Raw genomic sequence first — 57671 nt, forward strand, 5'->3', positions numbered from 1 at the left:
CAATATAACGGAATATAGTATAAAAAATAAAAAATTATGAATTTACCATAAACTTTATTTCGATAGTGTTAAATATCGAAAGGAAAATGAAGGATTTCTACAAAAAAAGTGGTTAAACATAAAAAATGCTTTATAACCCGTTAGTTTCTATAAATATGCCAAAAAACACCGTAAAACAAATAACACATTGCATCTAATAAAGCAGAGAATGAAATATTTTAAAAGGATAAAACAAATATGAAGATATTAAATTTTTAAAAAAGTGAGGAGGAAATATAGTAACGATTACATACAGTGTTCCATGTTTTATTACAAAATAGACGTGCTGAAATCGAACAAGTTTCTTCTATATAAATAGAACGAAAACTGATTGAAATAAATGTAAAGGAACCTTGACGTAAAGTTTACTTTACATATATACTCGATATATGGAAGGAGGGAGAAATTTCCTTGGAAAATAAAATGGTCGAATACCGAAAGAAATTTGGACTATCTCAAGAAAAACTGGCCGAGAAACTCGGGGTTTCCAGACAAACCATTATCTCAATTGAAAAAGGGAAATACGATCCATCACTTCCGCTAGCATTTGAAATAGCAAAAACATTTCAGACAACGATAGAACATGTATTTATTTATGAAGGAAAAGAAGGGGAGGAGTAAGAATGAACTATTCACAAAAGTACTTTGTAATCATGGGAATTATCTTTCTATTTATGAGTGGATTTATGATATTAACAGGTATAATGACGCATTCTGCACCGCCGGCTATAACGTATCCATTGCTTGGGATGATGATTATGAGTTTCTGCCTAAGCTACTTACACCCACAATTTAAAGAAAAAGATGAGCGAATGAAACTCATTCGTTATAAAGGAATGTTTGTAACCTTTTTTGCATTAACAGTATATTATCTTCTTTTCTCTATTGGCTTAAACTTAAAAATACTTACACTATCTGCTACTGAATTATTGAATATACTTATGGCACTTACGATGAGTACCGTCTTTATCTCATTTGTTGTTTTGGCAAAAAGATATTAAGATGGAAGAGAGAAAGGAAGATTAACATATGCAAATGATGTATGCTTTTGGCATTGGGCTTGTATTATTTTTAGCCGTATTCTTATTTATTCGTAAAGATGTTCAAGGTGGGACATTAACGAAGCGAGGATTTTATAAATTAATCGGCTGTTTAGTTGTTATGCTTATAGCGATTATTGTAATGATCGTATTAATTAATCAGTCACTATAGAATGTAAAAACGGAACTTTACTTCGGTAAGGTTTTTCTTTATTATTAAACCTAAAAATTACCGCTAAATCCATTTACTGTAAATAAATTGTGTTATATAATCCAATGAACTGATAGATAAGGAGTGTAGTATATGAATAAAAAAACTATCTTCTATTTATTAACTTGTATACTACTTGTAGCTAGTACTACTTATATAATATGTAACAAAAGAGAACAAGTGCCACCTATATTAGTATGGGACGAACAAGAATACTATGTTACGAATGAACCTGCCAAAGTAGAAGAAGTTGGGCAAAAACTTGGCGAAGTAACAAAGAAAATTAAAACAAGTAAAAACCCTACTAAAAATAGAGAATCTAATACATTACAAGAGAAAACAGAAGTGTTTACAATGATTGAGGAAGAAAAAAGTGAATATCCGCCTTTAATCATAAAGGAAGCTTATAGTGATGAATATAGGGTAGTGAGGCCGATGTTGAAGCAAGTATTATGATGAAAAGGGGATTCATATGCAGAAAGAAACTGCGTATCTATGGTTGTTAAGAAAAACTTTTTCCTTTGCTTTATTTTGCCTCCTATCGGTGCATTTTACATTGTAATGAATAGAGGGGCACTACAAAAGAGAGACTTCATTTTATATTTATTATTTGCTGCTATTAATATATCACTTTGGTTATCGCTTATGATCTTTGATCGGACTATATGGATGGTAGTAGGGAACAGAAAATGTGGTTCATTTGTGCTACGGATACAGATTGATAGAAGAGAGGCCTTGTAGGAATGCTGCAAGGCTCTTTATATTTTTGGGAATTAATAGAAAATTAATCATATAAATGCTATACTAAAAAATGTTTGTAATGTCAGTTTCATAATATTGTATGATACTGACTTACTAGAAAAGATAATGAGGAGAATGAGCGTGCAAAAGATAAAGAGATTATTGCTATTAATGATGGTAGTAGGATTAACAGCGGTTGTTTTAGCAGGGTGTGCAAATCCGAAAGATACTACAGAAGAATTTTTAACAGCGATACAAAAAGGTGATGTAGAAAAGGCTCGTACATTTGTTGAGAGTGACAAGGAATTTAATAAACTAAATGAAAAAACAGATGATGCTGAGGCAAAAGCAATGCTAAGTGCAATTACAAAGAACTTTAAATTTGAAAAGCTAGAAGAAGTATCGAAAAAGGATGACAAAGCAGAAGTGAAAGTGAAAATTACATCTGCTGATCTATCCGTTGCTGTAACAAAAGCAGTGGGAGAAGTTATGCCAATGGCCTTCGCTAGCGCATTTAGCGAAGACAAAGAACAATCTGAAAAAGCGATTGAAAAAACAATGACCTCAACTATCATCAAAAACTTAACGGATAAAGATGCAGCAATGGCAACTCGCGAAGTTACATTGAACTTAAAGAAAGACAAAGATGGCGACTATAAAATCGTTGCTGACGATAACTTGAAAGAAGTATTGTTTGCCAATGCAAAGTCTTTGGAGAAGATGTTTGGTGGGAAGTAATTGAATTAGATAAAAAAGAGACACCATATCACGTAGAAGGTTGATATGGTGTCTCTTTTTTTATGACCCCGGAGAGGTTCGAACTCACGACCTCCACCCTGTCAAGGTGGCGCTCTCCCTGCTGAGCTACGGGATCCCAACTATAAATATTACCACCAGCAATGTGTTTTCATTTCATTCGTGTAATCGGAGAATTTATATAATTTGTTGAATATTGTAACATTTAATGTATTCTTATAATAACAACAAATTTCAATAGTGTAAAGATGTAATTTTCTGAATATTATCATTCCAATTTTTATATAAAAAAATAAGCCCCGAAGAGCTTATTTTAATAATAATATCACCGCAATTATCAATGATATTATCAAAAATAAAATCATAAATAATGGAACTCAGTCATGAGCTATCGCCCTGTAACTGTCATTCCTGCTGTGTAAATTGTATCAATAGAACCGTCAGCGTCTTTTATTTCGACTTTATAACGATATGTTCCATCCTCATAAATATCATCGCCATATCCTGTGAAAGTTGCAATTTCATCATTGCTTCCAGCTGGGACCCATTGATTTTGCCAACGGAAGTTGGTTTCAAATTCTCCCCATCTATCGCCATATTTCTTTTCAAGGCTGACATTGTAATGAATTTCTTCCGCTCGGTCATTTGTAATTCTTGCAATTACGCTGTTACCAAAAGTAACTTGTGTAGAGTGTACCTGAACTGTAACACCGTTCACCGTTTCGCTAGGACCACAAATATAACGACAGAACTCGCTTGCTCCGTCAGCATGTGCCTTCGGTGTATCAATGTTCATAGCTGTTAAACCACCTAAAGCTAAAGCTCCTGTTAATAATACTTTACCAAATGTTTTCACTTGAAATTCCCCCTAAGTATATTCTCAATTCGTTCCATAGATACCACATTAAGTAGTTTTATAACATTAATCTAATCGAACGCTTTTTTCCTCGAGTGTATTCGCTATGAATCTTTCATCTTGTAGTAATCTAACCTCTACATATAATTTCATAGTTTTGATTCCATATATGTATCATGATTTACATAGAGCAAATCTGTTAATACGTTTTGGTTATTTACTTATCACACTGCTTTTTTATTACCTTTTATTGGTAAAATGTTGATTTTATTATATACCATTATTATCTATTTACAAGAGAAAATCATACTGTATGCAAAAATGCATAATAAAAAACACTGCTTGTATTCTGAATTACAGAATACAAGCGGTGCTGAGTTTCAATTAATATTTGATTGGAACCTAATGCTAATTTTTTATGTTTAACAGTATACATATATCACTGTTTTTTAGTCATAATTGATAAACCTTGTTCAGAGGACGCTATTCCTACTGGGCTACGGAATCTTCAAAAGGGAAAGTATAAGCGATTATGCTAGTAATGTATGAAGGGATAATGATAAGAAGAAAATTCAGTAAAAAGTAGTTTTTGAATGTAGCCGTTATATTATTTCCGGTATTTATCTAAAGGATTTTCATCGCTTAAATCAACAATTAAAGGGCATAAAAATAACAGTGGTAAAGCAGCGTTAGCTTGATGAAAAGTATCATTAGACATATATTGTCTTCCAAAACAATACGGACAATCTTTTTCAAATGTTATGAGAAGCGACCATACGTCTTTTACTTTCCACTTCGTTTTACAATACGTACAACGCGCCATTGAGTTCCTCCTCATTTTAAGGTGTTTTCTAATATATTCTACTTTATTGTACGAAAGTCATTTGAATTTGATGTGGCAAATTTCTGCGTTCTCTTTAATAAGTGGACTAGTTAAATCTCTACTATTCCAAACAAGAGCAACGTTTGCTTTTTGTTTTAAAATTCGTTGGCATTCAATTTTGAAAGCCTCTTTATCAAACTAATGAAATGCTTGGGCAACAGTTACTAAATCTACACTATTTTCTTTTAAAGTGGTATTTTCAGCAGTTGCTTTTATGGATTGAAAACGAGAATATAGTTTTGACGATTGCTCAGCCATCTTCCTCATATCATTATTTGGCTCAACTCCAATAACATGTAAACCACTTTCAAGCAGCTGGCGGCTAAATATCCCCGTATCCGTACCTGAACCAATATCAGCTACAATCGGATTTCCTTTCAGTTGGTTAGCTGAAAGTAAGTAATCAATATATTCATTAGGATAACTAGGACGATATTGTGCATATATATCGGCCCTGTCAGTAAAATTTTCTGTTGTTTTCACAGTACTACCTTCTTTCTTACAATATTATGTACAGAAATAGAAATTAAATATGAATTTCGGCATCAGTCTCTAAGTCTACCACTTAAGAGTCCAGCTAAATAGAAAGCCTCAGTTTCTGTATTCAAATATCCTTCATCCGTTTAGTATACTATTTTAGATAATATCTTCCAAAAGGCTATAATGGCTTACTTAAATAAATCCACATAACTGTATGTTTTTATGAATTTATTTAATAATTTATGAGCAATTATATGTCGTATTACGTTTACGTAGGTAAGAGATTTTCATTTTTGCTATTTAAATTGGCCAATATATCCTTTTTACAATTTACTGAAAATCATGTATAACAGAGATACAAGATTATTTTATAAATATTCAGGAGTAGAGGGAGAAAAGTTGTAATGGTAAGAAAAACGTTCAAGATGCGCGTGTCTAGAAATAGAACGATTTCGATTAATGGATCGATTCTTGATGTGGATGTTACACATGATGAATTTTTACAAGAGTTTGTTGAGTGGGTTGATTCTAAAGGTTGGTCGTTTATGGGGATAACGGATGAGATTACGCCCGAGGAAGCTAGTCAAAAGTTAATAGATTCGTTGATTGATGAGAAGGATAAGAAAGAGTAATTCCTTCTTATTTTTATTGTATATTTATGTTCTTTATCGTAAAAATATGATATAGTAAAAAATAGTGAAAATTCTTCCAGTTTAATACAAATTACATATGATTGGTAGATATATTATTTTGTTAAGGGATTAAATGGAAAAGGGAGAGTCATATGGTAAATTTTAAGAAAATTTTGGTTTTTATTACAGTTATTTGTTTGTTTTTGTTGACACCTATGACATTGCGTGCTGAGACGAATATTGGAGTAAATCCAGAACAAGTTGCACCACCACCTGCGGAAGGACCAAATGTTTTTAGTCAGTTTGCAACGACAATTGATGCGAAAACAGGAGATGTTTTGTATGACAAAAACGCATATCACCGCGCATATCCTGCTAGTACGACGAAAGTGTTAACAGCGATTCTACTCATGGAGCATACAAAGCCAGAGGATCAATTTACATTTTCACAATTAGCATTAGATCAAGAGAAGAGTAATTATCAAATTGAGTTTCAACCTGGAGAGACAATTAATAGAAATACTGCGCTTATGATTTTAATGGTGCTGAGTGCGAATGATGTGTCGTATGCGATTGCGGAGCGGATTGGCGGGAGTGTTGAAAATTTCGCCAATATGATGAATGAGAAAGCGAAGCAATTAGGAGCGAGAGATAGTCACTTTGTAACACCGAATGGATTGCATAATCCGAATCATTATACGACGCCATATGATATGGCTATGATTACGAAAGGTGTGCAAAATTATCCTGAAATTTTACAAGCGATGAATACGAAAAGAACGACAGTTACGACGTCTAGGCAGACGGTGTCTATTTTTAATAAATCTAATTTTTTTGAAAATCCATATAGCATTGGCGGTAAGACAGGGTTTACGAATGAAGCGCGTAATACACTTGTTTTATTAAATGAGAAAGATGGAAATCGTATTATAAATGTAGTAATGGCTTCTCAAAGACCTGAAATTTATGAAGATTTGAAGCAGATGGCGGACTATTCTTTTGGTCAATTTGTGAAGCAAACTGTACTAGATAAACATAGTTGGCATCAAAAAACAACATATTTAAATAAAGATATTAATAGTGAACTTGAAAAAAGTGCAGAACTTATGCTTAAGAAAGATGAAGGGAAAAATGTGAAAACTATTTTCCGGGCAGCTTCATTAGATAAAGAATCTTTGTATCATAAAGGAATTCATCGTGGTGAGGTAGTTGGTGCAGTTGATATTACGAAAAATAATCAAACAATTGCGACGGTAAATGTTCTTTCAACAGAAGATGTCACTTTTGCGATGCCTAAAAAAGATACAATTGTATCAGAAGAAAAAGAGTCAAATGTGAAAGTAATAAGTGTTGGGGTAGGCGCACTTGTACTATTTGGAGCCATTTTATATGTAGTGCTACGCCGAAATACAAAAGGAATGAAAACAGAAGAAAAATAACGTATTAGTAAAAAGGCTGTGGAGATTTTATCACAGTCTTTTTCTATGCTAAAAATACTTTTAACTAATAATTGTAAATTTTCTTATTGCAATAACCTAAAGTTCGTTATATCATTTACTTGTGTTCTTGTTAAAGAACGCAATGAACATTGCATACTTCAAATAATATAAAACAACGGAGAGGGAGAGAGTCGATGAAATTAATTTGGAAGGTAATTAGCAACGCGATCTCATTTGTTTTATTTGCATTGATGGTGTTTTTAGCTTTTGTAGTTATTTCTTCAAAAGCGAGCGGTGGTGATCCCACAGTGATGGGATATCAATTTAAGAGCGTTCTTTCAGGATCAATGGAGCCAACGTTTTTAACAGGATCAATCATTGCAATAGAACCAAACAAAGATGGTTCTAAATATCAAAAAGGTGATGTTATTACCTTTAAAGAGAAAGATCAAAAAATTATCACTCACCGTATTATCGGTGTAAAAGATACAAATGGAAAAGTAGTGTATGAAACAAAAGGGGATAACAACAACGGACCAGATTTAGAGCCAGTACTTGCAGAAAATGTAGTTGGAAAGTATGCAGATATTACAGTTCCGTATGTTGGGTATTTACTGAATTATGCGAATTCAAAAGCGGGAGCAGCATTACTTCTTATTATTCCAGGAGTCTTTTTACTTGGTTATTCCGCGATTTCTATTTTTGGTGCTATTCGTAGTATTGACGGAGAAAAGAAAGATAAAAAAGTAGAACAATCCGTCTAGTTCGTTTGGTTATACTTTCCGTTTAGGAAGTTAACAAATATATATTAAGGGGATATGGACATGACTTTAAAGAAAAAATTAGGAATGGGTATTACATCAGCAGTACTAGGAGCAGCGTTAGTTGGTGGAGGAACATTTGCGTTTTTCAGTGATAAAGAAGTGTCAAACAATACATTTGCGGCTGGGACACTGGATTTAGCATTAAATCCATCAACAGTTGTTAACGTATCGAATTTAAAACCTGGGGATACAATTGAAAAAGAATTTAAACTAGAAAATAAAGGCTCTTTAGATATTAAAAAGGTTCTACTGAAAACAGATTATAATGTAGAAGATGTAAAGAAAGATAATAAAGATGATTTTGGTAAACATATTAAAGTAACATTCTTAAAAAATGTAGATAAGCATGAGACAATTGTGAAACAAACTACTTTAGATAAATTAAAAGGTGACACACTTACAGCTGTAGATAATGATTTATCGGCTTGGTTCTGGGATGAAAAAGGTATTTCAGCAGGTAAATCTGATAAATTCAAAGTGAAATTTGAGTTCGTTGATAATGGAAAAGATCAAAATCAATTCCAAGGCGATAAGTTACAATTAAATTGGACGTTTGATGCACAACAAACAGCAGGTGAAGAAAGATAATAACAAAAAGGGCTATCACATGGATAGCCCTTTTTCTATTTTTCTAGTATTTGTCTATCAATTTTAATAGTTCTTTACTATAATATAGATAATGTTCTGTATAAAGAACGTAATGTTCGATGGGGGAGATTAAGATGCTGAAAAGACCGCGGAATTTTAAAAAGATGCTTATATTGCCGTGTATGTGTTCTATTACGTTTTATTTAGGATCTCAAATTATGACGTATACAGAAGCGGCGTTCATTCATGAAACGAAAGTGGAAGCGACGCTTTCTACAGCAATTATATTTCCGAAAACAGTTAATACGTTAAAAGAGCAATCTGAGAAACATAAACAGTTTATTGAGCGTGAGTATGGAACGATGAAGGGGAAATCGAAAGCAACTTCTATTGAAGAAATAAAACAGGCGATTTCTGTATGGCAACAAGGGCGTGAGAAAATTGTTGCTGAGAAGGAAGCTCTGCAAAATGTATATACTGAAATAGAGGCTCCTTACAATCAAATACAAGAAGAATTAAAGGTAAATAAAGATGAGTCGATGCAGCAAGTGTCCGTATATGTAAATGAAGGCTTTCGCAGTATTAAAGAGAAACATGACTATATTGAGAAAGAAATTAGCTTGAAAGCTATTGATGAGCAAATTCAGGCTCTTCAGCAACAATTAAACGTTGCAATTGAAGCGGAAGGACAAAAGAAAGCAGAAGAACAAAAGAAAGTAGAAGAACAGAAGAAAGCGGAAGAACAGAAGAAAGTAGAAGAACAGAAGAAAGCAGAAGAACAGAAGAAAGCAGAAGAACAAAAGAAAGTAGAAGAACAGAAGAAAGCGGAAGAACAAAAGAAAGCAGAAGAACAAAAGAAAGTAGAAGAACAGAAGAAAGCAGAAGAACAGAAGAAAGTAGAGGAACAGAAGAAAATAGAAGAGCAAAAGAAAGTAGAAGAGCAAAAGAAAGTAGAAGAGCAAAAGAAAGCAGAAGAACAGAAAAAAGCGGAGTAACTGCTGTAGTGAAACGGCTGGAAAACAAGAATGTGGTGCAAGAGATAATGAACGAATAAGCAAAACTAGTAATATTTATATGAGTGTGAGGGAACGTTAGCCCTCACCTCTTTGTTTTTCTTTTTTCTTATAGTATTAAATGCATTTGAGTGTGAAAAAAGTTATAAATCATCATTCTTTTTTTCTGAAAAATCTAAATAATATTGAGAAATAAAAATAACTGAAAATATTAATAAATATGTGTTGTGTTTATATAGGGTTGTTCGTTATAATGAACATAAGGTTTTTAAAAAAGAACACATATTAGCTAAGCTAATATAGTTTTCTTTACATCTCTTATTGAAAAATAAGTGATAAAAATATAAAAAAAAGCTAGGGGGAATTGATTGTGAGTCTGAAAAAGAAATTAGGTATGGGAGTTGCATCAGCAGCATTGGGGTTAGCTTTAATTGGTGGAGGAACATTTGCATTCTTTAGCGATAAAGAAGTATCAAACAATACATTTGCAGCTGGGACGTTAGACCTTACATTAAACCCTAAGACGCTTGTAGATATTAAAGATTTAAAACCAGGGGATTCTGTTAAGAAAGAGTTCTTATTACAAAACAGCGGTTCGTTAACTATTAAAGACGTTAAATTAGCAACAAAGTATACTGTTAAAGATGCAAAAGGTGATAATGCTGGTGAAGACTTTGGTAAGCACGTTAAAGTAAAATTCCTTTGGAACTGGGATAAACAAAGTGAGCCTGTATACGAAACAACTTTAGCAGACTTACAAAAAGTTGATCCAGATCTTTTAGCTAAAGACATCTTTGCTCCTGAGTGGGGAGAAAAGGGTGGATTAGCAGCTGGTACAGAGGATTATCTATGGGTACAATTTGAATTTGTAGATGATGGAAAAGACCAAAATATCTTCCAAGGTGATACATTGAATTTAGAATGGACATTCAATGCTAACCAAGAAGCTGGGGAAGAAAAATAATAAAAAAGCGGGTATTCCCGCTTTTTTTTATAAAGAAAAAGAAGTGCTGGTTGTAAGCACTTCTTTCTATTATTATTTTTGATTTTGCTTCCACTTTGTAAATTCAAGAAATTCACGAAATTGTTCTTTGGAGACACCAGAGTTCATTGCATCTTTAACGAGTTGTGTCCATTCGGAGTCTAGGTTAGTTGCCTTTGTTGTTTCATCATGAAGTAAAGTATCAACTGGAATTTGTAGAACTGCTGCGATCTTTTCAAGAAACTGAATGGAAGGGTTTTTTTGTAAATTTCGTTCTATAGAACTAATGTAAGATTTAGCAACGCCAGCTTTTTCGGCAAGTTCAGTTAATGAAATACCTTTTTGTAAACGAAGGCGTTTTATACGTTCTCCAATCATATTTGCGCACCTTTCTATCAATATGTAGTTGTCTTATGATGTCATTATTATAACATAAACTTCGTTAAAAAGAACAAACCTATTGAGCCTGACTGGATGGCTTCATACGTTGGAAAAATTGCTCGATGTCTTGCATGGCGATACCAGCATCTAGAGCTTCAAGTATTAAATCAATCCATTCTTGATCCAGTGCGTCTGTCTTATCTTTGTACAAATGTAATTCCTCCCTAATTATCGGTCATAATTGCTGCTACAGAATACATGATAATGCAATCGGACTTTGTGTTTTATATAGTGAATTATCAAATACTTTGTAGATGAAACAAAGATAAAATCCCCATTAAACTCCCTCTATGGAAATTATAAATTGTTCGATAAAAACTTTCAATATTTTCAGAAAACATTGTTGAATTGTGATATATCCGTATGCTAACTATGAAATTTTTACAAATATATTAAAAACATTACATAATATGACTAAATATTGAAAAAATATTGAATTTTTAATAAAATTTAATTTGTAATACATATTATTTATTAGGGGAGGAAATAAGGGATGAACAAGAAACCGTTCAAAGTTTTGTCATCAATCGCTTTGACAGCTGTATTAGGCCTTTCATTCGGAGCTGGCACTCAATCGGCATATGCTGAAACACCTGTGAATAAAACAGCTACGAGCCCAGTGGATGATCATTTAATTCCAGAAGAGCGTTTAGCAGATGCACTGAAAAAACGTGGGGTAATTGATTCTTCAGCTTCAGAGAAAGAAACAAAGAAAGCTGTTGAAAAGTATGTAGAGGACAAAAAGGGTGAAAATCCTGGGAAAGAAGCAACAAATGGGGATCAACTTACGAAAGAAGCATCTGACTTTTTAAAGAAAGTGAAAGATGCGAAAGCAGATACGAAAGAAAAACTAAATCAGCCAGCAACAGGGACACCTGCAGCGACAGGACCAGTTAAAGGCGGACTAAATGGTAAAGTACCAACTTCTCCAGCAAAACAAAAAGCATATAACGGCGATGTTCGTAAAGATAAGGTACTTGTTTTACTTGTAGAGTACGCTGATTTTAAACATAACAACATCGATAAAGAACCTGGTTATATGTATTCGGAAGACTTTAACAAAGAACACTATGAAAAAATGTTATTCGGTGATGAGCCATTCGCGTTAGAGGATGGAAGCAAAATCGAAACATTTAAACAATATTACGAAGAGCAATCCGGTGGTAGTTACACAGTGGACGGAACAGTTACAAAATGGTTAACAGTTCCTGGTAAAGCTGCTGATTATGGTGCAGATGCTGCTACAGGTCATGATAATAAAGGACCAAAAGGACCACGTGATCTAGTAAAAGATGCATTAAAAGCAGCTGTAGATAGCGGTCTTGATTTATCACAGTTTGATCAGTTCGATCAATACGATGTAAATGGTGATGGAAATCAAAATCAACCAGACGGTTTAATCGATCACTTAATGATTATTCATGCGGGTGTTGGACAAGAAGCTGGCGGTGGTAAATTAGGTGATGATGCAATTTGGTCACATCGCTGGACAGTTGGACCAAAACCATTCGCAATTGAAGGCACACAAGCGAAAGTTCCGTATTGGGGCGGAAAGATGGCAGCATTCGACTACACAATTGAACCAGAAGATGGCGCAGTTGGTGTATTCGCGCATGAATATGGCCATGATTTAGGTTTACCAGATGAGTATGATACAGACTATACGGGTCATGGTGAGCCAATTCAAGCTTGGTCTGTTATGAGTGGCGGCAGCTGGGCTGGTAAAATCGCTGGAACAACACCAACGAGTTTCTCACCACAAAATAAAGAGTTTTTCCAAAAAACAATTGGTGGTAACTGGGCAAATATCGTAGAAGTAGATTACGAGAAATTAAATAAAGGTATCGGTCTAGCAACATATTTAGACCAAAGTGTTACGAAATCTAACCGTCCAGGTATGATTCGTGTTAACTTACCAGATAAAGATGTAAAAACAATTGCACCAGCATTTGGTAAGCAGTATTACTACAGCACAAAAGGTGATAATCTTCATACAACGTTAGAAACACCACTGTTCGATTTAACGAATGCAACGAATGCGAAATTTGATTTCAAATCGTTATATGAAATCGAAGCAGAGTATGATTTCCTTGAAGTACATGCTGTAACAGAAGATGGTCAAAAAACGTTAATTGAAAGACTTGGCGAGAAAGCAAATAGTGGAAATGCAGATTCGACAAATGGAAAATGGATTGACAAATCATATGATTTAAGTCAATTCAAAGGTAAAAAAGTAAAATTAACGTTTGAGTACATTACGGATGGTGGTTTAGCATTAAATGGTTTCCTACTTGATAATGCGTCATTAACAGTAGATGGTAAAGTTACATTCTCAGATGATGCTGAAGGTACACCACAATTAAAATTAGATGGTTTCGTTGTATCTAGCGGAACAGAGAAGAAAAAACATAACTACTACGTAGAGTGGAGAAACCATACTGGATCAGATAGCGCATTGAAATTTGCTCGCGGTCCAGAATATAACTCAGGTATGGTTGTATGGTATGCAGACTCAGCTTACGCAGATAACTGGGTTGGTTTACATCCAGGACATGGTTTCCTTGGTGTAGTTGATTCTCATCCAGAAGCAATTGTAGGAACTTTAAATGGTAAACCAACAATTGATAGTAGTACACGATTCCAAATCGCTGATGCGGCATTCTCATTCGATAAAACGCCAGCTTGGAAAGTTGTATCTCCAACGCGTGGAACGTATACGTATGATGGCTTAGCGGGTGTAGCGAAGTTTGATGATTCGAAAACGTATATTAATCAACAGATTCCAGATGCAGGACGTATTTTACCGAAGCTTGGTCTGAAGTTTGAAGTAGTAGGACAAGCTGATGATAATTCTGCAGGTGCTGTTCGTTTATATCGTTAATACTGTGAAACTACCGAGAGATTTTCTTTCGGTAGTTTTTTTGTGAGCAATGAATTTTATATAGTTGAAAAAGTCATATATAATGTAACTTTAAGAATAGAAATTTATTATATATGAAGTCTATATAAATAATGAAAGAACTGGATAAAAATAGTGGGAGAAGGTGAGTGAATGAGTATTTCCTCTATTGTAAGTAGGCAAAAGGAATATTTTTTAAAAGGGCATACGAGAAGCATCGAAATGAGAAAGAATAATTTGAAGAGGCTTTATGAAGGCATTCAGCGTTTTGAAGAAGAAATATTTCAGGCATTGAAATTAGATTTAAATAAGTCAGTTCACGAGTCGTTTACAACGGAAGTTGGATATGTATTAAAAGAAATTTCTTTTCAATTGAAACATATGTCATCGTGGAGTAAACCAAAGCGAGTTCGAACAGCACTGACTCATTTTGGATCAAAAGGAAAAGTAGTGCCAGAACCGTATGGTGTTACGCTTATTATTGCACCGTGGAACTATCCGTTCCAATTAGCAATTGCACCACTTGTAGGAGCACTGGCAGCTGGAAATACAATCGTTTTAAAGCCGTCAGAGTTAACGCCAAGCGTTTCAAAAGTGCTTAAGAGAATGTTAGGTGAGTTATTCCCAGAAGAGCTTGTAGCGGTAGTAGAAGGTGGCGTTGAAGAGAGTACATCTTTGCTGAGGGAACCGATTGATTATATTTTCTTTACTGGTAGTGTTGGCGTTGGAAAAGTTGTAATGGAAGCAGCAGCGAAACAGTTGACGCCGCTTACGTTAGAACTTGGCGGGAAAAGTCCTTGTATTGTACATAAAGATGCAAAGATAGAGATGACAGCAAGAAGAATTGTTTGGGGTAAGTTTTTAAATGCAGGGCAGACGTGTGTAGCGCCTGATTATATGTACGTGCATTCTTCCGTGAAAGAAAAGCTAATTGAGGCAATGCGACATGAAATTACAGAGCAGTATAGTAAAGAACCTTTGCAAAATGAAAATTACGTGCGTATTGTAAGTGAGCGTCATTTTGAACGATTATGTCGATTTTTACAAGATGGTCAAGTCGTAATTGGTGGAAACTATAAGAAAGATACATTACATATTGAGCCGACAGTACTAGCGGATACTACATGGCAAGATGCTGTTATGGAAGATGAAATTTTTGGCCCGATTTTACCAATCATAGAGTACGACAATATAGAAGATGTAATTGGCACAATTCAGCAACATCCGAAGCCGTTAGCGTTATATGTATTTTCTGAAGATAAAGAAGTACAAAAGAAAGTGACGAGTAATATTTCATATGGTGGAGGCTGTATTAATGATGTTGTCTATCATCTTGCCACGCCATATTTACCTTTTGGGGGTGTTGGAAGTAGTGGATTAGGGGGTTATCATGGGAAAGAAAGTTTTCGGACTTTTTCACATTATAAAAGCATTTTAGCCCAATCTACAGCATTCGACATGAAAATTCGTTACTCTTCTACAAAAAGTGCTTTAAAATTCATACGAAAGTTGTTAAAATGATGATGGTGTTTATCAGTAGGCGCAGCCGTATGATAATAGCCCCTTCGCAATGGAAGGGGTTTTTCTGTTCGACGTTATGTATCATGCGAAAATGAATCAAACATACTACATAAAGAATAGAAACGAACGCTTGCTAAATAACCATTTTTGTTTGGATCGAAACAAAAAATAGTCTATAGAACATAAATATTTATTCATGAATATAAAAATTTAAAATTTAAGGTAGATAGGACGGGAAAATGAAAAAGATTATTAAAGTTGAAGCAGTTGAAAAACATTTTGGAAATCAAGTGATTATCCCACCTCTTTCTTTAGATATTAAAGAGGGAGAGTTTTTAACAATTTTAGGGCCGAGTGGCTGCGGGAAAACGACTTTACTTCGTATGATCGCAGGATTTGAAACTCCAACTAAAGGGAATCTTTTATTAGATGATGAAAGAATTAACGATTTACCGCCATATAAGCGTCATATGAACCTAGTGTTCCAACATTACGCACTATTCCCACATATGACAGTGGAGAAGAATATTTGTTTTGGTATGAAAATGCAGAAAGTATCAGCAGCAGAGCAGAAAGAGCGTGCTGAAGAGGCAATGCGTTTAACGCAGTTACTTGAGTTCCGTAATCGTAAACCTGCGAAGCTTTCTGGTGGACAACAGCAGCGTGTTGCAATTGCAAGAGCAATTGTAAATAATCCGCGTGTATTACTATTAGATGAGCCACTTGGAGCGCTTGACTTTAAGTTACGAAAAGACTTGCAACGTGAATTGAAAAACTTACAACGTAATTTAGGAATTACGTTCATATACGTAACGCACGATCAAGAAGAAGCAATGAGCATGAGCGATCGTATCGTGGTTATGAATAAAGGACATATCGAACAAATCGGAACGCCGAAAGAAATTTATAATAAGCCGAAAACGTTGTTCGTTGCGACATTCATCGGTGAAAATAATATTGTGAAAAACGGGGAAGGCTATGTAGCAATTCGCCCTGAAAATGTAAAAGTACGTTCGGTTGAAGAACCAATTTTAAAAGAATACCATCTTGGACATATTGAAGATATAGAGTTTGTCGGAAATATGGAGAAGCTTTATGTACGTGATGAGAAAACATCAGAATTACTAATGGCATATCAAACTGCTGAAGAGGCAGCGCAGTGGAGCATTGGAGATAATGTATATGTAGGCTGGGAGCAAGAGGACGAGGTGACCTTAAATTGAAAAAAGGGAAATTACTCGCACTACCTACAGTCGCGTGGTTATTAATTTTCTTCCTAATCCCGCTCGTATTCGTATTAGGATTCGCCTTCATGCAGCGCGGAGCTTACGGGACAGTAGAAATGCAATTTACGCTGGAGAATATATCCCGTGTGTTTGATCCATTGTACTTAGGGACATTATGGGAAACTGTTAAAATCGCAGTTATTACTACAGTAATATGTTTATTAATTGGTTATCCATTTGCGTATACAATTACAATTGTTGACCGCAAATATCGTTCTATTCTTTTATTATTGGCAACGATCCCGTTTTGGATTAACTTTCTTGTTCGTTCATACGCATGGATTGTTATTTTACGTTCACAAGGCCTTGTGAATACGTTGTTATTAAAGCTTGGTATTATTAGTGAACCGTTAAATTTATTATATAATACCCCTTCTGTAATACTCGGAATGGTCTATTCTTTATTACCATTTATGATCTTACCAGTGTATGCAGCAATTGAGCAGCTAGATAAGCGTAAGCTAGAAGCGGCTTATGATTTAGGAGCAACACCAATAAAGGCATTTTGGAATATAACAGTGCCGATGACAATGTCAGGAATTGCGACTGGTTCTATTTTAGTATTCGTTTCTTCTATCGGAATGTTTGTTGTATCAGACGTGATGGGCGGATCGAAAGTAGCATTAATCGGAAACGTTATTCAAAACCAATTCTTAGGTGCACGTGACTGGCCGTTTGGATCTGCGTTATCGATTATCGTTGTTCTATTCTCTGTTCTGTTAATTTACTTATATTATCGTGCAACGAAAGTATATAAATATAATGAGAACGGAGGGGAATAGGCAAAGATGAAGAAGTTTTTAGTTTCTTATTCTTGGTTAATTTTGTTATTCTTGTATTTTCCAATGATGGTTTTAATGGTCTATTCTTTCAACGACTCTCGCATTAATGCGGAGTGGGAAGGTTTTACATTCCATTGGTATACAGATTTATTTCAAAAACAAGATGTTATTGATGCATTTGTAAATAGTATTACGATTGCAGTTATAACAACGATTGTGACAACGGTACTTGGCGTATTCTTTGCGATTGCTTTACATCGTTATAAATATCGTTTCGAAGGGGCTATTAATGGCCTTGTATATTTACCAATTTTAATTCCTGATATTTTAATGGGATTATCTTTACTAATTCTTTTCAGTCAGTTAGGAATGGAACTTGGACAAACAACGATTATTATTGCACATATTACATTTAGTATTTCGTTTGTTGTTGTTATTTTAGCTGCGCGTCTTTCAAGTATGGGACGTGACTTAGAAGAAGCTGCAAATGATTTAGGAGCAACGCCTTGGCAAACGTTTCGTTATGTAACGTTCCCAGCAATTGCACCGGGAGTTATTTCGGCAGCATTATTAACATTCACATTATCAATTGATGATTTTGTAATTAGTTTCTTCGTATCAGGACCAGGATCAACAACATTGCCATTATACATTTACAGTATGGTTAAGCGCGGAGTATCACCAGAAATTAATGCTCTTTCTACAATTTTAATTGTTGCTATCGTAGGATTAATGGTTCTATCTGAAATCTTTCGTAACAAAGGTGCAGATGGTGAAGAAAACTCTGGAGGACACCTTCCTTTATAATACGAATGATATAGAAAGTACGAGGGGGTAATAAACCGATGAAATTAATGAAAAGAATAGCTGGCGCAGCAATTAGCTTTAGCCTTGTTGCTGGTGTACTTGCTGGTTGTGGTGAAAAAAAAGAAGAATTAAATATTTATAGCTGGGCTGACAATTTTGATGAGCAAGTGCTAAGAGATTTTGAAAAGAAATATAATGTGAAAATTAACTATGATAAGTACGCAAGTAACGAAGAAATGCTTGCGAAATTACAAGCTGGTGGCGCAAAGTATGATTTAATTCAGCCATCTGATTACATGGTTAAAACAATGGCGAAAATGGATTTATTAGCGCCGTTAGATAAAAAGAATATCCCAAATATCGAAAACATGGTTTCTAATTTCAAAACACCGGCGTTTGATCCAGAGAATAAATATTCTTTAGTGTACACTTGGGGTGTAACAGGGATTGCATACAATAAAAAGTATGTGAAAGAAGCACCTACAAGCTGGGCTGACTTATGGAATGAGAAATATAAAGGACATGTAACGTTACTAAACGATTCTCGTGAAGTATTAGGAATGGGTCTTAAGAAGCACGGTTTCTCAAACAGTACGAAAGAAGATGCAGAGTTAAAGACAGCAGCAGATGATTTAAAGAAGCTGCTTCCAAACTTATTAGCATTTGATACAGACAACATTAAACAAAAATTCATTACAGAAGATGCTTGGATCGGAACAGTTTGGTCTGGAGATGCAGCATTTATCGCAAAAGATAATAAAGATGTAGAATACGTTGTACCAAAAGAAGGCGGCACAATTTGGGCTGATACGTTAGCAATTCCAAAAGGTGCAAAACATAAAGAGCTTGCTGAGAAATTTATGAACTACTTACTAGATGAAAAAGTAAGTGTGAAAAACTACGAGTCAATTGGTTACAGTAATCCAAATGAAAAAGCTCATCCTCTTCATAGTAAAGAATACCGTGATAATCACATGATTTTCTTAACGAAAGAAGAGTTAGATCGTACAGAATGGCTTGTTGATGTAGATGATAAGTTAAAAGACTATGATCGTTACTGGACAGAGCTAAAAACAAAAGGTAAATAAGTAAGGAAATGCGGTTTCTAAAGTAGAAATCGCATTTTTTCATAGTAGGAGGAAATCGTTTGAAGAAGAAGTTACATCAATATGAGATAATGTGTATTGCTTTATTATTTGCTGTATTTGGTATTGTTGCTTGGCGCGTACATGCAGGTGGCGTTACCGTGATGGATACATATGTCCGTGGATTAGTAAAAGGGCTACAAACGGAGAGTTCCCTTACATTTTTCTCGTACTTTACAAAATTGGGATCAGCAATTGGGATAGTCGCTACGCTCGTTATAAGTTTGCTTGTTTTTTGGAAGAAGCGTTATTATGCTACGATGATTGTGTATCCACTGGGAATTTTAATAACACATCTTGTGAATAAAGGGATAAAAGAGATTGTACAGAGAGAACGTCCGTCATTAAATGAAGCGCTAGATGCACTTGGATATAGTTTTCCTAGTGGACATGCAATGCTATCAATTATGACATTTGGATTTCTTGCTTATATCATTGCTGCTAATTTGAAAAGCATAGCTGGGAAATGTGTCACAACGATTTTGATGGGCACAGTAATTCTATCGATTGGATTAAGTAGAGTCATTTTAAATGTACATTACCCAACTGATATTTTAGCTGGTTACTGCGTAGGTGGTATTTTGTTAGTTATCGCTATTTACTATCATCGTTTACTTACTGAGAGATTGGGGTTTAATAAAGAGAGATAGAAAAAACGCCTGGAAAAACTATCATTATAGTGTTCCTAGGCGTTTTTTGTTTGTATAAAGATATGATACAGTATAAGTGACAATTGAATTATTTAAAGTAGGTGAAAATGTGTGAAGACAAATGTTCATAAAGTTGATAAGTGGGGCAAGTTAGGAGCTTTTTTGTATCAATTTCGTTATACAGTAATTGTAGCGTTACTGTTGCTCGCAATCGCACTTGGGATTTTTGCTCCAAAGCTACCGGGAGTATTAGGTGGTGACGGTTTCCAAACGGAAGGCGACTATCAAAAAACAAAAGAAATTTTAGATAAAGATTTTAAGAGGTCTCAAGATACGCTTCTGCTCGTTTTTGAGAAAAATAAAGATGCTTCGCATGAGGAATTTAAAAAACGAATAGATGAAATTGTAAAGAATGTTCAAGAGAAAGAGAACTATGAATCTTTCCATCACCCAATCCAAAATAAAGAAATGCTACAAGGTGATATCGGTTATGCGACAATTTTATTTTCCGGGAAAACAAATAAAGAAAGAATGGAAAAGACATTACAATTTGCTGATGAGATTGAGAAAGAAAGTAATGTAGCATTAAAAGTAACACCTACAGGATTTCCGAAAATTAATCAAGAGATTAATGAAAGAACGCAAAATGATTTAAAAGTAGCAGAAATGATTGGATTACCAATTGCGTTTCTTGTATTACTATTTTCGTTTGGTAGCCTTTTGGCATCAATTTTACCGATTTTGAATGGGGCGCTTAGTGTTATTAGCACGATGGGTATATTGTATTTTATCGGTGTGGATAAAGAACTTTCTATTTTCGTGTTAAACGTTGCACCGATGATTGGACTTGCACTATCTATTGATTTTGCGCTATTATTTGTGAACCGTTTTCGAGAGGAAGTTGCTAAACGAACGGTAAAAGAAGCGATAGCAATTACATATCAGACGGCAGGACGTGCAATTGTATTTTCAGGATTATGCGTATTTGTTGGGTTGTCAGGTTTGTTTTTCTTTAAGATAGATTATATTCAATCTGTCGCGATTAGCGGAATGATTGTTGTGATTATGAGTATTTTATTCTCACTCACACTTCTTCCAGCGCTATTATCGTTAATAGGTAAAAGAATATTAAAAAAGAATCAAGTAGCACATACGCCGGCAAAAGCATGGCGTAAATTTGCACAATTTGTAATGAAACATCCAATCGCAATGATTATTGTTGTTACAACATTTATTGTTATTTGCTTATTGCCGTTACGTACAGCTAATTTGCAGTTCCCTGGTGTTGAAGCTTTACCTGAAAAGAGTGATACAAGGATTGCATATGAAAAGTATGAAGAAGCATTTAATGAAACTGTCAAAACACACGCTGATGTTATGTTAGTTGTAGAGACGAAAGAAGATATGAAAGAAAAAGAAAGTCTACAAAAGATAGAAGAATTCGTTCAAAAGTTAAAAGATGATAAGAAAGTACATGAAGTAAGAAGTTTATACGACGGGTTAACTGGAATGAAAGCAGATCAAGTTGTTGGAATATTGCAGTCGCCAGAGTCAGCGAAACTAACTCCTGTATTTGAAGCATACACGAAAGGGAATAAGACGACGATAGAAGTCTTTTTGAAAACAAAACCACGTACAGAGACTGCAAAACAGTGGGTGCGTGACTTTAAAAAGAACTATAAAGAAACGGATGTTACGTATTATCTAGGCGGAATGACGACGTTTCAACAAGAATTAGAAGATGAAATTAAAGATAAAGTTGTAATTGGTATGTCTGTTATATTTGGATCGACCTTTGTTATATTATTATTTGCATTCCGATCTATACTCATTCCAATTAAGGCAATTATTATGAATATACTTAGTTTAAGTGCAACTATTGGAATTGTTGTTTGGTTATTTGAAGGTGGTCATTTCGGTTTAGAAGCGAGTCCGGTTCTGTTTGTCTTACCAATCTTCATTTTTGGCCTCGTATTTGGGCTTAGTATGGATTATGAAGTATTTCTTATTTCACGCATTTATGAGCTCTATGAAGAAACAGGAGATAACGATCAAGCAACGTTAGAAGGGCTCGTTTCAACAAGTAGAATCATTACATCAGCTGCTTTAATAATGATTGTTGTAACGGGTGCATTCGCATTTACTGATATTTTACCAGTAAAGCAGATGGGGCTTGGCGTCGCATTAGCAATATTTCTTGATGCAACAATTATTCGTCTTATGCTCGTACCAAGCTTAATGAAGTTATTTGGAGACTGGAACTGGTGGTTGCCATTTCGAAAAAAACGAGAAAAGTCATCATAAAAAAATGCTCATCATATTGATGAGCATTTTTTTATGAATAGCAAGACCTACATTTTGCAAATAGTATGTGATAAGAACATTACATACAAGTAGGTGAAGGCAATGTTTCGTTATTTTAAGTTTAAGTTAAATGATACAGTACAGTTTGCAGAAAACGATGGGCATATGTATCGCATTGTCGGTTATCGGTTAGAAAAGGGATTTTATCCAAAAGATGAATGGACTCATATCATTTATGAACTACTTAGAGAATTTGACGGGTATACGATGGATGCAGAGGAGGAAGAACTTGTAAAGGTCGTTCAAGTAGAGGATGAGTATTACAAAATACAAGAAGTATCAGGTTATCGTTATCCAGTAAAAATGAAACAAAAACAACAAGTGATGAAAATAGAAAGGATGGACGATTTATTAGATGCTTACAATGATTATAAAAGGTTGGCAGATTTCTTTAAAGATTTATCGTATGAACAAAAAGCTGAAGAAGTATTGTTAGAAATGAAAAGGCTTAGAGCTTGAGGGGCAGTCTATTATAAGACTGTCCTCTATTTTTGACGGTGCATCAAAGTGTGTTTTCCGTTACAATGAGAGAATCAATAGAAATAAGGTGATAAACAGTATGGAAACAAAGAAAAAGGGCGAATGGTGTGAAATTACCATTCCAGCTAAATGGAATGGTATAAGTATTGAATCGGTATTAAAAGTAGAATGGGAAATACCGAAAAAGCTATTACATCAGCTTCGTATGGAAAAAGGTGTTACGGTTAACGGGGAACAAAGAAGATGGAATGAGCTTTTAAAAGAGAACGATAAGTTACAAGTTCATATGTTTGCGGAGGAAGAGTACGGTGTAGATCCAGAATATGGTGAATTACATGTAGTATACGAAGATGATCACGTACTCATCGTAAATAAACCAGAGCAAATGGACACACATCCTGCTGAAAAAGGTGGAAACAGGACGCTTGCAAATCTTGTTGCTTTTCATTTTCAAATGCAAGGTTTAGAGACGAAGGTTCGTCATATTCATCGTTTAGATAAAGATACGACAGGTGGTGTCGTGTTTGCTAAGCATAGAATTGCTGGTGCAATTATGGATCGTTTATTAATGGAACGAAAAATTAAAAGAACGTACGCAGCGCTCGTTGAAGGGAAAGTAAAGAAGAAACAAGGAACGATTGATGCTGCTATCGGAAGGGATCGCCATCATGCTACAAGGCGTCGTATTTCTCCAAAAGGTGACCAAGCTATCACATATTATAAAGTAGAAAAGTATTTTAAGAAGCAAAACACGACTTTCGTAACGTTACAATTAGAAACGGGTAGAACGCATCAAATTCGTGTTCATATGAGTCATAATGGTAATCCACTAGTTGGGGATGTATTATATGGTGGGCAAACAAAATATATGTCCAGTCAAGCATTACATGCGATGAAGATAAATTTCTTGCATCCAATTACGAAAGAAGCGATTGAAGTTGATGTGCCGTTTCCTACAAAATTAAATAATAAAATAAAAGAATTTCAAAAAGAAAATGCGTAAAGTATAAGTTTTAATTTGAAAAAAGTAGATTTTTGCAGGGATTTCTCTAAAAGAAGCGAAGCCGTTAAGAGAAAAGAGAGGTGAGAATTACTTGATCAAATATAAGTATGTACTTGGGATATTTTTCGCTTGTCTTTTAGTTACTCTATGTCTTTACCCCTATTTACCAAATCGTATGGCAGTACATTGGAACGTAAATGGTGAGCCAAACGAGTTTATGAGTAAACAAGTTGTTGTAGCATTTATTCCTTGTTTTATTATTTTTTCATATGGATTTTTGTATATTATTTCACATAATATATTTAAGTTTAATGAAAGAGAGCATTGTATTATAGGCGGATTTATAAAGAAAATTACATTATTTATGTTGTTTATTCATATGCTTATTCTCTTGATTAATTTTGGAGATTTTATATTCTTTCAAACAGGATTAACGATTGGGATTAGTATGTTTCTTTTTATGCTGAGTAAAGAATTTAAGAAAATAAAAGGCAAAGAAAAAGATCCAATTAAATTACAAAAAATTCGTTTAGTAAGTAGACGGATTTTTCAAGTGATGGCATGTGGCATATTGTTTTCATTGTTTTTGAACTTAGAGTGGGGATTTTATATATTGCTTAGTGTAATAAGCTGTGGATCTATGTTGTTTATGTTCTATATTTTCTATTCATACATAATAGAAAGCTATGAAACTTGAAAAAGAGTCTTCTCATTATGAGAAGACTCTTTTAATCTATTTACTTTGTAATAAATTGTTGTGTCCAGTAGTTGCCGCTTTCTACATAACCAACACCGATGTGAGTGAAGCCGTTATTTAAGATGTTTGCACGGTGTCCAGCGCTGTTCATCCAAGCTTGTACTACTTCTTCAGGTGTACGTTGGCCTTGAGCGATGTTTTCACCTGCAGATGTATAAGAAATACCAAATTTCTTCATCATGTCAAACGGAGACCCGTATGTAGGGCTGTTATGATCAAAGTAGTTGTTTTTTTGCATGTCTTCAGACTTAATACGTGCTACTTTGCTTAATTCAGTATCGATTTTTAGTGCTGGTAAGCCTTGCTTTGTACGCTCAGCGTTTGTTAATTCAACAACACGTTGTTCGAACTCGCTTAAAGATTTTGCTTCTTCAGCAGGCTTTTGCTCAGCAGGTTTTTGTTCAGCAGGTTTTTGAGTATTGTTGTTTTCAGCAGGCTTTTGCTCAGCAGGCTTTTGAGTTTCTGGCTTAGCTGTTGGTTGCTCAGTTACAACATTTTCAGTAGGTTGTTGACCAGGAATAATGCAATTTGGTTGGAAGTTTCCTTGTTGCCATTGCGCTAATGACTCAACGCCCATAGCTTGTAAGAATGCTTGTAATTCTTGTTGGTTCATTTGTTTCATCATTACTTTTGAATGCTGAATATTTTGAACCTTAATGTTAGATGGTTGTACTGTTGCAGCTTGTGCATCTAGAGAAGATACTCCTAAAGTAAGAGCTGTTGCAGCAGCTACAGATAATAAAACACGCTTTTTCATGATGTGTGTCCCCCTATATAAAGTTTTAATTTGTTTTCACACGATTTGTTTTTGACAGCCTGTCTGACTGACAAATTCATCGTAGCATACAATTTGCGAGAAAAAAGATGGAAAAAAATTCATAGACTTTAAAATTACCTAATTTATCCTAAGAGAAGAAGTGAGCAAAAATAAGAGAAATATAGAGTATAAAAGGAATTTATAGTGTTTTTATACTTGATTTTAAGAGGGGTTTTTGGATAAATTTACCTAAAGAGAAAATAAAGAATCCTATTGTATCAATGGTTTGAGCGATTTTTTGAGGAATATAATGGATTGATTTTTACAAAACTGTAATGTTTCTGTTGTTCTTTTTTATAATAAAGTAACATATTTTTAATGTTGTAGCAGACAAAAAAGCGGCTATCTCTTTACATAGACGAAGGAGATAGCCGTTTTCCTATTATTACGTATGTTACGAGTTAGTTTCAATTGCTTCTAATAATAAATCTACAATGTGAATTCCTCTCATTTTATGAGAAAGCCCTTCTCGCTCAATTCCTAATTTCATTTGTAATAAACAACCTGGATTTGCAGTAACAATGGTTGCTGCGTCTGTTTCATGCACACGGTCCATTTTGTAATCTAGAAATTCCATTGATAACTCTGAATGAACAATATTGTAAATACCAGCAGAGCCACAGCAGCGGTCCGCATCTTTCATTTCACGATATGTTGCACCTTGGATAGCCTCTAGTAACATACGAGGTTCAGAAGCTGTGCGCATAACATTGCGTAAATGACAAGAGTCTTGATACGTAATAATTTGCTGCGTGAGTCGTAAATCAGTTCGCTTATGGAAGTCTAGTTCTACTAGTATAGCAGTAATATCTTTAATCTTAGAAACAAACTGCTTAGCACGTTCAGCCCACTCTGGATCATCCTTTAAAAGATAATCATAGTCTACGAGGTAAGCTCCGCAACCACCTGCATTCGTAATAATATAGTCGATGTTTAAATCTTCGAATGCCTTTATATTTCGCTTTGCTAATTCTTTTGCTCCACTCTTTTCACCAGCATGTCCATGCAATGCACCGCAGCAACTTTGTGTTTTCGGAATAACGATATCACAACCAGCTAATTGAAGAAGTTTCATCGTTGCGTTATTTGTTTCTAAAAACATAGTATCCATTAAGCAGCCTGTGAAGAATGCAACTTGTTTTTTCTTTGTACTTTCTGCAGGTAAAAATGAAGGACGATCTTTCATTGCTTTCATTTTTGGCACTTTTGGCAAAATGAAATCCATCGTTGCAAGTGTTTCAGGGAATAACTTCATAATACCTGTTTTATGTGTTAGTGTTTGTAAACCAGAACGTTGATAAAATCCAATTAGTCCTGTTAATGTTCTCATTCGATTTTGATGGGGGAACAATCCTTCAAAAACGACTTTTCGAACAGCTTTCACTGGCATTGAGAATTTTTTATTTTGATTAATAATATCACGAGCTTCTTCTAATAAATGTCCATAATTTACACCAGATGGACAAACAGGCTCACAAGCACGGCAACCAAGACAAACGTTTAATGTATTTTCAACATCTTCATCTGGTTCGATTAAACCATCAACGATAGCTTTCATTAATGCGATACGTCCGCGCGGTGAATGTGACTCTTTATATCCGGATTGAATGTAGGTAGGACAAGTAGGTAAACAAAAACCGCATCGCATACAGTTTAGTAATTCATCTTCACTTAATCGTTCTTTAAATTCTTTTTGAATATTTTCTTTATTTAATGTGGTCATCGCTCAACCACCACTCTTTTTCGAGTGTCTTTCGCGAACATTTTTCCAGGATTCATAATGTTATTTGGATCGAAAGCTTGCTTTATTCCTTGCATAGCTGCAATACCTTCTTTACCTAATTTCATTTCTAAATATGGAGCTTTCATCGCACCAACACCATGTTCACCAGTAATTGTGCCACCAAGTTCAATTGCTTTCGTAAATATTTCAGCAAAAGCTTGTTCAGCTCGGTGCATTTCTTCTGCATTACGAGCGTCTGTCATACAAGTTGGATGTAAGTTACCGTCACCAGCGTGTCCAAACGTACAAATAGGAATATTATATTTTTTTGCAATGGCATTAATAGCTTCAACCATCGGAGCGATTTGTGAACGTGGTACAGTTGCATCTTCTAATATTGTAGTAGGTTTTAATCGTGCGAGCGCTGATAGTGCACTACGGCGAGCGGTACGAAGTGCATCTGCTTCCGTTTCATCTTTTGCAATGCGAACATCAACTGCATTCATAGAGCGGCAAACGTTAGCCATGTTTTCAATATCTCGATTGACTACTTCGGGCGGGCCGTCTTGTTCGATTAATAAAATTGCTTTTACATCTGTAGGTAAACCGATTTGTGCAAACTCTTCTACTACTTCAATTGTCGGTTGGTCTAAAAATTCCAGAGTTGCTGGAATAATTTTATTTGCAATAATAGAAGAAACAGCACGTGCAGCTTCATTAATATCTTCATAGAGTGCAAGCATTGTTTTCTTTGTTTCGGGCATAGGAACAAGTTTTAATATCGCTTCTGTTACCACGCCAAGTGTTCCTTCAGAGCCGATAAATAAACGAGTTAAATCGTAACCAGCTACATCTTTTGCTAATTTGCCGCCAGTACGAATAATATCACCATTTGGTAAGACAAGTTCAAGCCCCATTACATAATCACGTGTTACGCCATATTTCAAGCCGCGTAACCCACCTGAATTTTCATTAATATTGCCGCCGATTGTAGAAATCTTCATCGAACTTGGATCTGGCGGATAAAATAAACCTTTTTCTTCTACTGCTTTAATAATATCAAGTGTAATGACACCAGCTTGTACAGTAATTGTTAAGTTTTCTTCATCAATTTCTAAAATATTGTTCATATGGCGGAAAATAAGGACGATACCGCCTTCAAGTGGACATGTTCCTGCGCAAAGATTTGTTCCAGACCCACGAACATACACAGGAATTTTGTGAGTGTTACATACCTTTAACACTTCAGCTACTTCATTTGTATTACGTGGGGCAATGACTGCATCAGGCATTGCTTGGAAGTTTGGAGTGGCATCATAACTATAAGTTAAACGCCCCATATTGGATGTATCTACATTATCTTCGCCAACAATAGATACGAATGAATGAATAATTTGCTTTTCTAACATTGGAAATCCCCCTCAAACTGTTAACGTGTTTAGTTATAATAAACAACGTGGTAACAGTGCTTTCATTATAATGATAAAAAAGTAAAGGGATTCTTTCTATGTGTAATCATCTAAAGATTAATCTGTTTTATCGTTCTTTTTTGTATGATTATCTAATAGGAGGAGTGCGAAGTATAAAACGTTTAAGTCTTTGAATTGTTTTGGATCAAGTCCTGTATGCTCTTCAATCTTTTTTAGCCTGTAATGTAATGTGTTAATGTGTATATGTAATTGTTTAGCTGTCTGTTTATAAGATTGGTTATAATCGATAAATAAGCGTAAGGTGTGCATAAGCTCAGGAGATGATAGTAAGTTTTCGATGGTACGCTCTAGAAATTGTTCACGCGTTTCGGCAGAAATATCTTGTAAACACATTTCTAAACGTAAATCTTCATTAAATACAATTTGTTTCGTTTCCAATGATACAGAAAGAGCACGTAATGCTTGTTCGTAAGATATGTTCATATTGTTTGGGGTAACTGTTTGTCCAATCCCGATATATAAAGGAATAGAAAATAAAGCTTCGCATTCTTGTTTTAATCGTTTTAAAAATTGGTATGTTTGCTCGTTGGAGCTCATCGCTGTAAATAAAATAAAACGATCATTTCCCCACCGAACAAATAGATGCTCTTTTGTTAATATATTGCGTATATGTTGCCATATTTTACGCTGGAGCATCGTGTCATTTTTTCCAATAGAAAACAAAATAAGTTGTTTCTTCTTATATAAATCAATGCCAAGTGTTTTGGCGCGATCGAGAAAACTTGGAGACCATTCTGTATTTTGAAGCCAATCAAAGACGAAAGCTTCATAAGAACGGTGCTCAAGTTCTAGTTGCTCTAAAAAGTAGTTTTCATGAATTAATAACTCGGTCATCTTACGCAATATTTCTCCATAGCGTGAAATATTTTCAGGTTCTCCTGTAATTCCAATAACACCAATTACTTCGTCATGAAATAATAAAGGAAGATTCATTCCAGCCTTTACACCTTGCAACTGCCTTTCATCTTCTGTTGTAATGATGACAGTTTTCTTTTGGTTAGCGCAGCGGAGTGCACCTTCATGAAATTGACCAATTCTTTCTGTATCTGTACTTGCAATAATAACGCCTTGTATATTAATAATAATAATATTCTCTGTAATTAGTCTGCGTACTTCTCGTACAATTTTATTCGCTAAATCAGGAAATAGCATAATTGACACACCTCAAATTCTATTTGTTGTACATTATATATGTAAATTGAGTAAGAAAGGAAAATTTCACACTTTCCACACATTTATTTGTTATTTTACAATTATAACGAAATCATCCGAAGATGGAGGGAATCTTTTGAGAAAGTATGTTTTTCTTCTCTGTTTTTTATTTCTATTAGTAGGGTGTCAAGGAAGTTCATATACACCAATTGCTAAAGATAAAAATGTTATTATAACAACGAATATAAAAGAAGGCAGCATTAGTTTTATTGATAAAAAAAATAAAAAGTTAATCACGACATGGGAACTAAATGAGCCAATGGCCGGAATCACACTGCTTCCAAACGGTGAGGAAATCCTTGTATACGGTAAGCAATTAGAATATATGTATGTATATTCATTGGCGGAAGGAAGGCAAGTGGAAAAATATAAAACTGGAAAGGGCATTGTAAATGTGGTCGTATCAGAAGATAAAAAGCAATTATTTGCTGCCGATCAAAATGTTCAAAAGGTAAGGTTCTTTACGATAAATGGGAAAGAGACAGGAAATGTTTCAACAGGAAAAGGTCCTATAACGATGGTAGAGTATCATAATCGGTTATCTGTACTAAACTTTTATGATACGAAACTAACGACAATTGATACGAAGAAAAAAGAAGTTGTTCAATCCTTTATGATTCCGCCAGCATCAACCGGAGCAACGATTAGTCCTGATGGGAAAGAAATATGGATTGGCGGACATGGTGATGGAAATCAAGTAAATGAGAAAGTGTTAGTGTATTCTTTACAGGGGGGAGAAATGGTGCGCTCTTTACACGCTCCATTTATGCCTGTGAATATAACGAAGGATAGTAAGTACGTATATGCACTAAGTCATGGTTCGAACACACTTAGAAAGTTTGATATTAGCACATATAAAGAAATAGCTTCTGTAGAAGTAGGATCGAATCCATTTGCATTTTTGGAGAGCGGAGCAGAAGGATATGTAGCAAGTTATGATAGTGATGAAGTGTGCGTTATGGATATGAAGAATTTGAAAATAAAACAAACAATTAAAGTCGGAAAAGGACCGTTTCAACTCATAGAGAGGGAAGGAAAGGATAATGAATAAATATAGAGTGCTAGTTGTAGATGATGAAAGTGATATGAGGCAGCTTGTTGGAATGTATTTGGACAACTTCGGATATGAGTGGGGAGAAGCTGAAAATGGAAAAGAGGCTCTTAAAAAACTAGAAACAGATCATTATGATTTCGTTGTATTAGATATTATGATGCCAGAAATGGATGGACTTTCAGTTTGTAAAGAAATTAGAAAAACGTCAGATGTGCCGATTATATTTTTAACCGCAAAAGGTGAAGAGTGGAATAGGGTGAACGGCTTACGTATGGGAGCGGATGATTATATTGTAAAACCGTTTAGTCCTGGTGAATTGGTTGCCCGTATGGAAGCTGTGTTAAGAAGATATACAAAGCAAGAACAGCAAGAAGAGATTCAATTTGGACCAATTCTTATCAATGAAAAAAGTAGACGAATAGAGGCGGATGGTGAGCCGATTTCTCTTACAGTAAAAGAGTTTGATTTACTATATTTTCTTTGTCAGCATACAGGACAAGTATTTAGCCGGGAACAATTACTTGAAAAGGTATGGGGATATGATTATGCGGGAAGTACAAGAACAGTAGATACGCACGTGAAAACGATGCGCTTGAAGCTTGGAGAAAGTGGAAACTACATTCAAACTGTTTGGGGTGTAGGCTATAAATTCGAGGTGTAACGTATGTTTACGATGGTACAAAAACTTTGGCTTACAGTAGTGTGTGCAGTATGTGTAACAGTGTCCTTTCTTTATTTCGTATCTTTATACTCATATGAAAAACTATACGTTGATAATTTAAAAGGTTCATTAGTAATGGAAGGGAAAAATCTTGCTGCTCAGTATGATAAGCGCGAAGGAATATCAATTTTTGAAGGGAAAGTAAGATCATTTGATCAAATATCTAGTTCAGACGTTCTTTTCGTGTCTAATCCGCGTGATTTAAGTGCATGTTTACCTTTTGATGTGCATCATCATTCTCTTATAAGTGAAGGAGATAGGCAAACGCTATTAGATGGGAAAACTGTGACAAAGATAGGATATGAAGAACATTTTGAACGTAATATTATGGGGGTTGTCATCCCTGTATTGGAAAATAAAAAATTAGTCGGAATTGTATATTCTTATATTCCTTTAAAAAGTATAAAAGACTTAATATATGATATGGGTCTTATTTTAGCACCACTAGCAATTGCTATGATTTTAATTACGATATGGGTTGGAAGAAAAATTATAATTGCAATTACGAAGCCACTTTCGCAAATGGAGCGGGTTGCAAATCATTTGGCTACGGGAGATTTTTCGGAGCGGATTACAGTTTCTTCAGAGGATGAAATTGGACGATTAGGAAAAGCATTTAATAAAATGGCAAATTCATTAGAAACAGAAGATGTAAAGCGTAAGGAATTTTTAGCAAATGTTTCGCATGAACTTAGAACACCACTTAGTTATATAAAAGGGTATAGCGAGGCTATTTTAGATGGTGTTGCAAAGGGAGCTCAGCAGGAAAAAGTAACCCAGCTAATTCATAAAGAAGCAGGTCGTATGCAGCGTCTCGTTCATGACTTGTTAGACTTAGCACAATTAGAAGGTGAGCACTTTCCGTTAAAGAAGCAACCTATCGTTTTTTCACAGCTGATTGAAGACGTATTAGATACGTATGAGATTAAGTTTATAGAAAAGGAAATTCATATTTCAACCAATTTAAATCCAGAGGTCATTGTCATGATTGATGAGGATCGTATGCAACAAGTGCTTCATAATGTGTTAGATAATGCGATACGATATACAAATCAAAAAGGAAATATCGTTATAACTTTAGAGCAAATCGATGATTACTGTGAATTAAAAATAAAAGATACAGGAATTGGCATTGATATAGAGCATTTAGAAAATCTTGGCGAGCGCTTTTACCGAGTTGATAAAGCGAGAAGTCGTCAACATGGTGGAACAGGTTTAGGCCTTGCTATTGTGAGACAAATTGTTCATATACATGGTGGACAGTGGAAAATTAAAAGTGAAAAAGATAAGGGAACAACGGTTATTATTAAACTGAATGTACAGGATGAGGTGGGCATGTTCTAATTTTTAGGACATGTTCTTTATATTGAAGGGAATATTTATCTCGCTATTTGCCGGGCAGTAAGCCCCCCACCTCAAAATTCAGAAAGAAGTTAGGTGGGGAATTAAAAAAAAACGTTCTTTATATTGAAGGGAATATTTATCTCGCTATTTGCCGGGCAGTAAGCCCCCCACCTCAAAATTCAGCGGAAGCAAAGAAGTTAGGTGGGGGATGAAAAAAAACCTACTGATTAAAGTTTCACTTTATACGTAAAAATATAAATTAATATGTAATAAATATCGGAAATTTGACTATTTTATGAACAAAACATTTGTACTTCTTATCAATTCGGTCTAAAATAGTTATGATGCAAAGTTCTTATAAATCGTTTCAATTGTTGTTTGGAAGATACTGAGGTGATTTAACTGGAGTACAAATCTATTAAACCGAAAAAAATTTACGAAGAAGTATCTGAAGCTATTTTAACAATGATTAAAAATGGTACGTTAAAACCTGGTGACAAACTACTCCCTGTGCATCAATTAGCTGAGCAGTTTCAAGTTGGCAGATCTGCTGTTCGTGAAGCGCTAAGTGCGCTAAGAGCGATGGGCTTAATTGAGATGAAACAAGGAGAAGGTACATATGTGAAGAACTTCGATTCTTCTTCATTAACAAAATCATTAAACAATAGATTATTAATGAAGAAAGAAGATATTTTGAATTTATTAGAAGTACGAAAGGTGCTTGAAGTGGGGGCAGTTCGAGTAGCGGCGGCAAAACGTACGGAAGATAATTTACAAAATATGAAACATTGGTTAGATGAAATGGCAAAGAGCATTGGAGATGAAAAGGCTGGCGAAAAAGCTGATTTTCAATTTCATATGGGAATTGCAGAGTCTTCGCATAATAACATTTTGCTTGAACTCATGAATCATGTTTCAGAGATGATTGCTGAAACAATTGGTGAATCAAGACGCATTATTTTATATGGTGAACAAACGACATCAGAACGACTTATAGAAGAGCATCAAGTTATATATGATGCGGTGTTAAAACAAGATGTAGAATTAGCGCAGCAAGCAATGCTAGATCATTTAACAAATGTAGAACATATTGTCACAGGTAAAAACGATATAAATTCGTAATTTAATCTTTTAAAAATTTAATTTTCTGATAAAATAGAGAAAGATTAAGTAAGCGTTTTCTTTAGGAGAGGGAGAGGATAGGCCATGGTTGAGCCTATTTCTTCTCTACTCAGTCATCTGATGACCATATGTTTGTTGGCGAAGTTGTAAAAAGGGGGAGTAATAGTTATGAAAGTTACTTTATTTGTTACTTGTTTAGTCGATATGTTTGAAACAAATGTCGGTAAAGCAACAGTTGAAGTGTTGGAGCGTTTAGGTTGTGAAATTGAATTTCCAGAAGCACAAGTTTGTTGTGGTCAGCCTGCTTATAATAGCGGCCATGTAGAAGCAGCAAAAGAAGCGATGAAACATATGATTGAAACTTTTGAAGATGCAGAATATATTGTTACACCATCTGGCTCGTGTGCGACAATGTTTCATGAGTATCCGCATGTTTTCAAAGATGATCCAAAGTGGGCTAAACGTGCACAAAAAGTTGCTGATAAAACTTATGAATTTACACAGTTTATTGTAGATGTTTTAAAAGTTACAGATGTTGGTGCAAGTTTATCAGGGATAGCTACTATTCATAAATCATGTCATATGACACGTATGCTCGGAGTAAAAGAAGCACCAGGGATTTTATTATCAAATGTAAAAGGATTAACTGTGAGAGATTTGCCAAACGTGCAAAATTGTTGTGGGTTTGGGGGAACGTTTTCAGTTAAGATGACTCCAATCTCTGAGCAAATGGTAGATGAAAAAGTAGATAGTGTAATGGAAACAGGTGCAGATTATTTAATCGGTGCAGATTGTGGGTGTTTGTTAAACATTGGCGGACGTATTGAGCGTTTAGGAAAAGAAGTAAAAGTAATGCATATTGCTGAGGTACTGAATAGTCGCTCATGAAGGGGGAACATAAGCTATGTCTATGAAAATCAGTGAGAAAAAATTTAATGATCGCGTTGGTGATGGAATTCAAGATTCGTTTATGCGCGGAGCAGTATCTTCGGCACAAACGCGCTTATATACGAATCGCTTAAAAGCCGCAGATGAATTAGGAAACTGGGAAGAGTGGCGTGAACTAGGTGAACAAATCCGTCAACATACGTTAGAAAATCTTGATTATTACTTAATGCAGTTAAGTGAAAATGTATCAAAAAGAGGCGGACACGTGTACTTTGCGAAGACGAAAGAGGAAGCAGCAAAGTATATTCAAGACGTCGCCAAAAAGAAACAAGCGAAAAAAGTAGTAAAATCAAAGTCGATGGTAACAGAAGAAATCAGTATGAACCATGCGCTTGAAGAGATTGGCTGTGAAGTGTTAGAGAGTGATTTAGGAGAGTATATCTTGCAAGTAGATAACGATCCACCTTCACATATTATTGCACCTGCACTTCATAAAAATAGAACGCAAATTCGCGATGTATTTAAAGAAAAGCTAGGCTATGAAAATTCTGATGACCCGTATGAAATGACAAAGTTTGTTCGTAAACAACTTCGTGAGAAATTTATGGATGCAGAAATTGGTGTAACTGGTTGTAACTTTGCTGTTGCAAATACGGGCTCCCTTTGTTTAGTAACGAATGAAGGTAATGCAGATCTTGTTATGTCAATTCCGAAAACACAAATTGCAGTAATGGGTATGGAACGTATGGTTCCGACAATGGAAGAATTAGATGTTTTAGTTGGTTTACTATGTCGTAGTGCAGTAGGTCAAAAATTAACAAGTTATGTAACAGTAGCAGGACCAATTCAAGAAGAGGAAGTTGATGGACCTGAAGAATTCCATTTAGTTGTTGTTGATAATGGTCGCTCTCAAATTCTTGGATCTGAATTCCGTTCAGTATTACAATGTATTCGTTGCGCTGCTTGTGTTAACGTATGTCCTGTATATCGTCACGTTGGTGGACATTCATATGGATCGATTTATTCAGGACCAATCGGCGCGGTATTAACACCGCTTCTAGGTGGATATGATGATTATAAAGAGCTTCCTTATGCATCTAGTTTATGCGGAGCATGTACAGAAGCTTGTCCAGTAAAAATTCCATTGCATGATTTATTATTAAAACATCGTCAAGTCATCGTTGAGCAAGAAGGTCGTGCACCACTTGCAGAAAAACTAGCGATGAAAATGTTTAGTATGGGTGCTTCTTCAGCTGCTTTATATAAAATGGGTTCAAAAATGGCACCAGCGGCAATGAGTCCATTTACATCTGGTAATCGTGTATCAAAAGGTGTTGGGCCACTTAAAAACTGGACGGATATTCGTGAATTCCCAGCTCCAAGTAAAGAACGATTCCGTGATTGGTATAAAGATCATAAGAAAGGCGGGGATAAATAATGACAGGATTAATTCAAAACCGTGATGCCTTTCTAGATAACATTGCAAAAGAACTTGGGCGCGCGCGTAAAACAGAAGGTGTAGAGCGTCCAGTATGGAAAAGTAATGTGAATATAGAAACGTTAAAAGATTATTCACAAGAAGAATTACTAGAAGTGTTTAAAAATCAATGTACAAACATTCATACAACTGTAGTAGAAACGACAAATGAACGTTTACGTGAAGACCTTCAACAAGTAATCATGGAAAACGGCGGAGGACCTATTTTATTATCAGCGGATGAGCGTTTTGATGCATATGGTTTAACATCTTTATTTAAAGAAGAACTTCCAAAGCGAGACGTTGAAGTAAACGTATGGGATCCAGAGAGAAAAGACGGAAATATGCGTTTAGCTGAAAAAGCGAATATTGGTATTGCATTTAGTGATTATACATTAGCTGAATCTGGTACAATTGTTGTACAAAGTCATAAAGGACAAGGACGTTCTTTACATTTTTTACCGACTGTATATTTAGCTATTATTCCACGTGAAACACTTGTGCCTCGTATTACACAAGCAGTTCAGGATATGAACTCACGTGTAGAAGATGGCGAGACAGCGGCATCTTGTATTAACTTTATTACAGGACCAAGTAACTCGGCTGACATTGAGATGAATCTTGTTGTCGGAGTACATGGACCATTAAAAGCAATATATTTCATCGTATAAAAGAGGGGAAAGCAGGCCAGAAAATGGCCTGCTTTTTTAGTAGAATAATGGATAATATGAAGTAGAAGTTCTCTCCTTTTTTTGCTATGTTTTTTGGGAAAGGAGAGGAAGGGATGTTCACTTATTTATATGCACTGTTAGCAGGGATGGTGTTTGGTTCATTTTTTATGTTAGTTGCGATGAGGGTTCCATTAGGGGAGTCTATCATTACCCCGCGTTCACATTGTCATTATTGTAAATATGTGCTAAGGCCAAAAGAACTAATCCCCATCATTTCATTTTATATACAAAGAGGCTGTTGTACGAATTGTAAGAGGCAAATTCCGATTATGTATGTAGCATTTGAATGTATAACAGGAAGTATATTTCTTCTTACCGTGTATATGATTGGAATAGAACGAGAGCTTATTATCATTTTATCCCTTTTTTCGCTACTTCTTATTATTTCACTTACAGATTACTTATATATGTTAATTCCTGATTGTATTTTAATTTCATTTGCCGTTTTACTCATTCTCGAAAGTGTTTTTGTACAATTAGTTACTTGGACAGATAGTATAGTTGGTAGTGGTGTTATATTCATTTTGTTATATTGCATGCAAAAGATGTATCCAGAAGGGCTTGGCGGTGGAGATATAAAACTACTTTCGTTGCTTGGGTTTATAGTAGGAGTGAAGGGAGTTTTTATCATTTTATTTTTAGCATCTTGTTTTAGTCTTTGTTTTTTCGGGATTGGGATCGTATTAAAGCGTATAGAAGTACGAAAGCCCATTCCATTTGGTCCTTTTATTAGCCTTGGGGCAATATGTTATGTATTGGTCGCATATTCAAAGTAGAGAGGGAATAGAAAATGAACGTATATATGGATGATCAAAGAAGTTGTCCGTTCGGGTATGTGCCGGCAACTACAGTAGAATGTACCTTACAAATGGTTCGGGATTATGGTGTGAATATTCTTTCCCTTGATTTTAATATGGGATGGGGAGAAAAAAGTGGACTAGATTTTGTAGAAGCCTTTTGTACAGAAGGGTTATATGTAAATGAAATTCACCTTCATACGAATGATATCATCGGTATGCATAAGATGAAACAAAGATTGGATAAGGGAAAGGAAGAAGGAGAAATTAATCCTCACCTTGTTGTTAAATATGTGGGAAGCTAAAAACTCCAAAGTAAAACTTTGGAGTTTTTAATGTTTCATATGTGCTTGTAAAGGAATAATCTCTTCTTGTTGAGCTGCTGCGATTTCAGTTTCTTCCTGTTGAACGTCAGGTGTTTTCTTAGTTAAGTAGTGGTATACCATACCGACAAATACTGATCCGCCAATAATGTTACCGATTGTAACAGGAATTAAGTTATGAATAGCACCTGAAAAAGAAATTGTCTCAGGATGCGGTGAAACTAAAGATAAAGCAAAGAGTGATAAGTTTGCAATACTATGTTCGTAACCAGATAAGAAGAATGTGAAAACAAGTAGCATCATGACCATTATTTTTGCTGTGTCACCTTTGACCTGAGAAGGTAAGAAGCAAGCAAGACATACGAGCCAGTTACATAAAATGGCTTTAAAGAATAACTGCATTGTAGGTGTGTTCATCTTTCCTTCAACGACTTTACTCATTAAGTGACCGTGATCAATTGCTTCAAAAATTCCAGTTGCGTAAAATAGTAAGGCAAAGAATAACGCGCCACCTAAGTTACCTGCGTAACAAGCAACCCAGTTACGCAGTGTATCAGAAATCGTTGTTTCCTTTCTTAAAGTTGCTACAGTAAAGTACATTGTGTTTCCAGTAAACAATTCAGCACCACCATATATAATAAGTACGAGAGCAATCCCGAAAAACATAGAAGCAGCTAAATAAGTTGCTGGTGAATCTGCAATGTGAAAAAAATTACCTAATTTAAAACATAGTACAATAATAAAACCGATATAAATACCCGCAAGTGCAGCACGAATGAAATATTGCATTGGGTTTATATCTAGCATTTTCTTTTTGCTTTTAGCCAGTTTGACAACATAATCTAGTCCTTGTTCTAGCATGAGTAATACGCTCCTTTAGTAAATCTTCTATAAATACTCCTTATATGAATAAAGTACATGGAATTGTTCTCACTTTCAATAAGTTTGTGCAATGTTTCACAAAAAGGACATACATATATTGAGAAAGCGTTTGCAAAAGATAGTATAATGGAATTTTTTCTGGATATTGAGAGGAAGAAAGCAAAAAGAAAAAGCGCTGTAATTACAGCGCTTTTTCGTCTAAATTCTTTTCTACTTTTACTTCTACTTCTTTTGAGAAGAACCAACCACCAACTGCGATTCCGACTAATACAATCCAGAATGTAAGCTTCCACGGAGTGGATTCTGGGAATGAATGTGGAATTACATTTAATGCAGGGTGTGCTAATGTATAAACTGCTAGCTTTACACCAACCCAACCTACAATTAAGAATGCTGCAGTTTCAAGTCCTGGTTTACGTTTTAAGATTTGTACGAAAGCAGTTGCTGCAAATCGCATAATGATTAATCCGATAAGTCCACCCACAAAGATAACAACGAATTGCCCAGTATCAAGACTACCAATTGTACCTAATCCTGTTTTTGGTAAAGTCATTGCTAGTGCAACAGCAGCTAAAATTGAATCAACTGCGAAGGCGATATCAGCAACCTCAACTTTAAATACAGTCCACCAAAAGTTCTCTTGTTTTTTCTTTGCTTCTTTTTCTTCAGTTTCTTCATCCGTATTCTTTTTAACATACGTTTTAAATAAGTGATTACCAGCGATAAACATAAGGTAGATGGCACCGATTGCTTGCACTTGCCATACATCGACTAAGAACGAAATCATAAATAACGATCCGAATCGGAAAACAAATGCCCCCGCTAATCCATAAAATAGTGCTTTCTTTCGTTTTTCTTCTGGTAAATGTTTTACCATAATTGCAAGAACAAGAGCGTTATCAGCCGCTAAAATTCCTTCAAGTGCAATTAGGATGAGTAATACCCAACCATACTCCAATAATAATGATACATCCATGTACATTCTCCTCTCATTTCTATAAGTTCTAAATAAGTGAAGAATTTCCCCACTATTTAGTTTCCCCATACTCCTGCCTATTAACTTTGGAAGAATCTGGAAATGAATACAAAAAAGACCTCTGCCGTTAATAGGCAAAGGTCTTGCTAGACATATGTAATGAAAATGCCAACAAAGCCGGAAGAACTAAGTTCTACGTAATGACGACTTTGTTTCCAAGAAATTTTCTTGGACGCTACTCCCCTTTGGAGATATGCTATTGTATTCTCATTATATGGATAATTTCTACGGTTGTCAACCTGTTAAAATATCTTCATTCGGATATTTTATTTTCCGGTTCTTTTTACGAGCAAATGAAAAAGCCAATGTTAAAGGACCCATTTTCCCAAAAAACATCATAAAGATAATAATAGCTTTTCCGATTATAGTTAAGTGGGGTGTTAAGTTCATACTGAGGCCAACAGTCCCAAATGCTGAAAATACTTCGAAAGCACTCATCAATAGAGGAACTCGCTCAGTAATACTCAAAATTAAAATAGCAAAAAAGATAAATGAAATGGAAATAATAGTAATAGTTAATGATTTGACAATGAGAGTATCTTTAATGGACTTTTTAAATACGACAATATCCTCTTGTTCTTGTAGAAATTTAAATACGCCAAAAAATATGATTAAAAATGTTGTTAACTTAATCCCACCACCCGTTGAAGCGCTACCAGCACCAATAAACATAAGGAGCATCATTAATAGGAGGGAAGGTTTTGACAATGTAGAAATATCAACTGTATTAAACCCGGCAGTTCGCGTTGAAATTGCTTGAAAATAAGAGGCTATTCCTTCTTCAAATGGGGTAAAACCTCTCATAGAAAGGGAGTTATGGAACTCGAATATAAAAATAAAAAGGGTAGCAATAATGTTGACGATTAGAGTAGAAGAAAGCATAAGTTTTGAATGTAGTGTAAGGTTTTTAAAGTTTTTCTTTCTTTTTATGTCTACGATTACTGTAAAACCTATTCCACCTAAAATGATGAGAGAGGAAATGACGAAATTGACAAGAATGCTATGAGAATGGGACATTAAATTATCGCTCCACACAGAAAAACCAGCATTGTTAAAGGCTGAGATTGAATGGAAAAAACTATAATAGATCCCTTTGGTAACCCCATATTTTGGTACCCACTCAAAAGAAAGAATTAAAGTAGCGATACATTCGACTGTAAAAGAGAATAAAAATAACGATTTGGCAAGACGGATGACGCCGCCGATATTCGTTTGATTTAATGCTTGTTGTAATAAAATACGGTTTTGAAGACCGATTTTTCTTCCGAGCATAATCGCAATTAAGACAGCAAAGCTCATAATGCCAAGCCCGCCAACTTGTATAAGCGCTAAAATGACACATTGTCCAAATAAAGTAAACATTTTTCCGGTATCTACAACACCAAGCCCAGTAACAGTACAAGCGGAAACGGTTGTAAATAAGGCATCGAGCCATGAAATGGACGTTGTCGTAGCAATGGGCAGTTTTAATAAGCATGTGCCGACAACTGATAATAGAAGAAAAGATAAAGTAAGAACGCGGGGAGGGCTCATGCTAATATTAATCCGTTTCATTTCACATATCGCTCCTTTCATTTTGCTTTGATTAGTATGTGAAAAAGCACTATTATGTATGTTGAAAATAGAAAGAGGCAGAGAATATCTGCCTCTAAGCCATATGTTATATTATTATCCACGTAATTGTTGTTGTGCTAAAGCAACAAGACGTTTTGTTACTTCACCGCCAACTGAACCGTTAGAACGAGATGCTGTATTAGACCCTAAGCTTACACCAAATTCTTGTGCAATCTCATATTTAAATTGTTCAAGCGCTTGCTCTGCACCTGGAACTAATAATTTGTTTGTTTTTACCATGTTGATACACATCCTTATGAGTAGTCCAGTTCAGCTAAGTTCTTATCTAAACTGGTAACGTTATTTTATGTGGAAATGACGTAGTCATACGCGGAAGTAATCGGTGCGATTAGAAGTTCTTGGATAGAAAAAAGAGTAGCAAATTTGCTACTCTTTTTTTAGTATTGTCGCTGTTCCTTCCACGACAATATCATCTGATTGATTATATATGTTTGTTTGCAACGTAATGATTTTTTTATCGTCACGCTTCTTAATAACCTCTGCCACAACACGAAGTGTATCACCGATTTTGACAGGGGCACGGAATGAAACATTTTGGGATAAATAAATCGTATTTTTGCCTGGGAGTTTCGTTCCAAGGATGGTAGAAATAAAACTCGAAACGAGCATACCGTGAGCAATACGTTCTTTAAACATTGTTGTTTTTGCAAAAGAATCTAAAATATGAATAGGATTCACATCTCCAGTCAATTTTGCAAAATTGATAACATCTTCATCCGTAATTGTTTTTGTAAGGGATGCTTGATCACCGACTTGAATCTCATCATAACGAAGCTCCGGAACAGTTTGTGCTTCTTGAAATGGATTCATTTTGTCCTCCTTCTTTTCCATATCGAAAAATGCTAGCCATCTTGATGTAGTAGGAGGAAGAAAGAGTTTTGTTTGTGCTGCAGTTAGCTCCCACATTTTTCTTACTTGATGGAAGTAAATAGATTTTTTGAATTTTCCTCGAACTTTTTTGCGAGTTCCAACTGTTTTGACTTGAACTCTTCCAAAAAACCCTCTAACTGTTTTTGAGCCTCTTCACGTTGTAATTGTTGTTGCTCAATAAATTGTTTTGTTGTTTCTTCAAATTGACCGCTTGTTTGTGTAAGGATTGACAAAGATGTTTTTGTAGGAGAAACAGTAAGTTGCTGCATATGAGCAGAAAGTTCCTTCCACTTGTCTTGCCACTCGTTAATTTGATCATTTAAGGAGTTTCCAGTTAATTGTTTCACGTAATCTGTATATTGGTTATTGAACTGAGCAGTGAGTTGTTGTAGTTCTTTTTCTAGTTCATCTACTCCTGATGTTAATTTATGCAAAGCGTCTTGTTGTTGTTTTAATGTTTCTAAAGTAAGTTGCTCTAATTGTTTCCCAGCTGAAGAGAAAAGGGAAAGTGATTGAGACCAGTTTTTCCAAAATGCATCGACTAATTCGTATGGTTTAGTTTCCATTGTTTGACCCCCAAATGTTTTTTTGCATATTGTGAACGCAGATTACTCTGCTGTACCACCAGGTGAAGATGAAGAATCCTTTTCATCCTTTTCTGGAGAAGTAGAAAATGGAAAGAATGCATTGGTGTATAACGTGAAAAACGTTCGCAACATATTTTGATAATGTTCAAAAGAAGTCGCACATGTTGTTAAATATTGCTCTCCATATTCAGTTAAAGAATAAATTCTTTTTGCCGGCCCTCCATCGCTTGTATCCCAAGTAGAAGAAATAAGGTTTTCTTTTTCTAATTTGCGTAGTGTTCTATAAACATTACCTTGGTCAACAGAAGAAAAGCCGATATCCATTAGCATTTGAATAAGTTTGTAACCATGAAGACTCCAGTCTTTTAGACAGAGAAGTAAGAAGGGAACTAAGAAGTTTTTTGGCATGGAGTTTGGTTGTTTCGCTTGGTTGTTCTCCAAACTTTCGCGTTGTTCTGGTTCATTTTGTAGCATGATTGTGCATCACCTCATGAATCAGTTAGATGGAATTTTTTGCTTATAAGTGCAATTTACACCTATCTGTTTTTAAAGTCAACACATTTGTTAGAAAATAGAAAAAAATAAAATATAGACTTGAAGTTTTATTCAGAATATTAGAAAATAGTGAATAGGTTGAATTGTTTCAAAAACGAAAAAGGGAGTGTAGGTAAAGTGATTGATCAAAAATTCGATCCACTACAAGCATGGAAAAATGCTTATGAACAAACCGAAACATTTTGGGGAAAAGCGCTCAATGAAACAATTAAAACAGAAGAATATTCTGCTTGGATGGGCAGCGTTCTAGATTTGAATTTGTTTTATCAAAAAGCATTAAATGATACGACAAAAAACTATTTAGAACAAGTAAATGTGCCGACGAAAGAGGATATCGCAAGAGTGGCTACGCTTGTTATTAACTTAGAAAATAAAGTAGATAACATTGAGGAGTTTCTAGAGGAGAAAGTAGATTCTTTAGGACAAGCTCCTACATTAAAGCGTGATGTGACGAAAGTGAAACAAGATATTCGTACGCTTGAAACAAAAGTAGATCAAATTTTAGAATTGCTAGAAAAGCAAAATGCAGTACTAGCTAAACTACAAGTACCTGTAAAAGAAGAGATAAAGCCTGCGAATAAGCCGGAAAATAAAAAATGATAAAAGCGCTTGTTTATAACAGGTAAAAGAGAGAGGGAGAATCTCTTTCACGTGTAAACGGCGAAACATAATTATATAGGGACTCTACAGTATGAGTACCAAAATGATTCATAACAATCGTTCACAAATTCATTTAAGGGGGAAAAGAAATGGTTCAATTAAATGGCAAAGTAGCAATCGTAACAGGTGGAGCAAAAGGGATTGGAAAAGCAATTACAGTAGCATTAGCACAAGAGGGAGCGAAAGTAGTTATTAACTATAATAGCAGTAAAGAAGCAGCTGAAAATTTAGTAAATGAACTAGGAAAAGATGGACATGACGTTTATGCAGTGCAAGCGGATGTTTCTAAAGTAGAAGATGCAAACCGACTTGTAGAAGAAGCTGTGAATCATTTTGGTAAAGTTGATATTCTTGTTAATAATGCTGGTATTACAAGAGATCGTACATTCAAAAAGTTAAATCGTGAAGATTGGGAGCGCGTAATTGACGTGAATTTAAGTAGCGTATTTAATACGACAAGCGCGGTTCTTCCATACATAACGGAAGCGGAAGAAGGAAGAATTATTAGCATTTCTTCTATTATTGGCCAAGCAGGTGGATTTGGCCAAACAAACTACTCAGCAGCAAAAGCGGGTATGTTAGGATTTACAAAATCATTAGCGTTAGAACTTGCAAAAACAAATGTCACTGTAAATGCAATTTGCCCTGGATTTATTGATACTGAAATGGTAGCAGAAGTACCAGAAGAAGTACGTCAAAAAATCGTTGCAAAAATCCCGAAAAAACGTTTTGGTCAAGCTGATGAAATTGCAAAAGGTGTAGTATACCTATGCCGTGACGGTGCGTATATCACAGGTCAGCAATTAAACATTAACGGCGGATTATATATGTAATGAAGTAAGAAAAAAGTGCATATCCATAGCAGGAATGCACTTCTTTTTTTAGAAGGAAATCGACCAAAAAGGAGATAGGAAAATGACTACATTCGCAACAGAATGGGAAAAGCAATTAGAGCTATACCCAGAAGAGTACCGAAAAGCATACCGCCGAGTGAAAAGGGCGAGTGAAATTTTATTACGTGAACCAGAGCCGCAAGTAGGATTAACGCCGAAAGAGGTTATTTGGACGAAGAATAAGACGAAGCTTTATCGCTACATTCCAAAACAAGAAAAAACACAAAGAGTTCCAATTCTGTTAATATATGCTCTTATTAATAAACCATATATTATGGATTTAACTCCTGGAAATAGTTTAGTGGAATATCTAGTGGATCGTGGTTTTGATGTGTATATGCTTGATTGGGGCACATTTGGTTTAGAAGATAGTCATTTGAAATTTGATGATTTCGTGTTTGATTATATTGCAAAAGCAGTAAAAAAAGTAATGCGAACTGCAAAAGCGGACGAGATTTCTTTACTTGGTTATTGCATGGGTGGAACGCTAACTTCCATTTATGCAGCACTTCATCCGCACATGCCAATTCGTAATTTAATTTTCATGACAAGTCCTTTTGATTTCTCTGAAACAGGATTGTATGGTCCTTTATTAGATGAGAAATACTTCAATTTAGATAAAGCGGTTGATACATTTGGAAATATTCCGCCAGAAATGATTGATTTCGGAAACAAAATGTTAAAACCAATTACGAACTTTGTTGGTCCATATGTTGCTTTAGTAGATCGTTCAGAGAATGAGCGCTTCGTCGAAAGCTGGAGATTGGTTCAAAAGTGGGTTGGTGATGGTATTCCGTTCCCAGGTGAATCATACAGACAGTGGATTCGTGATTTTTATCAAAATAATAAACTGGTTAAGGGTGAACTTGTTATTCGCGGACAAAAGGTAGACCTTGCAAATATTAAGGCGAATGTCTTAAATATTTCCGGGAAACGTGATCATATCGCTTTGCCATGTCAAGTAGAAGCGTTACTAGACCATATTTCTAGCACAGATAAACAATATGTATGTTTACCGACAGGGCATATGTCTATTGTTTACGGTGGAACAGCTGTAAAACAAACATATCCGACGATTGGAAATTGGCTTGAAGAGCGTTCTAATTAAAAATAAAAAAATCCAACTAGCCTATGTTAGTTGGATTTTTTTATGGGAAATAACAAAACATAGAAAGGAGAAATTTATATTTTAGGAGTATGATTATGAAACTTATGACCGGTAAGTTGTTTTGGAATACAGGAGTTTCTGTACCTTGTTATCCACCGTTAGAAAGTGATATGATATGTGATGTACTTGTAGTCGGAAGTGGCGAAGCAGGTGCTCATATAGCGCATTCGTTAGCGAAAATTGGTATGAGTGTTACTCTTATTGAAAAAAGAGCAATTGCGTGTGGTAGCACAGCTGCTAATACAGGTTTACTACAATTTCTTCATGATAAATCGTTAACTTCTCTTATTCATACATTTGGTAAAGAAAAAGGGGTACGAGCATATAAGCTTTGTTATGAAGCGCTAAGAACAATGGAAGAGGTTATACCGACTCTTGATATTGATTCCCATTTTATTCCGCGAAATAGTTTATATTATGCAAGTAAAAGTGAGGATGTCTCATTTTTACAAGAGGAATATAATACGTTACAGAATTATGGATTTCCAGTTGAATATTTTACAGAAGCTGATATTAAGAAACGTTATTCTTTTGCAAAACAAGCAGCGTTATATATGCAAGGTGATGCTGAGGTGAATCCGTATTTACTAGCGCATAGTTTTTTGCATAAAGCAAACCAAATGGGAGCTAATATATATGAACATACAGAGGCAATACATATAAAAAAACACCAAAATGATTTAATTTGTTACACGAAAACAGGAAATCAAATTGTAGCAAAGAATATTATTATGGCGACAGGTTATGAAGCGCTTTTTGGAAAGAAAGAAAAGAATACAACAGTAGAAACTTCTTATGCAATTGTAACAAATGAAATAGATCAGTTTGAAGGCTGGCATGAGCGATCGTTAATTTGGGAAACGGCACGGCCCTACTTATATTTTCAAACGTATCGAAACCGCATTATTGTAGGCGGATTAGATGAAGCGATGCAAATTCAAACAATCGGTGATACGAAATTATTGCATAAGCGTGATATCCTTATTAATATTGTAAAAGAACTGTTCCCGCAGTATAAAAATATACAGGCAGACTACTATTGGGCAGCCGCATTTGGTGGTACTCATGATGGTCTCCCCATTTTAAAAGAAGACGAAAAGATACATAATTTGTTTTACGCATTGCCGTATGGAGGTAATGGAACTGTATATGGAATGGTCTTTGCCAAATTATTTGAGCAGTTATTTACAAATAAAGAAAGTAAAGATTTTTCTTTATTTAATCGATAGAAAAAAGGTAGCGAAGTGATGGAATGAGAGATATAAAAAAGTTTTTACAAAAATTACGTCCTGTACAACTCATCGTTTTGTTTTATTTATTAGCGGTAGTTGTATCGGTAATATTGCTTAGTTTCCCGTTTGTTACGAAGGCTGGTGTGAAATGGACATTTATAGATGCCCTCTTTACATCTGTTAGTGCGGTAAGTGTTACGGGACTGTCTGTTGTTACGATTTCAGATACATTTACTACGGCAGGAATTATTATGTTAGCCCTTATTTTACAATTAGGCGGCTTAGGGATTATGGCACTTGGTACGTTTGTTTGGATTATAACGGGGAAAAAAATCGGTTTGCAGAGAAGAAGACTCATTATGGCAGATCATAATCAAGGGAATTTATCAGGCCTTGTAGAATTGATGCGTTCTATTTTAATTGTAATTATTTCGATAGAACTTATTGGAGCAATACTATTAGGTACAAGATTTCTACTTTATTTTCCAACTTGGCAAGAAGCTTATTTCCACGGTTTCTTTGCCGCTGTTAGTGCAACTACGAACGGAGGATTTGATTTAACTGGACAATCACTAATTCCGTACAAAAAAGATTATATTGTGCAAATGATTCATATGTTGCTTATTATTTTAGGAGCGATTGGCTTCCCGGTGTTAATGGAAGTAAAACAATTCTTTAGTAAAAGGCGACAGCAACTATTCCGCTTTTCGTTATTTACAAAATTGACGACAACGACATTTTTTGCACTCGTTATCGTTGGAACAATTATGATTTTTCTACTAGAACGAAATCAGTTTTTAGCAGGAAAGTCATGGCATGAAACAGTTTTCTATACATTATTCCAATCTGTGACGACGCGAAGTGGTGGACTGGCTACAATGGATATACGTGAATTGTCACAACCGACGCTTTTATTTATGAGTATATTAATGTTTATAGGGGCATCTCCAAGTTCGGTTGGGGGCGGAATACGTACAACAACATTTGCTGTTAGTATATTGTCACTATACACCTTTGCAAGGGGCGGTAGAACAGTTAGAGTCTTCAAACGTCAGTTACATGAAGAGGATGTACTGAAAGCATCTGTCGTTATGACGATGGGGATTTTGTTATGTGCTACTGCGCTATTCGTTTTATCTATTACGGAAAATGTACCGCTTATGAGCTTAATTGTTGAGGTTTGTTCTGCTTTCGGAACGACAGGACTATCAACAGGTGTTACGCCTGATTTAACAACTATTGGGAAACTTGTACTCATTGTGCTTATGTTTATCGGACGCGTTGGTATTTTAACATTTATTTTAGCTAGTGGTGGAAGGGAACAACCACCTCGCTATAAATACCCGAAAGAACGGATTATTATTGGATAGTATGAAACCATTCTACCTATGTTAGGTAGAATGGTTTTTTAGTCGTTAATGCCAAATTGTGGATGCATAAAAGCTTCATTTTTATTATCTGATTCGTTTTTTAGCAACTCTTGATTTTCTTCTGAAATCCACCCAATATCATTTGTAGGATGGATCCACTCATCACCAGCCATAATGGCAGGATCTACTTCATCACTCCAATTGTTAAGTGGACTGTTCTCGGAATTATATTTACTGTCTCCAATTACAACATCATATGGATTCACAAAAGGTTGTTGCATCGTTTTTCCTGTTCCTTTAAAAGATGGAAAATTCATTTGATGCGGGAGCGTTTCGTCTAAAATTGGTGATTGAATCTTTTCTTTTTTCTTCAAAATCATCGCTCCTTTTTATAATGATTTCTTCATACGTAGTATTTCCATCGAACGCCTCTTATGTACTTGTTAACACTTGCCAGTAATAATTATTTTAAATTGTTTCAAACTAGAGTAGAAAGTGATTTCTTGAGAGCAGGTGAATGTATTGGTAAAAAGAAAAGTAAAACAAAATGCGGCAATCAATAATAATAAAACTCCGAAAGAAAGCTTACCAGATGCAGAATTTGCATTAGAGTATGAAGGAGAAAATAGCGCAAAGTATGCTAATCGTAATTCAAAAAAAGGGAAACAAAAATGAGGCGTTTTTTACAAACGCCTCATTTTTTTGTGGGATTATAAAGGTTTTTTTAATTATTTGTAAATTTAGTGTTTTCTATTAGCAGAAAAATGCGAAAAAACATAGAAGTAGCAACGTATTACACAAAAACAAACAACAAACAAAAGATTAATGTTGGTTTAATACTGCTTTTACACTAGTTGTTTATATTTGAGTTGTACATAAGATTTGTAAAAGGAGAGAGAAACAGTGAAAAAAACAATCTTTAAAGCTGTAGCGACTGGAATGGTATTTTCGTTATTAATGGGGTGTGGTGCAAAGAAGGAAGAAAGTGCTGGAGCGAAAGTGAAAGATGAAAAATTATCTGGATCATTAACTGTTTACACAGCAATTGAAGAAGAGCTTGTACCAATTTATCTTGATTCCTTTAAAAAGAAATATCCTGATGTGAAATTAAACATTGTACGTGATTCAACAGGAGTTATTACTGCGAAATTGCTAGCTGAAGGGAAAAATACACAAGCAGATGTTGTATGGGGAACTGCGGCATCAAGTCTATTAGCTTTAGATAAAAAAGATATGTTAAAAGGATACTCTCCAAAAGGAACAGATCGTGTTCTTCCGCAATTTAAAGATGATAAGCAACCTGAAAAATGGGTAGGAAATACTGCATTTATGACGGGGATTGCTGTAAATAAAGAAGAATTAAAGAAGAAAAATTTACCGATGCCAGAATCATATGAAGATTTAACGAAACCAGAGTATAAAGGAACACTTGTTATGCCACATCCAGCATCATCTGGAACAGGGTTTTTAACAGTTTCTGCATGGCTACAAATCATGGGTGAAGATAAAGGCTGGGATTACATGAAGAAACTTCATGATAATATGGCAAGTTATACGCATTCAGGATCAAAACCAGCAAAATTAGCAGGAGCAGGTGAATATCCAGTCGGTGTATCAATGGTTTATAGTGCTTTAAAAGAAAAACAAAAAGGTGCCCCAGTTGAAGTTGTACTGCCGAAAGAAGGATTAGGATGGGAAGTAGAAGCGAACGCACTTATTAAGAAAGATAATGCGAAAAATGATAAATTAGCGCAAGCATTTTTAGATTGGGCAATTACTGATGATGTAATGAAGTTATACTTTGAGAAAAATGGATTTGCGACAATTAAAAATGACTATAAACTTCCAGAGGGATTCCCGAAAGATGTTACTGAAAAATTATATAAAAAGAATGACTTTAAATGGGCAGCAGAAAATCGTGACAAAATTTTAGAAAAATGGGAAAAAGAGTTTGGCCAAAAAGCAGAACCGAAAAAGTAAGTGAGTGGGAGAGAGAAAAATGAGCGAATATTTATCAATTCAACACATTCAAAAACAGTTTGATGCATTTACAGCGTTAAAAGATATTTCTTTTACTGTGAACAAAAATGAGTTTGTTTGTTTATTAGGCCCAAGTGGTTGTGGGAAAACGACGTTGCTTCGCATTTTAGCGGGACTAGAGGAACCAACGACTGGCAGTATAGCTGTGAATGGAAAAGATATTACAGCATTGCCTCCTGGAAAGAGAAACTTCGGAATGGTTTTCCAATCGTATGCTTTATTTCCGAATTTAACAGCACTTGAAAATATTGAATACGGCTTAAAGACAAAAAAATATGGGAAAGCAGAAGTGAAAGAGAAAGCGCTAGATGCGTTAAAACTTGTAGATTTGCTGAATGTAAAAGATAAATATCCTGCTCAAATGTCTGGTGGACAACAGCAGCGAGTAGCACTTGCACGTGCGCTCGCTCTGTCTCCAGATATTTTGTTACTCGATGAGCCGTTATCAGCTTTAGATGCAAAAGTGCGTGAAAAATTACGTAGAGAAATGCGTGATTTGCAAGAGGAAATAGGAATAACGACGATTATGGTAACGCATGATCAAGAAGAGGCATTAACGATGGCTGATAAAATTGTTGTAATGAATCATGCGGAAATTATGCAGATTGGAACACCAGAGGAGATTTATCAAAGACCAGCCAATCCGTTTGTGGCAGATTTTATTGGTTCTATTAATTTCTTTTCGAAAAATAACGAAGAACATGCAATTCGTCCTGAACATGTAACAATTGTACAAAAGGAAGGTATTAAAACAGTTGTGGAAAGTATGGAATTTCGCGGATCCGTATATCGGACGGAAGTGCGAGTCATAGAAGAAAACACACACCTTTATAATGAGAAAATTGTAGTGGATATATTAGCATCAGAAGTAGAAGCAACCGCTATTAGAAAAGGAAAGCCGATTCAAATCTCTTTCTCAGAAAATCATATGTTGTCATATGGAAAGAAGGTCATTGTATAGATGGAGATGTTAGAAAACTATAAGGTAGAAAGTACGAAAAAAAAGATTAAGAGAAGTATTGGGAAAGAGGAATGGATCCAAAGGCTCGTAATTATCGGTATGATCCTTTCCTTCCTTATCATACTTGTATTGCCGCTATTACAAATATTTACACAAGCTTTTTATAATAAAGATGGAGTTTTCATTGGTTTAGCGAATTTCAGTAAATATTTCACAACACCAACTTTAGTTCAGTCTTTACAAAATACAGTATGGATTTCGGGCGCAACAACAATTATTTCAGTTGCAATCGCATTCGTTTACGCATATGCAATTGCCCGTACGAATGTTTTTGGAAAGCGTGTATTTCAGTATGTAGCGTTATTACCATTGTTCGCACCAACGATGATGCACGGTATAGCACTTACATATTTATTTGGTAATCAAGGGCTAGTAACGAAAGGGATGTTTGGGTTATTTGAAGGTATACAAATCCCTTTATATGGACCAGTAGGAATTGTAATAGCTGAAGTTATGTATACATTTCCGCAAGCATTTCTTATATTGCTAATTGCCTTTCAAGGATCTGATTATCGATTATATGAAGCTTCTAATATGTTAGGGGCGAGTAAAACAAAGCAATTTTTCACGGTTACTTTACCTAGTGTAAAGTACGGATTAATTAGTGCAATGTTTGTTGTGTTTACACTTAGTTTTACTGATTTTGGGGCACCAAAAATTGTTGGTGGGCAATATAATGTGCTTGCTACTGACGTATACAAACAAGTAATTGGACAGCAAAATATGCCGATGGGTGCAACTGTCGGAATGATTTTATTAATCCCAGCTATATTCGCATTTGTAGTTGATCGTATTACGCAAAGAAAGCAGGCGAATTTCTTATCTTCAAAAGCAGTACCATACAGAATAATAGCTAATAAGAAAAGAGATGTAATCTCATTCATATATTGTAGTGTAATTACACTTATGATCATTCTATTATTTGTTGCAGTTGGTATTGCTGCAAGTGTGAAAGTATGGCCATATAATATGAGTTTTACATTTGAGCATTTTAATTTTTCGAGTTTAACAGGAGATGGACTTGAAGCATTTAAAAATAGCGTAATTGTTTCAGCAGTTACAGCAGTTATTGGGGCGATTTTAACATTTGTATTCGCATATGCAATTGAGAAAATAGACCAGCTACAATTTTTTAGAAAAACAGGTTACTTTTTCTCTATAGTGCCGTTAGCGATACCAGGTTTAGTACTCGGATTAGGATATGTCTTTTTCTTTAGTCAACCAACGATTCAAATTCTGGGACTATCAGTAACGAATCCGTTTCATTCTTTATACGGAACAATCGCTGTGTTAGTACTAGTAAATATCATTCATTTTTATTCTGTAACATTTGTCACGGCAACGACTGCCTTAAAGAAATTAGACCGTGAGTTTGAGCTTGTTTCGCAATCAATGGGTATTCCGTTTTATAAAACATTCTTTAGAGTAACAGTACCAATGTGTTTACCAGCAATTTTAGAAATGGTGATGTACTACTTCGTAAATTCGATGGTAACTGTGTCAGCAGTTGTATTCTTATATGCAGCTGATTTTAAACTAGCTGCCGTATCAATCGTAAATATGGATGATGCAGGAAATGTAGCGCCAGCAGCTGCAATGAGTGTACTTATTGTTATTACAAATATTGTAGTGAGAGTTGTATATGAATGGGGAACGAAAGCACTTCGTAACCGAACTTCGCAATGGCAAAAAAGATAAATAAGAAGGGTGATGGACAGAATGAAAATTGAAGCAGTTATTTTTGATTGGGCAGGTACGACAGTTGATTACGGATGTTTTGCACCACTAGAAGTATTCATGAAGATTTTTCATAAACGCGGCGTTGAAATTACAGTAGAAGAAGCACGTAAGCCAATGGGATTATTAAAAATAGATCATGTAAGGGCACTAACAGAAATGCCTCGTATTGCGGATGAGTGGAAGCGTGTCTTCGGTCAATTACCAACAGAAGTAGACATTCATGAGATGTATGAAGAGTTTGAAGAAATTCTCTTTTCTATTTTGCCAAGTTATGCTACGCCGATTGAGGGGGTAAAAGAAGTAATCGCTTCTTTACGTGAGAGAGGCATTAAAATCGGTTCAACAACTGGTTATACGAGAGAAATGATGGATATTGTTGCAAAGGAAGCAGCGTTACAAGGATATAAACCTGATTTTCTTGTTACGCCAGATGATGTTCCAGCAGGCCGTCCATATCCATGGATGTGCTATAAAAATGCAATGGAACTTGATGTGTATCCGATGAACCATATGATAAAAGTAGGGGACACAGTATCAGATATGAAAGAAGGTAGAAATGCTGGAATGTGGACAGTTGGTGTAATTCTTGGAAGTAGTGAGCTCGGTTTAACGGAAGAGGAAGTGGAGAGTATGGATTCGGTAGAGCTTCGTGAAAAAATAGAAGTAGTTCGTAATCGGTTTGTTGAAAATGGGGCTCATTTTACGATTGAAACGATGCAGGAGCTCGAAAACATAATAGAACATATCGAGAAACAAGAACTAATTATTTCATAAAAGGGGCACTGGATCATGAATGAAAATCACTATTTATTATTAACACCAGGACCATTAACGACAACAAAATCAGTAAAAGAAGTTATGCTATACGATTGGTGTACGTGGGATGTTGAATATAATACGATGGTGCAAGAAGTAAGAGCTAAACTTGTATCGTTAGCGACGAAGGAAGAAGAGAAATATACAACAGTGTTAATGCAAGGAAGCGGTACGTTTTCAGTTGAAGCAGTAATTGGTTCTGTTATTCCGGCAAATGGGAAGCTTCTCGTTTGTACAAATGGTGCGTACGGTAAGCGCATCGTGCAAATGGCAGAGATGTTACAGATTGATGTAGTGGTCAGTCAAACAGAAGAGTGGGAACCTACTAATATTGTAGAAGTAGAAAAGTTATTGCAAGAAGATAAAGAGATTACGCATATTGCAGTTGTTCATTGTGAAACAACGACAGGTATTATAAATCCAATTGTAGATGTATGTAAATTAGGAAAGCAGTATGGAAAGGTTACAATTGTTGATGCGATGAGTAGTTTCGGCGGGATTGAAATAGACATTGCTGATTTACAAATTGATTTTTTAATTAGTAGTGCAAATAAGTGTATTCAAGGGGTTCCTGGATTCGGATTTGTAATCGCAAAACGTGATGAATTATTGAAGTGTAAAGGAAAAGGACGTTCTTTATCTCTTGATTTATATGATCAATGGGAAACGATGGAAAAACAAAATGGGAAATGGCGTTTTACTTCACCTACACATGTTGTACATGCTTTTTATCAAGCACTACTTGAACTAGAAAAAGAGGGGGGAGTGAGAGCGCGTTACAATCGATATTACAACAATCAAAAACTACTAGTGAATAGAATGGGAGAAATCGGATTTAAGCCACTAGTAGATGAGAAATATCAATCTCCTATTATTACATCTTTCATTTATCCAAAAGAGGGGTTCGAGTTTCAACAGTTATATAACGAATTAAAGCGTTATGGATTTGTTATTTACCCTGGAAAAATTTCGAAAGTAGATACGTTTCGCATTGGAAATATCGGTGATGTACATGAAGAAGATATTAATCGCTTAGTTGATAGTATTGCTAAAGGAGCTGTTATTGGATGAAAGTATTTTGCTTAGGTGGAGCAGGTAAAATTTGTCGTGAAGCTATTTTGGATTTAGTTCAATTTTCATCTTTTGAGACGATTACAGTAGCTGATTTTAACGAGGAAGAGGGCCGTAAAGTAGTAGAATGGCTCAACGATCCTCGTGTTGATTTTGTAAAAGTAGATGTAACGAATCACGAGGATACGGTTGCAAAAATGATTGGTTATGACATTGTAATGGACGGTACGACGATAAAGCTAAACGGATTGTCGACCCGCTGTATTGCAGAAGCAGGGTGTCACGGTGTGAACTTAAATGGATTTGGTGAAGAAAATGAATCGCATGCTATATTTGTTCAAAACGAAAAAACATGTTTACCTGGATTTGGCATGACGCCAGGTGTAACGCAAATGATGGCAATGCATGCAGCAAATCAACTGGATACTGTAGATACGATCCGCGTAAGTCACGGTTCGTATCGTCCGATTGCTTTTTCTGCATCAATTACAGAGACAACGACATATGAATATGATCCACATTTACCATCGCGTACAGTGTATGAAGATGGTGAATTTAAGCAAGTACTTCCGTTTGCGCGTCCAAGAGAAATAGAATTGCCAGCGCCTTATGGTAAGACAACGCAGTATATAATCCCGCATTCTGAAACAATTACGTTAGCAAAGGCACTAGAAAATAAAGGTATCAAACTGATAGAGACGAGAGGAACTTGGCCAAAGCAAAATATGCAACTTGTACATGCTTTATATGATTACGGCATATTGCGTAATGATCAGATTGAAATAAATGGGAAAGAAATTGGTATTATGGATTGTATTTCGCAGTATTTATTACAATCGAAAGAAGGACAAGAAACAGAGGTTTATGGTTATGCACTTCATGTAGAAGTAATAGGTATGAAAAATAATGAGAAGCAAAGACATGTATTATATCATACACATCCGTTATCTGATGGCTCTGTTGTAGGATGGGAAAAATTAAGAGCTTATACGAGAAACGTCGGTATTCCATTTGGGATTGCTGCAGAGTTAATTGCAAATGGAAATGTAAATAGGGTGGGTGTTGTTACGCCTGAAGAAGCTTTTGAAAATCCACAATTGATTTTTGATGAGCTAGCAAAGCGCGGTATTCATATTCATGAAAAAGTTTCTGCTTATAAAGAAAATTACAACCTTGTATAAATAAGGAAGTTTATGAGGGAGATATAAATGAGGTGAAGCTATGTCTGTAGTAGGAGAAGAAAGAAAGCGAACCATTCTTGAAAAGGTAGAATTTAAAGGGAAAGTAAAGGTTTCAGAATTAGCGAGAGAATTTGCTGTATCAACAGAAACGATTCGTCGATATTTAGAAGAATTAGATCGTGAAAAGAAGTTGAAAAAAGTGTATGGTGGAGCTGTTCAACTTCCAGGCGCTGGGGTAGAGGCACCAATGTTAGAAAGAGAAATGCTACATATAGAAGAGAAGAAAAGAATTGGTTATAAAGCAGCGACATTTGTAGAAGATGGTGATGTCATTGCAATTGATGATGGAAGTACACCGCTTCAAATGGTTCCATACCTTGTTCATCGTAAAAACTTAACGATTGTAACAAGTTCATTTCCAGTCGCAACACAATTAATTTCTTCTATTAATAAAAAGATGTTTCACGGTGAAGTTTTATTTATAGGTGGAAAAGTATCTCCAAAGCATTCGCGTGTATCAGGGTCTATTTCTCAGCAAGTAATACAGCAATTCCATTTTCATAAAGCGTTCGTTTCGATTGATGGGCTATTACCTA

The 57671-nt window shown here is 35.3% G+C and carries 60 protein-coding genes, 1 tRNA gene, 2 pseudogenes and 1 riboswitch (1 of these 64 running past the window's edge); of the genes and pseudogenes, 45 read left to right on the plus strand and 18 right to left on the minus strand.

What is annotated here, in order from left to right; genetic code table 11:
* Positions 1–450 precede the first annotated feature (450 nt).
* From DN403_RS19835 to DN403_RS19860, 6 genes and pseudogenes are all read left to right on the plus strand, one after another.
* The gene (locus tag DN403_RS19835; RefSeq protein ID WP_000428510.1) at positions 451–660 is read left to right on the plus strand and encodes a helix-turn-helix transcriptional regulator; all 210 of its coding nucleotides are present in this window, start codon (positions 451–453) and stop codon (positions 658–660) included.
* Positions 661–662: 2 nt separating this feature from the next.
* A complete protein-coding gene (locus tag DN403_RS19840; RefSeq protein WP_001109904.1) occupies positions 663–1040 on the plus strand; it encodes a hypothetical protein in 378 nt (125 codons plus the stop codon).
* A 28-nt stretch (positions 1041–1068) separates the two neighbouring features.
* Positions 1069–1251, plus strand: a complete 183-nt coding sequence (locus DN403_RS19845; protein WP_001178294.1) for a DUF3976 domain-containing protein — start codon at positions 1069–1071, stop codon at positions 1249–1251.
* Between the two features lie 132 nt (positions 1252–1383).
* Entirely contained in the window at positions 1384–1746 is a 363-nt protein-coding gene (locus tag DN403_RS19850; RefSeq protein WP_001036577.1) for a hypothetical protein, read from the plus strand.
* Positions 1747–1762: 16 nt separating this feature from the next.
* Positions 1763–2031 (plus strand): annotated as a pseudogene (locus DN403_RS32210) (hypothetical protein).
* Between the two features lie 141 nt (positions 2032–2172).
* A complete protein-coding gene (locus DN403_RS19860) occupies positions 2173–2769 on the plus strand; it encodes a DUF4878 domain-containing protein (RefSeq protein WP_001169502.1) in 597 nt (198 codons plus the stop codon).
* A gap of 63 nt (positions 2770–2832) precedes the next feature.
* Here DN403_RS19860 and DN403_RS19865 read toward each other — a convergent pair.
* The 4 genes and pseudogenes from DN403_RS19865 to DN403_RS19880 form a co-directional block, all read right to left on the minus strand.
* Positions 2833–2905, minus strand: a tRNA-Val gene (locus DN403_RS19865).
* A 270-nt stretch (positions 2906–3175) separates the two neighbouring features.
* Positions 3176–3643, minus strand: a complete 468-nt coding sequence (locus tag DN403_RS19870) for a hypothetical protein (RefSeq protein ID WP_000846651.1) — start codon at positions 3641–3643, stop codon at positions 3176–3178.
* Between the two features lie 607 nt (positions 3644–4250).
* Complete coding sequence (locus DN403_RS19875; RefSeq protein WP_000090226.1) at positions 4251–4466, minus strand: hypothetical protein; 216 nt, start codon at positions 4464–4466, stop codon at positions 4251–4253.
* 75 nt (positions 4467–4541) lie between these two features.
* A pseudogene (locus DN403_RS19880) lies at positions 4542–5009 on the minus strand (class I SAM-dependent methyltransferase); the annotation flags it as partial.
* A 401-nt stretch (positions 5010–5410) separates the two neighbouring features.
* On the opposite strand from DN403_RS19880, the gene DN403_RS19885 reads away from it, so the two are divergent.
* The 6 genes from DN403_RS19885 to calY all read left to right on the plus strand — a co-directional run bounded on the left by DN403_RS19885 (position 5411) and on the right by calY (position 10466).
* Complete coding sequence (locus tag DN403_RS19885) at positions 5411–5638, plus strand: hypothetical protein (RefSeq protein WP_000251862.1); 228 nt, start codon at positions 5411–5413, stop codon at positions 5636–5638.
* Positions 5639–5790: 152 nt separating this feature from the next.
* Complete coding sequence (locus DN403_RS19890; RefSeq protein ID WP_000247025.1) at positions 5791–7077, plus strand: D-alanyl-D-alanine carboxypeptidase family protein; 1287 nt, start codon at positions 5791–5793, stop codon at positions 7075–7077.
* 194 nt (positions 7078–7271) lie between these two features.
* The gene (gene sipW / locus DN403_RS19895) at positions 7272–7841 is read left to right on the plus strand and encodes a signal peptidase I SipW (RefSeq protein ID WP_000767804.1); all 570 of its coding nucleotides are present in this window, start codon (positions 7272–7274) and stop codon (positions 7839–7841) included.
* A gap of 60 nt (positions 7842–7901) precedes the next feature.
* A complete protein-coding gene (locus DN403_RS19900) occupies positions 7902–8489 on the plus strand; it encodes a CalY family protein (RefSeq protein ID WP_000172852.1) in 588 nt (195 codons plus the stop codon).
* A 134-nt stretch (positions 8490–8623) separates the two neighbouring features.
* Entirely contained in the window at positions 8624–9484 is an 861-nt protein-coding gene (locus tag DN403_RS19905) for a DUF4047 domain-containing protein (protein ID WP_000919975.1), read from the plus strand.
* Between the two features lie 388 nt (positions 9485–9872).
* A complete protein-coding gene (gene calY / locus DN403_RS19910) occupies positions 9873–10466 on the plus strand; it encodes a biofilm matrix protein CalY (RefSeq protein ID WP_000053713.1) in 594 nt (197 codons plus the stop codon).
* A 72-nt stretch (positions 10467–10538) separates the two neighbouring features.
* Here the strand turns inward: calY and DN403_RS19915 are convergent, their stop codons facing one another.
* Positions 10539–10862, minus strand: a complete 324-nt coding sequence (locus DN403_RS19915; protein WP_000578875.1) for a helix-turn-helix domain-containing protein — start codon at positions 10860–10862, stop codon at positions 10539–10541.
* 79 nt (positions 10863–10941) lie between these two features.
* Complete coding sequence (locus tag DN403_RS19920; RefSeq protein ID WP_000276219.1) at positions 10942–11076, minus strand: anti-repressor SinI family protein; 135 nt, start codon at positions 11074–11076, stop codon at positions 10942–10944.
* 342 nt (positions 11077–11418) lie between these two features.
* On the opposite strand from DN403_RS19920, the gene inhA1 reads away from it, so the two are divergent.
* The 11 genes from inhA1 to DN403_RS19975 all read left to right on the plus strand — a co-directional run bounded on the left by inhA1 (position 11419) and on the right by DN403_RS19975 (position 24559).
* A complete protein-coding gene (gene inhA1, locus DN403_RS19925) occupies positions 11419–13806 on the plus strand; it encodes a M6 family metalloprotease immune inhibitor InhA1 (protein ID WP_001035950.1) in 2388 nt (795 codons plus the stop codon).
* 171 nt (positions 13807–13977) lie between these two features.
* Positions 13978–15345, plus strand: coding sequence for an aldehyde dehydrogenase (locus DN403_RS19930; protein ID WP_000028385.1), 1368 nt, complete (start codon positions 13978–13980; stop codon positions 15343–15345).
* Positions 15346–15584: 239 nt separating this feature from the next.
* The gene (potA, locus tag DN403_RS19935; RefSeq protein ID WP_000720333.1) at positions 15585–16568 is read left to right on the plus strand and encodes a spermidine/putrescine ABC transporter ATP-binding protein PotA; all 984 of its coding nucleotides are present in this window, start codon (positions 15585–15587) and stop codon (positions 16566–16568) included.
* On the plus strand, positions 16565–17413 hold the full coding sequence (potB, locus tag DN403_RS19940) for a spermidine/putrescine ABC transporter permease PotB (protein WP_000715500.1): 849 nt from the start codon (positions 16565–16567) through the stop codon (positions 17411–17413). Before potA ends, potB begins: the two co-directional genes overlap by 4 nt.
* A gap of 6 nt (positions 17414–17419) precedes the next feature.
* Positions 17420–18220 carry a spermidine/putrescine ABC transporter permease PotC gene (gene potC / locus DN403_RS19945; protein ID WP_000714192.1) on the plus strand — a complete coding sequence of 267 codons (801 nt, stop codon included), beginning with the start codon at positions 17420–17422 and terminating at the stop codon, positions 18218–18220.
* Between the two features lie 38 nt (positions 18221–18258).
* Entirely contained in the window at positions 18259–19308 is a 1050-nt protein-coding gene (potD, locus tag DN403_RS19950) for a spermidine/putrescine ABC transporter substrate-binding protein PotD (RefSeq protein WP_000772489.1), read from the plus strand.
* Positions 19309–19367: 59 nt separating this feature from the next.
* Complete coding sequence (locus tag DN403_RS19955; RefSeq protein WP_000727779.1) at positions 19368–20015, plus strand: phosphatase PAP2 family protein; 648 nt, start codon at positions 19368–19370, stop codon at positions 20013–20015.
* Positions 20016–20126: 111 nt separating this feature from the next.
* Positions 20127–22319 carry an MMPL family transporter gene (locus tag DN403_RS19960; RefSeq protein WP_000856413.1) on the plus strand — a complete coding sequence of 731 codons (2193 nt, stop codon included), beginning with the start codon at positions 20127–20129 and terminating at the stop codon, positions 22317–22319.
* Between the two features lie 102 nt (positions 22320–22421).
* Positions 22422–22838, plus strand: a complete 417-nt coding sequence (locus DN403_RS19965; RefSeq protein ID WP_000490302.1) for a hypothetical protein — start codon at positions 22422–22424, stop codon at positions 22836–22838.
* Between the two features lie 100 nt (positions 22839–22938).
* Complete coding sequence (locus DN403_RS19970; protein WP_000448328.1) at positions 22939–23862, plus strand: RluA family pseudouridine synthase; 924 nt, start codon at positions 22939–22941, stop codon at positions 23860–23862.
* 91 nt (positions 23863–23953) lie between these two features.
* Positions 23954–24559, plus strand: coding sequence for a DUF1648 domain-containing protein (locus DN403_RS19975; RefSeq protein WP_000599007.1), 606 nt, complete (start codon positions 23954–23956; stop codon positions 24557–24559).
* 40 nt (positions 24560–24599) lie between these two features.
* On the opposite strand, the gene DN403_RS19980 is transcribed toward DN403_RS19975, so the two are convergent.
* The 4 genes from DN403_RS19980 to DN403_RS19995 form a co-directional block, all read right to left on the minus strand.
* A complete protein-coding gene (locus DN403_RS19980; RefSeq protein ID WP_149185691.1) occupies positions 24600–25376 on the minus strand; it encodes a CAP domain-containing protein in 777 nt (258 codons plus the stop codon).
* A 454-nt stretch (positions 25377–25830) separates the two neighbouring features.
* A complete protein-coding gene (locus tag DN403_RS19985) occupies positions 25831–27159 on the minus strand; it encodes a (Fe-S)-binding protein (RefSeq protein ID WP_149185692.1) in 1329 nt (442 codons plus the stop codon).
* On the minus strand, positions 27156–28568 hold the full coding sequence (gene glcD, locus DN403_RS19990) for a glycolate oxidase subunit GlcD (protein ID WP_000890758.1): 1413 nt from the start codon (positions 28566–28568) through the stop codon (positions 27156–27158). The genes DN403_RS19985 and glcD overlap by 4 nt, the downstream gene beginning before the upstream one ends.
* A gap of 117 nt (positions 28569–28685) precedes the next feature.
* A complete protein-coding gene (locus DN403_RS19995) occupies positions 28686–29810 on the minus strand; it encodes a CdaR family transcriptional regulator (RefSeq protein ID WP_074789367.1) in 1125 nt (374 codons plus the stop codon).
* Positions 29811–29937: 127 nt separating this feature from the next.
* Here DN403_RS19995 and DN403_RS20000 point away from each other — a divergent pair, with 127 nt between their 5' ends.
* From DN403_RS20000 to DN403_RS20040, 9 genes are all read left to right on the plus strand, one after another.
* Positions 29938–30912, plus strand: coding sequence for a YncE family protein (locus tag DN403_RS20000; protein ID WP_001234158.1), 975 nt, complete (start codon positions 29938–29940; stop codon positions 30910–30912).
* Positions 30905–31576 (plus strand): response regulator transcription factor, encoded by a 672-nt coding sequence (locus tag DN403_RS20005; RefSeq protein WP_001046396.1) that lies wholly within the window; start codon positions 30905–30907, stop codon positions 31574–31576. Before DN403_RS20000 ends, DN403_RS20005 begins: the two co-directional genes overlap by 8 nt.
* A gap of 3 nt (positions 31577–31579) precedes the next feature.
* Complete coding sequence (locus DN403_RS20010; protein WP_016077953.1) at positions 31580–32980, plus strand: sensor histidine kinase; 1401 nt, start codon at positions 31580–31582, stop codon at positions 32978–32980.
* A 432-nt stretch (positions 32981–33412) separates the two neighbouring features.
* Positions 33413–34102 (plus strand): FadR/GntR family transcriptional regulator, encoded by a 690-nt coding sequence (locus DN403_RS20015; RefSeq protein ID WP_254904515.1) that lies wholly within the window; start codon positions 33413–33415, stop codon positions 34100–34102.
* A 168-nt stretch (positions 34103–34270) separates the two neighbouring features.
* A complete protein-coding gene (locus DN403_RS20020) occupies positions 34271–34990 on the plus strand; it encodes a (Fe-S)-binding protein (protein ID WP_000869152.1) in 720 nt (239 codons plus the stop codon).
* A 16-nt stretch (positions 34991–35006) separates the two neighbouring features.
* Complete coding sequence (locus DN403_RS20025) at positions 35007–36428, plus strand: LutB/LldF family L-lactate oxidation iron-sulfur protein (RefSeq protein WP_000061930.1); 1422 nt, start codon at positions 35007–35009, stop codon at positions 36426–36428.
* Positions 36428–37138, plus strand: coding sequence for a LutC/YkgG family protein (locus tag DN403_RS20030; protein WP_000147194.1), 711 nt, complete (start codon positions 36428–36430; stop codon positions 37136–37138). The genes DN403_RS20025 and DN403_RS20030 overlap by 1 nt, the downstream gene beginning before the upstream one ends.
* A gap of 113 nt (positions 37139–37251) precedes the next feature.
* The gene (locus DN403_RS20035) at positions 37252–37974 is read left to right on the plus strand and encodes a prepilin peptidase (RefSeq protein WP_016077952.1); all 723 of its coding nucleotides are present in this window, start codon (positions 37252–37254) and stop codon (positions 37972–37974) included.
* Positions 37975–37988: 14 nt separating this feature from the next.
* Positions 37989–38300, plus strand: a complete 312-nt coding sequence (locus tag DN403_RS20040; RefSeq protein ID WP_001103766.1) for a cyclic-phosphate processing receiver domain-containing protein — start codon at positions 37989–37991, stop codon at positions 38298–38300.
* A gap of 27 nt (positions 38301–38327) precedes the next feature.
* Here the strand turns inward: DN403_RS20040 and DN403_RS20045 are convergent, their stop codons facing one another.
* The 7 genes from DN403_RS20045 to phaQ form a co-directional block, all read right to left on the minus strand.
* Complete coding sequence (locus DN403_RS20045) at positions 38328–39179, minus strand: formate/nitrite transporter family protein (protein WP_016077951.1); 852 nt, start codon at positions 39177–39179, stop codon at positions 38328–38330.
* 202 nt (positions 39180–39381) lie between these two features.
* A complete protein-coding gene (locus DN403_RS20050) occupies positions 39382–40176 on the minus strand; it encodes a TerC family protein (protein WP_000383326.1) in 795 nt (264 codons plus the stop codon).
* Positions 40177–40258: 82 nt separating this feature from the next.
* Positions 40259–40432: riboswitch (yybP-ykoY riboswitch) on the minus strand.
* A gap of 38 nt (positions 40433–40470) precedes the next feature.
* Entirely contained in the window at positions 40471–41790 is a 1320-nt protein-coding gene (locus DN403_RS20055; RefSeq protein WP_000822358.1) for a TrkH family potassium uptake protein, read from the minus strand.
* Between the two features lie 114 nt (positions 41791–41904).
* Positions 41905–42090 (minus strand): alpha/beta-type small acid-soluble spore protein, encoded by a 186-nt coding sequence (locus tag DN403_RS20060; RefSeq protein ID WP_000241212.1) that lies wholly within the window; start codon positions 42088–42090, stop codon positions 41905–41907.
* Between the two features lie 147 nt (positions 42091–42237).
* Positions 42238–42681, minus strand: a complete 444-nt coding sequence (locus DN403_RS20065; RefSeq protein WP_001067916.1) for a MaoC family dehydratase — start codon at positions 42679–42681, stop codon at positions 42238–42240.
* 101 nt (positions 42682–42782) lie between these two features.
* Positions 42783–43307, minus strand: a complete 525-nt coding sequence (gene phaP, locus DN403_RS20070) for a polyhydroxyalkanoic acid inclusion protein PhaP (RefSeq protein ID WP_000448596.1) — start codon at positions 43305–43307, stop codon at positions 42783–42785.
* A 42-nt stretch (positions 43308–43349) separates the two neighbouring features.
* Positions 43350–43802: a poly-beta-hydroxybutyrate-responsive repressor gene (gene phaQ / locus DN403_RS20075; protein WP_000939954.1), complete on the minus strand. Its 453-nt coding sequence runs from the start codon at positions 43800–43802 to the stop codon at positions 43350–43352.
* 198 nt (positions 43803–44000) lie between these two features.
* On the opposite strand from phaQ, the gene phaR reads away from it, so the two are divergent.
* The 5 genes from phaR to DN403_RS20100 all read left to right on the plus strand — a co-directional run bounded on the left by phaR (position 44001) and on the right by DN403_RS20100 (position 49206).
* On the plus strand, positions 44001–44483 hold the full coding sequence (phaR, locus tag DN403_RS20080) for a polyhydroxyalkanoic acid synthase subunit PhaR (protein WP_000566941.1): 483 nt from the start codon (positions 44001–44003) through the stop codon (positions 44481–44483).
* 149 nt (positions 44484–44632) lie between these two features.
* Positions 44633–45376, plus strand: coding sequence for an acetoacetyl-CoA reductase (locus DN403_RS20085; protein ID WP_000250407.1), 744 nt, complete (start codon positions 44633–44635; stop codon positions 45374–45376).
* An 82-nt stretch (positions 45377–45458) separates the two neighbouring features.
* Entirely contained in the window at positions 45459–46544 is a 1086-nt protein-coding gene (gene phaC, locus DN403_RS20090; RefSeq protein WP_000206331.1) for a class III poly(R)-hydroxyalkanoic acid synthase subunit PhaC, read from the plus strand.
* Between the two features lie 95 nt (positions 46545–46639).
* Complete coding sequence (locus tag DN403_RS20095) at positions 46640–47833, plus strand: NAD(P)/FAD-dependent oxidoreductase (RefSeq protein ID WP_149185693.1); 1194 nt, start codon at positions 46640–46642, stop codon at positions 47831–47833.
* 23 nt (positions 47834–47856) lie between these two features.
* Positions 47857–49206, plus strand: a complete 1350-nt coding sequence (locus DN403_RS20100) for a TrkH family potassium uptake protein (RefSeq protein WP_001204689.1) — start codon at positions 47857–47859, stop codon at positions 49204–49206.
* Between the two features lie 38 nt (positions 49207–49244).
* Here the strand turns inward: DN403_RS20100 and DN403_RS20105 are convergent, their stop codons facing one another.
* Complete coding sequence (locus DN403_RS20105; RefSeq protein ID WP_000726020.1) at positions 49245–49580, minus strand: DUF3905 domain-containing protein; 336 nt, start codon at positions 49578–49580, stop codon at positions 49245–49247.
* A gap of 148 nt (positions 49581–49728) precedes the next feature.
* On the opposite strand from DN403_RS20105, the gene DN403_RS31240 reads away from it, so the two are divergent.
* The 8 genes from DN403_RS31240 to DN403_RS20145 all read left to right on the plus strand — a co-directional run.
* Positions 49729–49881 (plus strand): hypothetical protein, encoded by a 153-nt coding sequence (locus DN403_RS31240; RefSeq protein WP_000240799.1) that lies wholly within the window; start codon positions 49729–49731, stop codon positions 49879–49881.
* A gap of 228 nt (positions 49882–50109) precedes the next feature.
* Positions 50110–51186 (plus strand): putative 2-aminoethylphosphonate ABC transporter substrate-binding protein, encoded by a 1077-nt coding sequence (locus DN403_RS20115; protein WP_000750915.1) that lies wholly within the window; start codon positions 50110–50112, stop codon positions 51184–51186.
* Between the two features lie 19 nt (positions 51187–51205).
* Entirely contained in the window at positions 51206–52207 is a 1002-nt protein-coding gene (locus DN403_RS20120; RefSeq protein ID WP_000006195.1) for a putative 2-aminoethylphosphonate ABC transporter ATP-binding protein, read from the plus strand.
* Positions 52208–53965 (plus strand): putative 2-aminoethylphosphonate ABC transporter permease subunit, encoded by a 1758-nt coding sequence (locus DN403_RS20125; RefSeq protein ID WP_000425527.1) that lies wholly within the window; start codon positions 52208–52210, stop codon positions 53963–53965.
* A gap of 21 nt (positions 53966–53986) precedes the next feature.
* Positions 53987–54781: a phosphonoacetaldehyde hydrolase gene (gene phnX, locus DN403_RS20130; protein ID WP_000687386.1), complete on the plus strand. Its 795-nt coding sequence runs from the start codon at positions 53987–53989 to the stop codon at positions 54779–54781.
* Between the two features lie 15 nt (positions 54782–54796).
* The gene (gene phnW / locus DN403_RS20135) at positions 54797–55894 is read left to right on the plus strand and encodes a 2-aminoethylphosphonate--pyruvate transaminase (protein WP_001004779.1); all 1098 of its coding nucleotides are present in this window, start codon (positions 54797–54799) and stop codon (positions 55892–55894) included.
* Positions 55891–57075 carry a saccharopine dehydrogenase family protein gene (locus tag DN403_RS20140; RefSeq protein ID WP_000862157.1) on the plus strand — a complete coding sequence of 395 codons (1185 nt, stop codon included), beginning with the start codon at positions 55891–55893 and terminating at the stop codon, positions 57073–57075. The genes phnW and DN403_RS20140 overlap by 4 nt, the downstream gene beginning before the upstream one ends.
* A 40-nt stretch (positions 57076–57115) precedes the next feature.
* Positions 57116–57671: the 5' portion of a DeoR/GlpR family DNA-binding transcription regulator gene (locus DN403_RS20145; protein WP_000117666.1), read on the plus strand. Its footprint extends 227 nt past the window's final position; only the first 556 of its 783 coding nucleotides appear in the window; the start codon lies at positions 57116–57118; its stop codon lies beyond the right edge, outside the window.

It is taken from the genome of Bacillus sp. AY2-1 (assembly GCF_008368965.1).
Classification (GTDB): Bacteria; Bacillota; Bacilli; order Bacillales; family Bacillaceae_G; genus Bacillus_A; species Bacillus_A thuringiensis_S.

What these genes read in the sequence shown, in the direction of transcription:
- DN403_RS19885 (WP_000251862.1), top strand. Translation starts at nt 5,411, where the DNA reads ATGGTAAGAAAAACGTTCAAGATGCGCGTGTCTAGAAATAGAACGATT.
- potD (WP_000772489.1), top strand. Translation starts at nt 18,259, where the DNA reads ATGAAATTAATGAAAAGAATAGCTGGCGCAGCAATTAGCTTTAGCCTT.
- phnW (WP_001004779.1), top strand. Translation starts at nt 54,797, where the DNA reads ATGAATGAAAATCACTATTTATTATTAACACCAGGACCATTAACGACA.
- DN403_RS20060 (WP_000241212.1), bottom strand. Translation starts at nt 42,090, where the DNA reads ATGGTAAAAACAAACAAATTATTAGTTCCAGGTGCAGAGCAAGCGCTT.
- DN403_RS20010 (WP_016077953.1), top strand. Translation starts at nt 31,580, where the DNA reads ATGTTTACGATGGTACAAAAACTTTGGCTTACAGTAGTGTGTGCAGTA.
- DN403_RS20005 (WP_001046396.1), top strand. Translation starts at nt 30,905, where the DNA reads ATGAATAAATATAGAGTGCTAGTTGTAGATGATGAAAGTGATATGAGG.
- phnX (WP_000687386.1), top strand. Translation starts at nt 53,987, where the DNA reads ATGAAAATTGAAGCAGTTATTTTTGATTGGGCAGGTACGACAGTTGAT.
- DN403_RS20050 (WP_000383326.1), bottom strand. Translation starts at nt 40,176, where the DNA reads ATGGATGTATCATTATTATTGGAGTATGGTTGGGTATTACTCATCCTA.
- potC (WP_000714192.1), top strand. Translation starts at nt 17,420, where the DNA reads ATGAAGAAGTTTTTAGTTTCTTATTCTTGGTTAATTTTGTTATTCTTG.
- DN403_RS20025 (WP_000061930.1), top strand. Translation starts at nt 35,007, where the DNA reads ATGTCTATGAAAATCAGTGAGAAAAAATTTAATGATCGCGTTGGTGAT.
- sipW (WP_000767804.1), top strand. Translation starts at nt 7,272, where the DNA reads ATGAAATTAATTTGGAAGGTAATTAGCAACGCGATCTCATTTGTTTTA.
- potA (WP_000720333.1), top strand. Translation starts at nt 15,585, where the DNA reads ATGAAAAAGATTATTAAAGTTGAAGCAGTTGAAAAACATTTTGGAAAT.
- DN403_RS20140 (WP_000862157.1), top strand. Translation starts at nt 55,891, where the DNA reads ATGAAAGTATTTTGCTTAGGTGGAGCAGGTAAAATTTGTCGTGAAGCT.
- DN403_RS20020 (WP_000869152.1), top strand. Translation starts at nt 34,271, where the DNA reads ATGAAAGTTACTTTATTTGTTACTTGTTTAGTCGATATGTTTGAAACA.
- DN403_RS20085 (WP_000250407.1), top strand. Translation starts at nt 44,633, where the DNA reads ATGGTTCAATTAAATGGCAAAGTAGCAATCGTAACAGGTGGAGCAAAA.
- DN403_RS19915 (WP_000578875.1), bottom strand. Translation starts at nt 10,862, where the DNA reads ATGATTGGAGAACGTATAAAACGCCTTCGTTTACAAAAAGGTATTTCA.
- DN403_RS19980 (WP_149185691.1), bottom strand. Translation starts at nt 25,376, where the DNA reads ATGAAAAAGCGTGTTTTATTATCTGTAGCTGCTGCAACAGCTCTTACT.
- phaC (WP_000206331.1), top strand. Translation starts at nt 45,459, where the DNA reads ATGACTACATTCGCAACAGAATGGGAAAAGCAATTAGAGCTATACCCA.
- DN403_RS20035 (WP_016077952.1), top strand. Translation starts at nt 37,252, where the DNA reads ATGTTCACTTATTTATATGCACTGTTAGCAGGGATGGTGTTTGGTTCA.
- DN403_RS19845 (WP_001178294.1), top strand. Translation starts at nt 1,069, where the DNA reads ATGCAAATGATGTATGCTTTTGGCATTGGGCTTGTATTATTTTTAGCC.
- DN403_RS20095 (WP_149185693.1), top strand. Translation starts at nt 46,640, where the DNA reads ATGAAACTTATGACCGGTAAGTTGTTTTGGAATACAGGAGTTTCTGTA.
- DN403_RS19900 (WP_000172852.1), top strand. Translation starts at nt 7,902, where the DNA reads ATGACTTTAAAGAAAAAATTAGGAATGGGTATTACATCAGCAGTACTA.
- phaP (WP_000448596.1), bottom strand. Translation starts at nt 43,307, where the DNA reads ATGGAAACTAAACCATACGAATTAGTCGATGCATTTTGGAAAAACTGG.
- DN403_RS19890 (WP_000247025.1), top strand. Translation starts at nt 5,791, where the DNA reads ATGGTAAATTTTAAGAAAATTTTGGTTTTTATTACAGTTATTTGTTTG.
- DN403_RS19840 (WP_001109904.1), top strand. Translation starts at nt 663, where the DNA reads ATGAACTATTCACAAAAGTACTTTGTAATCATGGGAATTATCTTTCTA.
- DN403_RS20040 (WP_001103766.1), top strand. Translation starts at nt 37,989, where the DNA reads ATGAACGTATATATGGATGATCAAAGAAGTTGTCCGTTCGGGTATGTG.
- DN403_RS19985 (WP_149185692.1), bottom strand. Translation starts at nt 27,159, where the DNA reads ATGACCACATTAAATAAAGAAAATATTCAAAAAGAATTTAAAGAACGA.
- DN403_RS20065 (WP_001067916.1), bottom strand. Translation starts at nt 42,681, where the DNA reads ATGAATCCATTTCAAGAAGCACAAACTGTTCCGGAGCTTCGTTATGAT.
- DN403_RS19875 (WP_000090226.1), bottom strand. Translation starts at nt 4,466, where the DNA reads ATGGCGCGTTGTACGTATTGTAAAACGAAGTGGAAAGTAAAAGACGTA.
- DN403_RS20100 (WP_001204689.1), top strand. Translation starts at nt 47,857, where the DNA reads ATGAGAGATATAAAAAAGTTTTTACAAAAATTACGTCCTGTACAACTC.
- DN403_RS20055 (WP_000822358.1), bottom strand. Translation starts at nt 41,790, where the DNA reads ATGAAACGGATTAATATTAGCATGAGCCCTCCCCGCGTTCTTACTTTA.
- DN403_RS20045 (WP_016077951.1), bottom strand. Translation starts at nt 39,179, where the DNA reads ATGCTAGAACAAGGACTAGATTATGTTGTCAAACTGGCTAAAAGCAAA.
- glcD (WP_000890758.1), bottom strand. Translation starts at nt 28,568, where the DNA reads ATGTTAGAAAAGCAAATTATTCATTCATTCGTATCTATTGTTGGCGAA.
- DN403_RS20125 (WP_000425527.1), top strand. Translation starts at nt 52,208, where the DNA reads ATGGAGATGTTAGAAAACTATAAGGTAGAAAGTACGAAAAAAAAGATT.
- DN403_RS19970 (WP_000448328.1), top strand. Translation starts at nt 22,939, where the DNA reads ATGGAAACAAAGAAAAAGGGCGAATGGTGTGAAATTACCATTCCAGCT.
- DN403_RS19905 (WP_000919975.1), top strand. Translation starts at nt 8,624, where the DNA reads ATGCTGAAAAGACCGCGGAATTTTAAAAAGATGCTTATATTGCCGTGT.
- DN403_RS19965 (WP_000490302.1), top strand. Translation starts at nt 22,422, where the DNA reads ATGTTTCGTTATTTTAAGTTTAAGTTAAATGATACAGTACAGTTTGCA.
- phaQ (WP_000939954.1), bottom strand. Translation starts at nt 43,802, where the DNA reads ATGCTACAAAATGAACCAGAACAACGCGAAAGTTTGGAGAACAACCAA.
- inhA1 (WP_001035950.1), top strand. Translation starts at nt 11,419, where the DNA reads ATGAACAAGAAACCGTTCAAAGTTTTGTCATCAATCGCTTTGACAGCT.
- DN403_RS20120 (WP_000006195.1), top strand. Translation starts at nt 51,206, where the DNA reads ATGAGCGAATATTTATCAATTCAACACATTCAAAAACAGTTTGATGCA.
- DN403_RS20030 (WP_000147194.1), top strand. Translation starts at nt 36,428, where the DNA reads ATGACAGGATTAATTCAAAACCGTGATGCCTTTCTAGATAACATTGCA.
- DN403_RS19850 (WP_001036577.1), top strand. Translation starts at nt 1,384, where the DNA reads ATGAATAAAAAAACTATCTTCTATTTATTAACTTGTATACTACTTGTA.
- DN403_RS19930 (WP_000028385.1), top strand. Translation starts at nt 13,978, where the DNA reads ATGAGTATTTCCTCTATTGTAAGTAGGCAAAAGGAATATTTTTTAAAA.